Origin of the sequence: Serratia sp. EWG9, assembly GCF_019913725.1 — a bacterium.
GTDB lineage: Bacteria > Pseudomonadota > Gammaproteobacteria > Enterobacterales > Enterobacteriaceae > Serratia > Serratia ureilytica.
The window spans coordinates 395,211-449,617 of record NZ_JADNRO010000003.1 but is presented as its reverse complement, the minus strand read 5'-3'; the positions used below and the strand labels follow the sequence as shown (position 1 = coordinate 449,617).

General features: G+C 60.5%; 59 protein-coding genes and 2 pseudogenes (2 of these 61 cut by a window edge). 38 read left to right on the top strand and 23 right to left on the bottom strand.

Features of this window, described 5'->3' with window-relative positions; genetic code table 11:
- From ITX55_RS10375 to ITX55_RS10360, 4 genes are all read left to right on the top strand, one after another.
- A protein-coding gene (locus ITX55_RS10375) for a hypothetical protein (protein ID WP_159085266.1) crosses the window boundary here: on the top strand, positions 1 to 69 show its end. Its footprint begins 165 nt before the window's first position; 69 of the gene's 234 nt are visible here — the last part of the coding sequence; its start codon lies off the left edge, out of view; the stop codon is at positions 67 to 69.
- 603 nt (positions 70 to 672) lie between these two features.
- Positions 673 to 1,263, top strand: coding sequence for a lipid IV(A) palmitoyltransferase PagP (gene pagP / locus ITX55_RS10370; protein ID WP_033642007.1), 591 nt, complete (start codon positions 673 to 675; stop codon positions 1,261 to 1,263).
- Between the two features lie 126 nt (positions 1,264 to 1,389).
- The gene (locus tag ITX55_RS10365; protein ID WP_033651046.1) at positions 1,390 to 1,878 is read left to right on the top strand and encodes a DUF2501 domain-containing protein; all 489 of its coding nucleotides are present in this window, start codon (positions 1,390 to 1,392) and stop codon (positions 1,876 to 1,878) included.
- A gap of 50 nt (positions 1,879 to 1,928) precedes the next feature.
- Entirely contained in the window at positions 1,929 to 2,192 is a 264-nt protein-coding gene (locus ITX55_RS10360) for a DUF333 domain-containing protein (RefSeq protein ID WP_019454261.1), read from the top strand.
- A 36-nt stretch (positions 2,193 to 2,228) separates the two neighbouring features.
- On the opposite strand, the gene ITX55_RS10355 is transcribed toward ITX55_RS10360, so the two are convergent.
- Positions 2,229 to 2,846, bottom strand: coding sequence for a hypothetical protein (locus ITX55_RS10355; protein ID WP_033642009.1), 618 nt, complete (start codon positions 2,844 to 2,846; stop codon positions 2,229 to 2,231).
- Between the two features lie 107 nt (positions 2,847 to 2,953).
- Entirely contained in the window at positions 2,954 to 3,643 is a 690-nt protein-coding gene (locus ITX55_RS10350; protein ID WP_223085031.1) for a transporter, read from the bottom strand.
- Between the two features lie 138 nt (positions 3,644 to 3,781).
- Between ITX55_RS10350 and ITX55_RS10345 the strand changes: the two genes are divergently transcribed.
- Both ITX55_RS10345 and ITX55_RS10340 read left to right on the top strand, forming a co-directional pair.
- A complete protein-coding gene (locus ITX55_RS10345) occupies positions 3,782 to 4,564 on the top strand; it encodes a DeoR/GlpR family DNA-binding transcription regulator (RefSeq protein ID WP_033642011.1) in 783 nt (260 codons plus the stop codon).
- Between the two features lie 2 nt (positions 4,565 to 4,566).
- Positions 4,567 to 4,950 carry a VOC family protein gene (locus ITX55_RS10340; RefSeq protein ID WP_033642012.1) on the top strand — a complete coding sequence of 128 codons (384 nt, stop codon included), beginning with the start codon at positions 4,567 to 4,569 and terminating at the stop codon, positions 4,948 to 4,950.
- Here the strand turns inward: ITX55_RS10340 and ITX55_RS10335 are convergent, their stop codons facing one another.
- On the bottom strand, positions 4,951 to 5,859 hold the full coding sequence (locus tag ITX55_RS10335; RefSeq protein WP_004940584.1) for a LysR family transcriptional regulator: 909 nt from the start codon (positions 5,857 to 5,859) through the stop codon (positions 4,951 to 4,953).
- Between the two features lie 125 nt (positions 5,860 to 5,984).
- Between ITX55_RS10335 and ITX55_RS10330 the strand changes: the two genes are divergently transcribed.
- The 5 genes and pseudogenes from ITX55_RS10330 to ITX55_RS10310 all read left to right on the top strand — a co-directional run bounded on the left by ITX55_RS10330 (position 5,985) and on the right by ITX55_RS10310 (position 8,955).
- On the top strand, positions 5,985 to 6,866 hold the full coding sequence (locus ITX55_RS10330) for a pirin family protein (RefSeq protein WP_016928920.1): 882 nt from the start codon (positions 5,985 to 5,987) through the stop codon (positions 6,864 to 6,866).
- Between the two features lie 116 nt (positions 6,867 to 6,982).
- Positions 6,983 to 7,608 (top strand): annotated as a pseudogene (ycaC, locus tag ITX55_RS10325) (isochorismate family cysteine hydrolase YcaC).
- Between the two features lie 151 nt (positions 7,609 to 7,759).
- Positions 7,760 to 8,089, top strand: a complete 330-nt coding sequence (locus ITX55_RS10320) for a hypothetical protein (RefSeq protein WP_042783760.1) — start codon at positions 7,760 to 7,762, stop codon at positions 8,087 to 8,089.
- A 75-nt stretch (positions 8,090 to 8,164) separates the two neighbouring features.
- The gene (locus ITX55_RS10315; RefSeq protein WP_042783761.1) at positions 8,165 to 8,617 is read left to right on the top strand and encodes a thiol-disulfide oxidoreductase DCC family protein; all 453 of its coding nucleotides are present in this window, start codon (positions 8,165 to 8,167) and stop codon (positions 8,615 to 8,617) included.
- A gap of 86 nt (positions 8,618 to 8,703) precedes the next feature.
- Positions 8,704 to 8,955 (top strand): hypothetical protein, encoded by a 252-nt coding sequence (locus tag ITX55_RS10310; protein WP_033642017.1) that lies wholly within the window; start codon positions 8,704 to 8,706, stop codon positions 8,953 to 8,955.
- Here ITX55_RS10310 and ITX55_RS10305 read toward each other — a convergent pair.
- From ITX55_RS10305 to ITX55_RS10295, 3 genes are all read right to left on the bottom strand, one after another.
- Entirely contained in the window at positions 8,946 to 9,494 is a 549-nt protein-coding gene (locus ITX55_RS10305; protein ID WP_072628307.1) for a GNAT family N-acetyltransferase, read from the bottom strand. The genes ITX55_RS10310 and ITX55_RS10305 overlap by 10 nt on opposite strands.
- Positions 9,495 to 9,589: 95 nt before the next feature.
- Positions 9,590 to 10,321: a DUF2076 domain-containing protein gene (locus ITX55_RS10300; protein ID WP_033642019.1), complete on the bottom strand. Its 732-nt coding sequence runs from the start codon at positions 10,319 to 10,321 to the stop codon at positions 9,590 to 9,592.
- A gap of 107 nt (positions 10,322 to 10,428) precedes the next feature.
- Positions 10,429 to 11,232, bottom strand: a complete 804-nt coding sequence (locus ITX55_RS10295) for a helix-turn-helix transcriptional regulator (RefSeq protein ID WP_108680221.1) — start codon at positions 11,230 to 11,232, stop codon at positions 10,429 to 10,431.
- 117 nt (positions 11,233 to 11,349) lie between these two features.
- On the opposite strand from ITX55_RS10295, the pseudogene ITX55_RS10290 reads away from it, so the two are divergent.
- Positions 11,350 to 12,119, top strand: a pseudogene (locus ITX55_RS10290) (class I SAM-dependent methyltransferase).
- 57 nt (positions 12,120 to 12,176) lie between these two features.
- Here ITX55_RS10290 and aqpZ read toward each other — a convergent pair.
- On the bottom strand, positions 12,177 to 12,872 hold the full coding sequence (gene aqpZ / locus ITX55_RS10285; protein ID WP_033642023.1) for an aquaporin Z: 696 nt from the start codon (positions 12,870 to 12,872) through the stop codon (positions 12,177 to 12,179).
- Positions 12,873 to 13,297: 425 nt separating this feature from the next.
- Between aqpZ and ITX55_RS10280 the strand changes: the two genes are divergently transcribed.
- Positions 13,298 to 14,659 (top strand): esterase-like activity of phytase family protein, encoded by a 1,362-nt coding sequence (locus tag ITX55_RS10280; RefSeq protein ID WP_108680223.1) that lies wholly within the window; start codon positions 13,298 to 13,300, stop codon positions 14,657 to 14,659.
- 199 nt (positions 14,660 to 14,858) lie between these two features.
- Here the strand turns inward: ITX55_RS10280 and ITX55_RS10275 are convergent, their stop codons facing one another.
- Positions 14,859 to 16,034 carry a low temperature requirement protein A gene (locus ITX55_RS10275; protein ID WP_108680224.1) on the bottom strand — a complete coding sequence of 392 codons (1,176 nt, stop codon included), beginning with the start codon at positions 16,032 to 16,034 and terminating at the stop codon, positions 14,859 to 14,861.
- Between the two features lie 310 nt (positions 16,035 to 16,344).
- Here ITX55_RS10275 and ITX55_RS10270 point away from each other — a divergent pair, with 310 nt between their 5' ends.
- Positions 16,345 to 16,629: a YdgH/BhsA/McbA-like domain containing protein gene (locus tag ITX55_RS10270; protein ID WP_033634035.1), complete on the top strand. Its 285-nt coding sequence runs from the start codon at positions 16,345 to 16,347 to the stop codon at positions 16,627 to 16,629.
- Positions 16,630 to 16,869: 240 nt separating this feature from the next.
- Positions 16,870 to 17,427: a class I SAM-dependent methyltransferase gene (locus ITX55_RS10265; protein ID WP_033642027.1), complete on the top strand. Its 558-nt coding sequence runs from the start codon at positions 16,870 to 16,872 to the stop codon at positions 17,425 to 17,427.
- On the opposite strand, the gene ITX55_RS10260 is transcribed toward ITX55_RS10265, so the two are convergent.
- Complete coding sequence (locus ITX55_RS10260; protein ID WP_033651058.1) at positions 17,428 to 17,889, bottom strand: GNAT family N-acetyltransferase; 462 nt, start codon at positions 17,887 to 17,889, stop codon at positions 17,428 to 17,430.
- A 216-nt stretch (positions 17,890 to 18,105) separates the two neighbouring features.
- Here ITX55_RS10260 and ITX55_RS10255 point away from each other — a divergent pair, with 216 nt between their 5' ends.
- The 4 genes from ITX55_RS10255 (at position 18,106) to aroL (ending at position 22,543) form a co-directional block, all read left to right on the top strand.
- Positions 18,106 to 19,221: an ABC transporter substrate-binding protein gene (locus tag ITX55_RS10255; RefSeq protein ID WP_197756053.1), complete on the top strand. Its 1,116-nt coding sequence runs from the start codon at positions 18,106 to 18,108 to the stop codon at positions 19,219 to 19,221.
- Positions 19,214 to 21,337: a TonB-dependent siderophore receptor gene (locus ITX55_RS10250; protein WP_197756052.1), complete on the top strand. Its 2,124-nt coding sequence runs from the start codon at positions 19,214 to 19,216 to the stop codon at positions 21,335 to 21,337. The genes ITX55_RS10255 and ITX55_RS10250 overlap by 8 nt, the downstream gene beginning before the upstream one ends.
- Positions 21,338 to 21,390: 53 nt before the next feature.
- Entirely contained in the window at positions 21,391 to 21,909 is a 519-nt protein-coding gene (locus tag ITX55_RS10245) for a GNAT family N-acetyltransferase (protein WP_223085030.1), read from the top strand.
- A 109-nt stretch (positions 21,910 to 22,018) separates the two neighbouring features.
- Positions 22,019 to 22,543 carry a shikimate kinase AroL gene (aroL, locus tag ITX55_RS10240; RefSeq protein WP_060659886.1) on the top strand — a complete coding sequence of 175 codons (525 nt, stop codon included), beginning with the start codon at positions 22,019 to 22,021 and terminating at the stop codon, positions 22,541 to 22,543.
- A 36-nt stretch (positions 22,544 to 22,579) separates the two neighbouring features.
- Here the strand turns inward: aroL and ITX55_RS10235 are convergent, their stop codons facing one another.
- Complete coding sequence (locus ITX55_RS10235; protein ID WP_197756051.1) at positions 22,580 to 23,323, bottom strand: AraC family transcriptional regulator; 744 nt, start codon at positions 23,321 to 23,323, stop codon at positions 22,580 to 22,582.
- 96 nt (positions 23,324 to 23,419) lie between these two features.
- Between ITX55_RS10235 and ITX55_RS10230 the strand changes: the two genes are divergently transcribed.
- Together ITX55_RS10230 and ITX55_RS10225 are read left to right on the top strand one after the other, a co-directional pair.
- Positions 23,420 to 23,824 carry a nuclear transport factor 2 family protein gene (locus tag ITX55_RS10230; RefSeq protein WP_033651063.1) on the top strand — a complete coding sequence of 135 codons (405 nt, stop codon included), beginning with the start codon at positions 23,420 to 23,422 and terminating at the stop codon, positions 23,822 to 23,824.
- Positions 23,825 to 23,871: 47 nt separating this feature from the next.
- Positions 23,872 to 24,072, top strand: coding sequence for a YaiA family protein (locus ITX55_RS10225; protein WP_015376810.1), 201 nt, complete (start codon positions 23,872 to 23,874; stop codon positions 24,070 to 24,072).
- A 24-nt stretch (positions 24,073 to 24,096) separates the two neighbouring features.
- Here the strand turns inward: ITX55_RS10225 and ITX55_RS10220 are convergent, their stop codons facing one another.
- Complete coding sequence (locus ITX55_RS10220) at positions 24,097 to 24,318, bottom strand: hypothetical protein (protein WP_147838735.1); 222 nt, start codon at positions 24,316 to 24,318, stop codon at positions 24,097 to 24,099.
- A 27-nt stretch (positions 24,319 to 24,345) separates the two neighbouring features.
- Here ITX55_RS10220 and ppnP point away from each other — a divergent pair, with 27 nt between their 5' ends.
- Positions 24,346 to 24,636, top strand: a complete 291-nt coding sequence (gene ppnP / locus ITX55_RS10215) for a pyrimidine/purine nucleoside phosphorylase (RefSeq protein WP_004940463.1) — start codon at positions 24,346 to 24,348, stop codon at positions 24,634 to 24,636.
- A 64-nt stretch (positions 24,637 to 24,700) separates the two neighbouring features.
- On the opposite strand, the gene rdgC is transcribed toward ppnP, so the two are convergent.
- Positions 24,701 to 25,612, bottom strand: a complete 912-nt coding sequence (rdgC, locus tag ITX55_RS10210) for a recombination-associated protein RdgC (protein WP_004940461.1) — start codon at positions 25,610 to 25,612, stop codon at positions 24,701 to 24,703.
- 216 nt (positions 25,613 to 25,828) lie between these two features.
- Between rdgC and mak the strand changes: the two genes are divergently transcribed.
- The 3 genes from mak to ITX55_RS10195 all read left to right on the top strand — a co-directional run bounded on the left by mak (position 25,829) and on the right by ITX55_RS10195 (position 27,462).
- Positions 25,829 to 26,737 carry a fructokinase gene (mak, locus tag ITX55_RS10205; RefSeq protein ID WP_033651065.1) on the top strand — a complete coding sequence of 303 codons (909 nt, stop codon included), beginning with the start codon at positions 25,829 to 25,831 and terminating at the stop codon, positions 26,735 to 26,737.
- A 108-nt stretch (positions 26,738 to 26,845) separates the two neighbouring features.
- A complete protein-coding gene (locus ITX55_RS10200) occupies positions 26,846 to 27,079 on the top strand; it encodes a type II toxin-antitoxin system Phd/YefM family antitoxin (RefSeq protein ID WP_004940455.1) in 234 nt (77 codons plus the stop codon).
- The gene (locus tag ITX55_RS10195) at positions 27,076 to 27,462 is read left to right on the top strand and encodes a type II toxin-antitoxin system VapC family toxin (RefSeq protein WP_033651066.1); all 387 of its coding nucleotides are present in this window, start codon (positions 27,076 to 27,078) and stop codon (positions 27,460 to 27,462) included. Before ITX55_RS10200 ends, ITX55_RS10195 begins: the two co-directional genes overlap by 4 nt.
- Here the strand turns inward: ITX55_RS10195 and licT are convergent.
- From licT to sbcD, 3 genes are all read right to left on the bottom strand, one after another.
- The gene (gene licT / locus ITX55_RS10190) at positions 27,459 to 28,307 is read right to left on the bottom strand and encodes a BglG family transcription antiterminator LicT (RefSeq protein ID WP_042783774.1); all 849 of its coding nucleotides are present in this window, start codon (positions 28,305 to 28,307) and stop codon (positions 27,459 to 27,461) included. The genes ITX55_RS10195 and licT overlap by 4 nt on opposite strands.
- A 231-nt stretch (positions 28,308 to 28,538) precedes the next feature.
- Positions 28,539 to 31,790 (bottom strand): exonuclease subunit SbcC, encoded by a 3,252-nt coding sequence (gene sbcC / locus ITX55_RS10185; RefSeq protein WP_223085029.1) that lies wholly within the window; start codon positions 31,788 to 31,790, stop codon positions 28,539 to 28,541.
- On the bottom strand, positions 31,787 to 33,019 hold the full coding sequence (gene sbcD, locus ITX55_RS10180) for an exonuclease subunit SbcD (protein WP_042783776.1): 1,233 nt from the start codon (positions 33,017 to 33,019) through the stop codon (positions 31,787 to 31,789). Before sbcD ends, sbcC begins: the two co-directional genes overlap by 4 nt.
- Positions 33,020 to 33,234: 215 nt before the next feature.
- Here sbcD and phoB point away from each other — a divergent pair, with 215 nt between their 5' ends.
- From phoB to proY, 5 genes are all read left to right on the top strand, one after another.
- Positions 33,235 to 33,924, top strand: a complete 690-nt coding sequence (phoB, locus tag ITX55_RS10175; RefSeq protein WP_004940438.1) for a phosphate response regulator transcription factor PhoB — start codon at positions 33,235 to 33,237, stop codon at positions 33,922 to 33,924.
- 24 nt (positions 33,925 to 33,948) lie between these two features.
- Positions 33,949 to 35,265 (top strand): phosphate regulon sensor histidine kinase PhoR, encoded by a 1,317-nt coding sequence (gene phoR, locus ITX55_RS10170; protein ID WP_223085028.1) that lies wholly within the window; start codon positions 33,949 to 33,951, stop codon positions 35,263 to 35,265.
- 14 nt (positions 35,266 to 35,279) lie between these two features.
- A complete protein-coding gene (locus ITX55_RS10165) occupies positions 35,280 to 36,242 on the top strand; it encodes a PstS family phosphate ABC transporter substrate-binding protein (RefSeq protein WP_164107021.1) in 963 nt (320 codons plus the stop codon).
- A gap of 485 nt (positions 36,243 to 36,727) precedes the next feature.
- On the top strand, positions 36,728 to 38,044 hold the full coding sequence (gene brnQ / locus ITX55_RS10160) for a branched-chain amino acid transport system II carrier protein (protein ID WP_182074079.1): 1,317 nt from the start codon (positions 36,728 to 36,730) through the stop codon (positions 38,042 to 38,044).
- A 73-nt stretch (positions 38,045 to 38,117) separates the two neighbouring features.
- Positions 38,118 to 39,524 (top strand): proline-specific permease ProY, encoded by a 1,407-nt coding sequence (gene proY / locus ITX55_RS10155; protein ID WP_033651183.1) that lies wholly within the window; start codon positions 38,118 to 38,120, stop codon positions 39,522 to 39,524.
- A 45-nt stretch (positions 39,525 to 39,569) separates the two neighbouring features.
- On the opposite strand, the gene ITX55_RS10150 is transcribed toward proY, so the two are convergent.
- The 4 genes from ITX55_RS10150 to ITX55_RS10135 form a co-directional block, all read right to left on the bottom strand.
- Positions 39,570 to 39,857 carry a HigA family addiction module antitoxin gene (locus ITX55_RS10150; RefSeq protein WP_025160069.1) on the bottom strand — a complete coding sequence of 96 codons (288 nt, stop codon included), beginning with the start codon at positions 39,855 to 39,857 and terminating at the stop codon, positions 39,570 to 39,572.
- Positions 39,857 to 40,135, bottom strand: coding sequence for a type II toxin-antitoxin system RelE/ParE family toxin (locus tag ITX55_RS10145; RefSeq protein WP_033651073.1), 279 nt, complete (start codon positions 40,133 to 40,135; stop codon positions 39,857 to 39,859). Before ITX55_RS10145 ends, ITX55_RS10150 begins: the two co-directional genes overlap by 1 nt.
- Before the next feature lie 85 nt (positions 40,136 to 40,220).
- Positions 40,221 to 40,490, bottom strand: coding sequence for a hypothetical protein (locus ITX55_RS10140; RefSeq protein ID WP_033651074.1), 270 nt, complete (start codon positions 40,488 to 40,490; stop codon positions 40,221 to 40,223).
- Positions 40,491 to 40,622: 132 nt separating this feature from the next.
- Positions 40,623 to 41,879 carry a mechanosensitive ion channel family protein gene (locus tag ITX55_RS10135; RefSeq protein WP_197801166.1) on the bottom strand — a complete coding sequence of 419 codons (1,257 nt, stop codon included), beginning with the start codon at positions 41,877 to 41,879 and terminating at the stop codon, positions 40,623 to 40,625.
- 246 nt (positions 41,880 to 42,125) lie between these two features.
- Here ITX55_RS10135 and malZ point away from each other — a divergent pair, with 246 nt between their 5' ends.
- A complete protein-coding gene (gene malZ, locus ITX55_RS10130; protein ID WP_223085027.1) occupies positions 42,126 to 43,949 on the top strand; it encodes a maltodextrin glucosidase in 1,824 nt (607 codons plus the stop codon).
- A gap of 53 nt (positions 43,950 to 44,002) precedes the next feature.
- Here the strand turns inward: malZ and ggt are convergent, their stop codons facing one another.
- From ggt to ITX55_RS10115, 3 genes are all read right to left on the bottom strand, one after another.
- Positions 44,003 to 45,766, bottom strand: a complete 1,764-nt coding sequence (gene ggt / locus ITX55_RS10125; RefSeq protein WP_033642053.1) for a gamma-glutamyltransferase — start codon at positions 45,764 to 45,766, stop codon at positions 44,003 to 44,005.
- A gap of 240 nt (positions 45,767 to 46,006) precedes the next feature.
- On the bottom strand, positions 46,007 to 46,609 hold the full coding sequence (locus ITX55_RS10120; protein ID WP_004940403.1) for a peroxiredoxin C: 603 nt from the start codon (positions 46,607 to 46,609) through the stop codon (positions 46,007 to 46,009).
- 229 nt (positions 46,610 to 46,838) lie between these two features.
- A complete protein-coding gene (locus ITX55_RS10115) occupies positions 46,839 to 47,420 on the bottom strand; it encodes an ACP phosphodiesterase (RefSeq protein WP_033651078.1) in 582 nt (193 codons plus the stop codon).
- Positions 47,421 to 47,540: 120 nt separating this feature from the next.
- Between ITX55_RS10115 and queA the strand changes: the two genes are divergently transcribed.
- The 5 genes from queA (at position 47,541) to secF (ending at position 53,025) form a co-directional block, all read left to right on the top strand.
- Positions 47,541 to 48,611 (top strand): tRNA preQ1(34) S-adenosylmethionine ribosyltransferase-isomerase QueA, encoded by a 1,071-nt coding sequence (gene queA, locus ITX55_RS10110; RefSeq protein WP_223085026.1) that lies wholly within the window; start codon positions 47,541 to 47,543, stop codon positions 48,609 to 48,611.
- Positions 48,612 to 48,683: 72 nt separating this feature from the next.
- Positions 48,684 to 49,808: a tRNA guanosine(34) transglycosylase Tgt gene (gene tgt, locus ITX55_RS10105; protein WP_016928877.1), complete on the top strand. Its 1,125-nt coding sequence runs from the start codon at positions 48,684 to 48,686 to the stop codon at positions 49,806 to 49,808.
- Between the two features lie 33 nt (positions 49,809 to 49,841).
- Positions 49,842 to 50,174: a preprotein translocase subunit YajC gene (gene yajC / locus ITX55_RS10100; RefSeq protein ID WP_004940391.1), complete on the top strand. Its 333-nt coding sequence runs from the start codon at positions 49,842 to 49,844 to the stop codon at positions 50,172 to 50,174.
- A 24-nt stretch (positions 50,175 to 50,198) separates the two neighbouring features.
- Positions 50,199 to 52,046: a protein translocase subunit SecD gene (gene secD / locus ITX55_RS10095; RefSeq protein WP_071845087.1), complete on the top strand. Its 1,848-nt coding sequence runs from the start codon at positions 50,199 to 50,201 to the stop codon at positions 52,044 to 52,046.
- 10 nt (positions 52,047 to 52,056) lie between these two features.
- Positions 52,057 to 53,025, top strand: a complete 969-nt coding sequence (gene secF, locus ITX55_RS10090; RefSeq protein ID WP_019454209.1) for a protein translocase subunit SecF — start codon at positions 52,057 to 52,059, stop codon at positions 53,023 to 53,025.
- A gap of 64 nt (positions 53,026 to 53,089) precedes the next feature.
- Here the strand turns inward: secF and ITX55_RS10085 are convergent, their stop codons facing one another.
- On the bottom strand, positions 53,090 to 53,650 hold the full coding sequence (locus ITX55_RS10085) for a DUF3251 domain-containing protein (protein ID WP_197756046.1): 561 nt from the start codon (positions 53,648 to 53,650) through the stop codon (positions 53,090 to 53,092).
- 176 nt (positions 53,651 to 53,826) lie between these two features.
- Here ITX55_RS10085 and nrdR point away from each other — a divergent pair, with 176 nt between their 5' ends.
- Positions 53,827 to 54,276, top strand: coding sequence for a transcriptional regulator NrdR (nrdR, locus tag ITX55_RS10080; protein WP_004940387.1), 450 nt, complete (start codon positions 53,827 to 53,829; stop codon positions 54,274 to 54,276).
- A gap of 10 nt (positions 54,277 to 54,286) precedes the next feature.
- Positions 54,287 to 54,407, top strand: the beginning of a protein-coding gene (ribD, locus tag ITX55_RS10075) for a bifunctional diaminohydroxyphosphoribosylaminopyrimidine deaminase/5-amino-6-(5-phosphoribosylamino)uracil reductase RibD (protein ID WP_033642057.1). It continues 989 nt past the right edge of the window; the window shows 121 of its 1,110 coding nt (coding positions 1-121); the start codon lies at positions 54,287 to 54,289; its stop codon lies off the right edge, out of view.

Sequence of the window (54,407 nt, the reverse complement as noted above, 5' to 3'; positions counted from 1 at the left end):
CATTTTGGTGATCCGCCGCACGCTTATTTCATGAAACCATCGCGCAACCAATCAAAAACAAAAAATTAACAATGTCGCTTTTTTATTCGCGTCGTGTTGTCAGTTTTACTTTACGGGGCTGCAATGCGCGCCGCCTCGGGCCGGCGTAAACAAGCGTCGTTACGGGCGCTAATATAACGTGGCGACCATCACATTCCTTGGGGCCGATACGTAAACTTTTCTCTACGTGCGCCTGGATGGCGCATGCCGACCAGAGAGTCAGCGTTGCAGTGGCGCCGGTTTGCGGGGGAAAGAGCGATGAAAGCCATCGACAGGCGCTGGTACTGATTCATGAGGAGCGTGATGGGTTGCCGTTGCCGCGCGTCACCCTTCGGCGTTTTAAAATCGACTGTTCGGCCTTATTCTCTGGCGTTCGTGAACCGCCTCGATGTCGATGTGTTGGTCAAGCACCTGGCCCGCGAGTAGCGAACGACAAAGCGGACTTTTCCCACGGTTTTGCCGTCCGAAAGGCGCTAACATGCAGATGTCGGTGCAACCCGTTATAAACCAATGCGAATTTTCCGATGCTAAGCTTAACCAAGGCGAAACGGGCGTTGGATAAATTGGATACAGCTTGATCTTGCCTGGGCTATCGGTAAAAATCTTCGGCCGTATTTTTACAGGAGCTTTACCATGTTTCTCAAACGGACTCTGTTGGCATGTTCTCTGGCGTTGATATTTCCTGCACTGCCTTCTTACGCTGAGGTTAGTACAGAAAGTGGCAATACCGCGCAGGCCGAAAAACCGGGTCTATGGCAGCGCTTTACCCATAACGTGTCGGAGACCTGGAACAATTCGCCGAACCACGATCTCTATATTCCGGCCATCACCTGGCATAACCGTTGGACTTACGATGACGAACATATCGATAAGTACAACGAGCGCCCGTGGGGCGCCGGTTACGGCATCTCCCGCTACGACAGCGACGGTGACTGGCACGGCATCTACATCATGGCGTTCAAGGATTCCTTCAACAAGTGGGAGCCGATCGGCGGCTACGCCTACGAGAAGATCTGGCGTCCGTTGGATGACAAGGATTTCCGCCTGGGGCTAGGTTTCACCGCCAGCGTCACCGCGCGCGATAACTGGAAATATATCCCTATCCCGGCGCCGCTGCCGCTGGCTTCTATCGGCTATCAGCGGCTGACGTTCCAGGCGACCTACATTCCCGGCACCTATAACAACGGCAACGTGTTCTTCGCCTGGCTGCGCTGGCAGTTCTAAACTTCCTGAATTCCGAAAAACGGCGCGGCGGCGAGATAAAAGGAACTTGTCGCCGCAGGCGGCGTCGGAGAGGTATCCCGGCGCGCTGCGCCGATTGCATGCCGTTCTTACAGGAGTTTTATCACTATGATCACCAAACATCGTTTACTGCTGGCTTTGGCGCTGTCCGCGACCCTGGCCAGCGGCGCCACCCAGGCCGCCGGTCTGATGGATTCTCTCAACAGCGCGGCGGGCGAACTGAGCAAGTCTGGCGGCGAAAGCGGCGGCGGCATGTCGCTCTCCTCGTTGACCGGCCTGCTGAACGGCGGCGACAAGGCGTTAAGCTCCAGCAGCATGACCAACGCCGCCGGCATCCTGCAATACTGTGTGAAAAACAACGTGCTGTCGGCTAACGGCGCCGAAGGGGTGAAAGATCAGTTGCTCAGCAAACTGGGCATCACCAGCACTGAAAACGCCAAGAGCCAGGATTATCAGCAGGGCCTGGGTGGCTTGCTGCAGACCGGTGAAGGCAAGAGCCTGGATCTCAACAGCCTGGGCACCTCGCAGATCACCGAGAAGGTGAAACAAAAAGCCTGCGATCTGGTGCTGAAACAGGGCAAATCCTTTATTTCATGATCAACCCACGGCGGAGCGCTCGCCGTGGGTATTTTGCATAAGCTGGAAAAATGAAAAAAACGTTGATGCTTTCCCTGCTGGCAGGGATGACGATGTTGCAGGGGTGTTCCGTGAAATCCAACGATGCGCCGCCACCGCCGCAGGTGAAACCGATCGGCATGGCGAACCCGGCCGACGTGTATTGCACCAAAATCGGCGGCAAGCTGAACGCCAAAGAAAACGCGGCGGGCCAGTATTCGACCTGTACGCTGCCGAATGGGCAGGAAATTGAAAGTTGGGAGCTGTTCCGCCGCGATCACCCGGTGAAAAAGTAAACCTCTGCGGCGCCGGCGACTCTGCCCGGCGCCCGATCAGAATTGCCGATCGCCTATCGACTGCAGCTGCAGGCTGCCGTCCTTTTGCAGCGATAACGGTATGCGCCAATCGCTCCGTTTATCCAGGTTGAACGGCCTGGAGCGGAACATGCAGCCGGTCTTGATGTTCTTGATTTTCATCACGTGTTCCGCATCCGCATTCATTTTAACCTCGAAGCTGCCGGCGGCCGGAATAAAGACTTCCGCCAGCTGCTGCGGCGCGGCGGGCGTTTCCATTTTGACCAACACCGCGAAATCGTTGCCTTGATTGTCCAGCGTCAGCCGATGCAGGCCGGTTGCGGGCAGGCCGGTCGGCTGATGCAGATAGCCGGCTGACGCGGGCCAGGGTTGCCCGGCATTATCGTGCAGCGGCCCGCCGCATTGCTCACGCGCTTCGCGCTGCGGCATTTCGCGCTTGATGGCGCGGTTGTAATCGGTGGGGGCGGCGAGGCTGAATTCGTCGTCATACTGGTGGGTGAGCAGATAGCGCTTGACGCCGAGCACCCCGAGGGCGACCAGCATGAAGAACAGAAATACCCTCAGGCGATTTTTAAAAATCAGCCCAAACAGCTTCCCGGGTAATTGAAACAGCCACCTTGCGATCGTCAATAACATCGTTTTCCCTTTACGCCCAAGCCGTTACGTCTGCGGTAACTTCGCTTGCCTCAGTATAGCCAAAGCGTTGCCACCGGGCGGCATGCGCCATGAAATTCCTGTTTTTTTTATCCTAAACCTTCTTCCAACAGCAACAGCAGCAGGAAGCCGGCAAAGAACATCGCGGCGGCGAACGGGGTTTCCTTTCCGCCTTCATGCGCTTCGACCAGCAGCTCTTCGGTCACCAGGTAGAGCAGGGCGATCAGGCCAAAGGCCAGAAAGGCGGTCAGCCAAAATGCGCCCAGCATGGCCACCGGCGCCCCCAGCAGGCCGCCGATGGGCAACAGCAGCGCCAGGCCAACTATCGCCGCCATGACGCGCAGCCGCCTGCCGAGAAAGTCTTGCAAATCGCCGACGATCGACAATCCCAGGAACAGCACTTCCAGCGTTAACGCCAGCGTCAACAGCAGGCCGGCTTTGGCGCCGGCCGCGAAGGCAATGCCCAGCACCAGCCCATTGATAAAGATATCGACGCCGACCGCGGCGATAAAACCGACCGGCCCCTGCGCTTTTTCGCCCAGCCGCCGAACCAGCAACATTAACAGCACCCCCACAGCGCCGCCCAGCAACACCGCCAAAGGCGACTGCTGTTTGAGATCGGGCAAGATTTCGGTGGCGGCGGCGGCGAACACGATGCCGGCGGTAAAGTGATGGATGACGCGCATCGCGGCGTCGCCGGGGCGGCGATAGAGCGCCACCGCTGCGCCGACGACGGTGGCTGCGGCGGGAAACAGCGTATAAAGCACGGCGGAGGTCATCGCGTCATAATCCCTTATCTGTGATGTCACTTTCAGTCTAGACGAGCGCCGCCGCTTGAGTGTTGCCAAAAAAGTGTTTGTCCGATTTTGTACGTTTGTGTACATTTATGATTACTTTAGCATCACCGGATTGACATGATGTCCAAACTGTTACCGAATGAGCGCCATCAGGCCATTCTCGACACGCTCCGCCAACAGGGGCGAGTGCTGGCTCTGGAGATGGCGCAGCGGCTGAATACCACCGAAGCGACCATCCGCCGCGATCTGCGTCAGCTGGCGGCACAGAATCTGTGCAAACGCATCTATGGCGGTGCGCTGGCGCCGACGCCGGCCGAAGGCCCCGTTGCGGCACGCATTGCCCTCAGCGGTGATGAGAAGCTGGCGCTGGCGCAGACCGCGCTGGGGGTGATCGGCGAAGAACAGCTGATCTTCCTCGATGCCGGCAGCACCCACCTGTATCTGGCGGATCTGTTGCCGCGCGATCGGCGTTTGACGGTGGTAACCAATGCGTTGAGCATCGCCGGCAAAATGCTGGAACGGCCGGGGATCCGCACCATCCTGATCGGCGGCGAACTGGATGCGCAGGTCGGCGGCTGCGTGGACGCCAAGGCGGCGGAAGAGATCGACGGATTTCATTTCGATCTGGTGTTCACCGGCATTTGCGCCTACGACCCGGCCGGCGGCTTCTCCGCGTTGAGTTACCAGGACGCCACGTTCAAAAAGCGGTTGCTGACGCGCGCCGGCAGCGTGGCGGTGCTGTGCACCCGCGACAAACTCAATACCTACGCCCCTTACCCCTTCCTGCCCGCCGGGCGGGTGGATCATCTGGTGACGGCGCGCGGCGCGCACCCGCAGCTTGAGCAGCAGGTGGCGCAGGGCGGCGGCCAGATCTGGCACAGCGATTTATCGACCGGAGAATGATGATGAAAATAGCCCATGTTGCCCTGTGGACCCGTGACATCGACGCGCAGCTGGCGTTCTGGCAGCGCTATTTCAACGGTGAAGCGGGGGAGGAGTACGTCAGCCGCAATCGGCCGGGGTTCGTTTCCCGCTTCGTCAGCCTGGCGGCCGGGCCGACGCTGGAGATCATGCGCGTGCCGACGTTGCTGCCGGCGCAGGCGCAGGAGGAGCGGGTAGGCTGGGCGCACATCGCGCTGTCGCTGGGAGATGAGCGGCAGGTCGATCGGTTGGCGCAGCGCGCACGGCAGGAGGGCATCTTGCTGTCCGCGCCGCGCTGGACCGGCGACGGCTTCTACGAGGCCGTCATTCGCGATCCGGACGGCAACGCGATCGAAATCACCGCCTGATTACTCTTCTTCAATGCTGGCGAACTGCTCACCCAGATAGTCGAGCAGCAGCCGCACCGCCGGCAGCAGGCCGCGGCGCGACGGGTAGACCGCGTGCACCACGCCGCCCTGCGGCTGCCAGCCAGGCAACAGTTGCACCAGCTCGCCGCGCAGCATGTCGTCGCGCATCATCATCGCCGGCAGTTGTACGATGCCGGCGCCGGCGATGGCGGCGGTGCGCAGCATCAGCATGTCGTCGGTGACCAGCCGCGGCGTGTGCTCCCACTCCACCCGTTCACCCTGTGGGCCGGTCAGCCGCCATTGGTGCTGAGCGCGCGCCGGGCCGAGATCGAGCGTCGGGTATTTACGCAGGTCTTCCGGCGTTTGCGCCGGCCCGAGGGTGCGCACCAGCGCCGGGCTGGCGGCGACGCACCAGGTGCGCTGCGCGAGGATCTTCAGCACCAGATCGCTGTCCTCCAGCGGCGGCGGCCGCACGCGGATCGCCAGATCCAACCCTTCCCCCACCACGTCCACCCGGCGGTTGGTGGCCTCCAGATGCACCGTCACCTTGGGATAATCGGCCATAAAGGCCGCCACCATGCTGCCGACGCGAGTGTGCAGGATCGCCACCGGGCAGGACATGCGTACCGTGCCGCAGGGCTCGGCGCGCGTCTGCTCGATCGCCTGCTGCGCGGCTTCCGCTTCCACCAGCATCGCCTTGCAGTGCGCGTAATAGGTTTGGCCGACCTCGGTCACCGAGAAGCGCCGTGTCGAGCGCTGGATCAGGCGCACGCCCAGCCGCTCTTCCAGCAGCGCTACGCGGCGGCTGAGTTTGGATTTGGGAATGCCCAGCGCCCGGCCGGCGGGGGCGAATCCCTGGTGATCGACCACGCTGGCGAAGAAAAACAGGTCGTTCAGATCGGTCAGCATCGCATCCCTTATCGTTCTACCAGTAGAACGCTGAGTGTACATCTTGCCTACTACTGCAGCAAACCCCGGCGGATTAAACTTCTGACATCAACTTAAGGCCGTGAGGTCTGAAACGGGAGTTCAAGATGAAAAAAATCCTCGGTATTCACAACAGCCCGGAAGCACATTGGGTCGGTAACGGTTTCCTGGTGAATTCGCTGTTCTCTTATAACGATTTGGGAGCGGAAATGAGCCCGTTCCTGCTGCTGGATCACGCAGCGCCAACCAAATTCCGCTCCGCCTCCGGCACCCGTGGCGTGGGTCAGCACCCGCATCGCGGGTTTGAAACGGTGACCATCGTCTATCAGGGCGAAGTGGAACACCGCGACTCGACCGGCAGCGGCGGGGTGATTGGCCCCGGCGACGTCCAGTGGATGACCGCCGCCTCCGGCATTCTGCACGAAGAGTTCCATTCGCGGGACTTCTCGCGCAAGGGCGGCACCATGGAAATGGTGCAGCTGTGGGTCAACCTGCCGGCCAAGGACAAAATGGCCGAGCCGGGCTATCAGACGCTGCTGAACGCCGATATTCCGGTGGTTCCTCTGGCGGACGGCGCAGGGCAGGTGCGGGTGATCGCCGGTGACTTTGGCGGCCACGCCGGCCCGGCGCGCACCTTCAGCCCGCTTAACGTGTGGGACATGAAGCTGAATGCCGGCCATACCACCACGCTGACGGTGAAAGAAGGCCATACGCTGGCGCTGGTGATGCTGCACGGCGCGATCCTGGTTAACGGTGAAGACGTGGTGCGCGAAACCCAAATGGTGCGTTTCGACCGGGCGGGGGATTCGATCACCATCGAAGCCAACAACGACGTCGCGTTGTTGGTGCTGAGCGGCGAACCGATCGATGAGCCTATCGTCGGCTACGGCCCGTTCGTCATGAACAGCGACGCGGAAATCCAGCAGGCGTTCCGCGATTTCAACAGCGGCAAGTTCGGCAGCATGAACGCCGAAGCGAGCGCCGGTTGAACCTTGGCGCCTGGGGCGGACAGTGTTCCCCGGCTCAGGCGCTACACTTAAACCTCAACGCCCCGCCCTGCGGCGGGGCGTTTCATCTGCAACATCAACCCCACAGGAGTAAAACCATGACTGCAAATTACAAGCGCCTCGACAAAGACCAGGCCGCCGTATTGCTGGTGGATCATCAGGCAGGGCTGCTTTCGCTGGTGCGTGATATCGATCCCGATCGGTTTAAAAACAACGTGCTGGCGCTGGGTGATTTAGCGAAGTACTTCAACCTGCCGACCATTCTCACCACCAGTTTCGAAAACGGCCCCAATGGCCCGCTGGTGCCGGAACTGAAAGCCCAATTCCCCGATGCTCCCTTCATTCCTCGCCCTGGCCAGATCAACGCCTGGGACAACGACGACTTCGTCAAGGCGGTGAAAGCCACCGGCCGCAAGCAGCTGATCATGCCGGCGTAGTGACCGAAGTGTGCGTGGCATTCCCGGCGCTGTCGGCGCTCAATGAAGGTTTCGAGGTCTTTGTGGTGACCGACGCCTCCGGCACCTTCAATGAGCTGACGCGTCAGTCGGCCTGGAGCCGCATGGAGGCCGCCGGCGCGCAGCTGATGACCTGGTTCGGCGTCGCCTGCGAGCTGCACCGCGACTGGCGCAACGACATCGAAGGCCTGGGCACGCTGTTCTCCAACCATATCCCGGACTACCGCAATCTGATGACCAGCTACAACACGCTGACGAACGGCAAGTAACGCAACGGCCCTTTACCCAACCTTTTGCCTCTCATCACGTTAAGCGCGTGTAAGCAAAGCGCAGCGGGGCGAAAAGGTAGCGAAAAGCGGCTTTCTCATGGGCCGGGGGCGGGGTAGCGTAATCCCGAACCCGGCAAATGAGGCTAATTCAATGAAACAAGCAATCAAGATCCTGGCGCTGCCCTGCATGGGCATGGCGCTGTTGTTCAGCGCGAGCGCGATGTCTGCCCCCGAGGCGCCTGCGGCCAAAGCGTTGCCGCCTGTGGCGGATGAACCGATGCGCATGCCGCCTTTCCCGGGCGGGCACCCGCCCAAGCCGGGGTTCTGCCGCGGCGGTGAGCTGTTCTGCGCCACCTCGGCCAGCGACAATCCGGTGGAAACCATCAACAAACTGACGGCGGTGATCCCGGCGGGCAGCGCCAAACATTACGAAGTGCGCGTCGCGGTGGTGGCGGTGCCTGACGCACCGCCCGGGCCTTAACACGCCCCGTCATCCCGCTCTGGCCTGGGCGCACCAGGCGCGTTAGGCTAAGGCGAGCATTTTTCGGGAGGCGGGATGACCCCTTTATCACAGCTGCCTTATCTGCAGCCCGGCGATCGCGCGTTGTTGTTCGACGGCGAATGCAACCTGTGTCATGGGCTGGTGAGATACCTTGTTCGCGCCGATCGGCAGCGGCGCATTCTGTTGGCGACGGTGCAATCCGTCGAAGGGCAGGCAATCCTGCAGGCGCTGGGATTGCCGACCGACCGTTTCGATTCCGTGGTCTATGTGGAACAGGGGCGCTGTTGGCTGCGTTCGGCGGCGTTGTTTCGGGCGCTGCGCCAAGTGGGATGGCCGTACCGCGCGCTGGCGCTGGCGCGTTTCCTGCCGCCGCGACTGGCGGACAAGATCTACGATGCGGTCGCCGGCAATCGCTACCGGCTGTTTGGCCGCAACGACGGCAGCGGCCTGCCGGGTGCCGACCAGCCCGGGCGCTATCTGCCTCGGCGGCGGGAGCCGCCGGCCTGAGCTTTACGCTTCTTTACCATCCAACCGCTTGAAATATCAGCACTCCAGCTCCATATAATGGGTCATTCAGCCAACAAGGAGCGCGTATGGGAATCAGTGAAGAAGAGCACATCCGCCGTTTGACCCAAGAGAAAAACGACATGGGCAATACGGCGAAATGGGTGGCGATCGTTTCCGCCGTCTACTTTGCCTTGATGGTGTTTTATGGCCATCCAACCGGCGTATTGGCGATGTCGGGCGCGGTATTCATTGTCTCTACCGCCACCTGGTTGAAAAAGCGCCAGAAGGTCAAATCTTACCGCATGGCGTTGGCCAAAATCAGCGACGATCAGCCCTGATAGTCGCAGCGCTTTAGCGTATACACCAGGCTCGGCGCCGCGCCGGGCACGTCATCCAGCGTATCCACCTGCTGCATGCCGATCTTTTCCAGCACTCGCCACGACGCCTGATTCTCCGCACGCACAATGGCGGAAATCTCCTCCAGCGCCAATCCGGCAAAACCGTATTGCAGCGACGCCCGCGCCATCTCGGTGGCCAATCCCATGCCCCAGACGCGAGTATCGAAGCGATAGCCGAGGTTCACGGTGCGCTGCGCCCCGAGCGGTTTCCGGGACAATCCGCCAAAGCCGATAATCCAATCCGGCCGTTCGCGCAGAGCGATCGCCCAGGAACCGTAACCGTGTTGTTGCCACCCGGAAATCCTCTCTTGCAGCGCCGATGCGGCCTGCGCTTCGCTGGTGAGTGGGCCGGCGGGATTGAAACGCTGCGTTTGCGGATCGCCGAAGATGGCGTAGAAACGCGCGAGATCCCCCATCACCGGTGGGCGCATCTGCAGGCGTTCGCTGAAGAAAGGAGTGGAAGGATTAAAGCTTGTCATCGTTTCTCTCTGCTGGATGAATGAACAGTGTTCACTGTAGACCAGAATGGCGAAACGGGAAATCCCCCTCTGCGGGTGAGAGGGGGCGAAGGGAATTACAGGAAGGAGTCGTCGTCGTCGCTGTAATCGTCGTCGGCGTAGTCCGTGTCGTCCTGATAGTTGGCGTTCTGGAAGCCGTTGTCCTGGTTGAGGAAGCTGCCGCCATCGCCGTTGTTGAAGGTATCCAGGTTGTTGGAGGCGTCGAAATTGCGCATTGCGCTGTCGTCCAGCGGCGCCGGGGTTTCCTCGATAATATTTACGATTTCCTGTGGTTGCGAATGGCGGAACATGCCGGTCAGCATGTCGGCCAATACCACGCCGCCGGCGACGCCCGCCGCCGTTTGCAAGGCGCCTCCCAGGAAGCCGCCGGCGCGTGAAGGCGCCGCCTGCTGCGGTGGGGCATAGGCCGGTTGCTGCGGCTGCTGCGCGTTGTTCCAGGCCGCCGTATTTTGCTGCTGCGCCTGATACTGTTCGCGCGGGCTTGGCGTACTGCGGCTGCCGCCGCCGAACAGGCCGGCCAGGAAGCCGCCGCTGCTCTGCTGGCCGTTGGCGGTTTGCTGCAGCTGCGCCACCTGGGCCTCCAGCTCTTTGACCCGCTGATCCATCTGCTTGAGCGCCGCTTCCTGAATAATCATCGCCTGCGCCATGTAATAAGGGGCGGAAGGCTGCTCGCGAATATGCTGGTTGATTTGCTGCTCTGCCTGGAGATCCCGTGGGCCCGTCTTGGTCTCGGCTTCTTTCAGGCGGCCAAACAGACCATCGATAAGGCGTTGTTCTTCGGATTGCATAGGAGTACCTCAGGAGATAAATAACGGTGCTGGATGATCACTATCATCGGTATCAATTACCCTAGCGCGTTTACATGAACCAATAAATAAATGGCGGGTAAACCTGCCTATGAATTTGTTACCAATTGCGGCAGCGGGATCAGCATCACCAGCTTCAGACCGGCGTGCTCCGCCGGATGGAAGGTGAGTTGGCGATAGCGCAGCGCGCCTCGCTGAGGATGCTCGAACGCTCTTTCGCCGCCTTCGCGCGCCATGACGTCATGTTGCTTCCACCAGTGATTAAAGTCCGCGCTGTTGTGCGTCATGTTGCGCACGAAGGCGCGCATCTCTTCGGTATTTTGATGATGGCTGGTCTCGGCGCGAAACTCGGCCACCACGCGGCGCGCGCGCTCTTCCCAATCGCTGACCAGCGTTTTCGCCAACGGGTGGAAGAACATGAAGTGCAGCAGGTTGGGGCTGTTGGCCACATCCAGCCAGCCGCTGAACAGCTCCGCCGCCTGCGGGTTCCAGGCGACGACGTTCCAGCTCACGTCCAGCAGATAGCAGGGCACCGTCATCTGATGCACGCTTTGCAGCACCGCGTCATTGGCGGTTTCTCGGTGCGCTTCCTGCTCGGGGTCGGCGATACGCGCCAGGGTAAACAGGTAGTGGCGTTCGGCCGGGCCGAGCCGCAGCGCTTTGGCGATGCGCGCCAGCGTGAAAGGAGAAATGGACACCTCGCGGCCCTGTTCGATCCAGGTATACCAGGTGGCGCTGATGCCGCTGATTTGCGCCAACTCTTCGCGGCGCAGGCCGCTGGTGCGGCGGCGCGAAGAGCTGGGCAGGCCGATCATTTCCGGCGTGATGCGTTCGCGGTGCGCGCGCAGAAACGCGCCGAGGGCTTTTGGCCCGGATAAGGCTTCTGATGACATAGCATGGTACCTATTTATACCAGGATAACTGCTCATATTGTACCCGTATAGTAGCCTGATTATAGTAGCCGAAAGCCTTCAGGCACAGGCGCAAGCCGGATAATAACAGGAGCAAACATGAGCAACAGCAACAGCCATAACAATGCGGTAGACCGGCAGTTCGGCGAGCAGGCCAATGCCTATTTAACCAGCGCGGTGCATGCGCAGGGCAAGGATTTGCAACGTCTGGCGCGGTTACTGGCGCCGCACGCCGAAGCGCGCCTGCTCGATCTGGGCTGCGGCGCCGGGCATGCCAGCTTCACCGCGGCGGCCAGCGTGTCGCAGGTGGTGGCCTACGATCTGTCGGCGCAAATGTTGGCGGTGGTGAAGCAGGCGGCGGCGGAAAAAGGCCTGAACAACATTCAGCAGCAGCAGGGCGTGGCGGAGTCTTTGCCGTTTGAGGACGCCAGTTTCGATCTGGTCATCAGCCGCTATTCGGCGCACCACTGGCGCGATGTCGGTCAGGCGCTGCGCGAGGTCAGGCGGGTACTCAAACCGGGCGGCAGCGCGATCTTTATGGACGTGGTCTCGCCGGGGCACCCGCTGCTGGATATCTACCTGCAAACCGTGGAAGTGCTGCGCGACACCTCGCACGTGCGCAACTATGCGCCGGGCGAGTGGCTGACGTTGCTGACCGAGGCCGGGCTGGTGGTACGCGAGGTGACGGCGGATCGATTGACGCTGGAGTTCGGCAGTTGGGTGGCGCGTATGCGCACGCCGGCGCATTTCGTCACCGCGATCCGCGCGCTGCAGCAAAGCGTGTCGCAGGAGGTGGCGGAGCATTTCGCATCCAGCCGGACGGCTCCTTCACCAGCGATATCATGATGTTTGAAGTGACGAAGGGCTGAAAGCAACGGGGCAGCCGATGAAGGCTGCCCCGTGAAACGCGATCGACTGCGATACGCTTATTTTTTGTCTTCCAGCAGGCAGCGGTAGATCAGGCCGCCGATAATGCCGCCGACCAGCGGCACCAGCCAGAACACCCACAGCTGCTGCAGCGCCCAGGTGCCCTGGAAGATCGCTACGCCGGTGCTGCGCGCCGGGTTGACGGAGGTGTTGGTCACCGGGATGCTGATCAGGTGGATCAGCGTCAGCGTCAGGCCGATAGCCAGCGGGGCAAAGCCTGCCGGCGCGCGCTTGTCGGTCACGCCATGAATAACGATCAGGAAGAAGGCGGTCAGCACCAGCTCAATCACGATTGCGGCTTGCAGAGAGTAACCGCCCGGTGAGTGTTCGCCGTAACCGTTGGAGGCGAAACCGCCTGCCGTGGCGTCGAAACCGGCTTTGCCGCTGGCGATCAAATACAGCACCGACGCTGCGGCGATACCGCCGATCACCTGTGCGATAACGTAAGGGATCACGTCTTTCGCCGCGAAACGGCCGCCGGCGAATAAGCCGACGGTGACCGCCGGGTTAAAATGCCCGCCGGAAATATGGCCGACGGCATAGGCCATCGTCACTACGGTCAGACCGAAAGCGAGCGCGACGCCGAGGAAACCAATACCCAGCTGTGGGAATGCCGCTGCCAATACTGCGCTACCACAACCACCAAACACCAACCAAAATGTGCCAAAAAATTCAGCAAAAAGTCGCTTTGACATAGATTCCATCCTGCGGAATAGACTAACGGGCGTTAGCACTAAAAACTATAGAACAGCTTTTTAAGTTCATGCAGATATTCTATAGAATTTTCTTAATGCACCTTGAATAACGGCGGTATTAAATCCCTGACATTTTATTTTGTCTATGAGAAAAACACCGTTTTTCGCCGTGTTGACGCGCGTTTGCCGATTTTTTTATCTTTGTTATAAGAATTTACCCTAAGCAAAACGGCGGGCTATTTCCGGGCGGTTTTTTCCAGCGGTTTTCTCCATTCAATACGCTCAGGTTAATTGCTCATTTCTATTTGCCAGCCAACCTTATTGCCTGATGTGCATTTGACGAATTGCCTATCGTCATCTAAGTGTCATGCTAAATTAATATCGTCTTCTGCCTGACAACGCTTCATTTAACCTCGGGTAAAAATATGAAAATAAAATCGCTTTCCCTGCTGTTGGCTTCACTGTTTCCGGTATTGGCTCACGCTGCCGACATTGAGGTGGCGCGTTATGTGGTCGGCTTCCCCGGCGGGGAACGCGTCGCCTATCAGGGGGCGTTCGCCAAGCACTTCCCGCAGGGATTGCCGGTAGGGATCGGCTCCGGATTGATGTTCAACAAGAAGCAGGGCGACGATTTGGTGCTGACGACGCTGACCGATCGCGGCCCGAATGCCGATGCCCCGGCGGTAGGCAAGCAAGAGGCCAAGATTTTCGCCAATCCGCAATTCACGCCCATGTTGATGGACATTCGTATCGGCGGCGGCAAGGCCGTAGCCGAGAATGCGCGGCCCTTGCACGACGAAAAAGGGCCGATCGGCGGGCTGCCGTTGCCGGGCGAGCTGATTGGTTCTACAAACGAAGTGGCGTTGAACGACGCGTTGCAGCCGCTGTCCGGCGATCGCCGCGGGTTGGATACCGAAGGGGTGACCGGTGACGGCAACGGCGGCTATTGGCTGTGTGATGAGTACGGCCCGTTTCTGATCCATATCGACGGCAAAGGTAAAATCCTCGCCAAATATGGCCCAACGCCGCAGGCCGGCGAACAGGCGGTGGCGGGCGGTTTGCCGAACATCCTGAAATGGCGTCAGCCCAACCGCGGTTTTGAAGGATTGACCCGGATGCCGGACGGGCGAATTCTGGCGGCGGTGCAGAGCACGCTGGATGTCGATGGCAAAAGCAAAAACAAGGCGCAGTTTACCCGGCTGGTGAGCTTCGATCCGCGCAGTGGCAAAACCGCCATGTACGGCTATCCCATCGATATCGACAGCTATAAAAAAGCCAAAGACGCCAAAATTGGCGATGTCGTGGCGTTGGACAACCAGCGCATCCTGTTGATTGAACAGGGAACCGGTAAAGATAAGTCGATGATCAACAAGATCTATCTGGTGGATCTCGCGCAGGCCAGCGATCTGAGCGCGTTTGACGGCCAGGGTAAAGCGCTGGAGTTCGACGATGCGAAAGATCTGGCTAAACGCGGCGTGAAGCTGGCGCAGAAACGGGAAGTGGCGGATCTGCGTCAGTTGGGCTGGCGCCAGGAGAAAGCGGAAGGGTTGGCGCTGATCGACGATCGCACGCTGGCGGTGATCAATGACAACGATTTCGGCTTGCAGGCCACGCTGGTGGATGCGTCGCCAAAGAGCAAGAAAATCGGCGACTATCAGCTGGAGAAAGGAGGGCGGTTGAGCCTCGACGGTGACAAAACCGACGCCCGCATCGAATTGCGCCCTCTGGAGCAGCCGGAATCGCTGAGTGAGCTCTGGGTGCTCACCTTGCCGCAATCCTTGAAGTGACCGACATCGGGGGCGATTGCGCCCCCGTCAGACCGTTGACAAAGGAGGAAAAAACGTGGTTTTTCCTCCTTTGTGGCCATCAGCCGAAAATCAATAAATTGATTTTCCTTGTTTTTTATCCACTGCTCTCTGCAAACCCGGTAATGGCATGAGGTTTGTCATCAATCTCACAGCGGGGGCGATTGCGCCCCCGTTTGATTCAGGCTTGCGCGTGCCGCTGCGGCGCTTTGCCGCGCGAGATGCTCTCCCACGCCGCCACCACCACCATGATCAGCGTCGTCAGGCCATTGACCATCAGCAGGTCGGTTAAATAGGCGATCGGGGCCAATACCGCCAGCGCCAGCAGCCCGACCAGATGCGACAGCGGGAAGCGGCGATACACCAGCCGTTTGTACAGCGCGTTGGCGAACAGGTAAATCGCCGGGCCGAGCAGCAGCACCGCCGCCGTGGCATGTTGGATGCGGCCGTCGGGCTGGGCGATCACCAGCTCGTTGGCCACGGCACAGACGATGATCGCCCCCACCAGCGCGACGTGCACATAATGGAAATAAGCGCCCAGCTGGCCGGGATTTTCCGCCTGGCTGATGGCGTGGCTGCCGGCTTTGCTGCTGGTGTCGAAGTAAACCCACCACATCGCCAGGCTGCCGAGAAAGGCCACCAGCGAAGCGATGAGCACCGGCAGGCTCCAGCTTTCCATTTCGCTCAGGGTGGCGCCGGTGATCAGAATGGTTTCCCCCAGCGCCACGATCACGAACAGCTGGCAGCGCTCCGCCAGATGGTGGCCTTCGATGGTCCATTCGCTGCTGCTGTCCGAGCGCCCCAGCACCGGCAGGCGAAAACCGAACATCGGCGAGACGTATTCGCACAAGACGGCGATCGCCCACAGCGCCAGGCGAACATGGCCTTCCGCAAGCCCGCCGGCGATCCAGAAGACGGCGGAGATGCACAGCCAGCCGAGAATGCGGCGAAAGTTTTGTTTTAACGGATGATCGGGCGCCAGCAGGCGCAATACCGTGGCGGAGCGCCCGACCTGAATGGCGACGTAGAACAGGGCGAAGATCAGACCGCGTTCGCCAAACGCCTGCGGCAACGCGGCGGCGGCGAACAGCCCCAGCAGCATGATCGCGAACAGCAACAGGCGGATCTGGCGGGTATCCGGATTGAACCAGTTGGTGACCCAGGCGGTGTATTGCCAGGCCAGCCAGACGGCGAACCACAGCAGCAGGGTTTCCAGCGCGCCGGTCAGCGTCAGGTGATGCAACAGATAGTGGGAAAGTTGGGTCACGGCGAAAACGTAGATCAGATCGAACAGCAGCTCGGAAAATGAGACCGACGCGCCCTGACCGTCACGCACGCGCAGCAGGTTTTGCGACATAAGCGTTCTTCCTTAAAAGGGTAAGCCACAAAATTCAGCGTAGCTCAGCGCGCTCCGGCGGGTAAAAAATCTTAAATAGACGCGGCGCGCATTCTTTATCACGCGCCGTCTTTAATTGTTCATCAAATAGGGGTAAGGTGAAGCCTATAAAGTCATTCTCGCCTGAAAATACACACCCGCTCTCACTTCCTCCTTATTCTCCTCACAATGATTGATGTTCTTTACGTTGCATGACGTCCGTTTTCATTGGCTAGCGGATAATTAACATCACTGACAACGAGCTAATAAACAAGAACACCTGGAGTCAATCATGAAACTTATCCCAAGCATCGCAGCCGTATTGATCGCCGCCGCTTCATTTTCCACTTTCGCCGCGCCGCTGTCGTCGGTAAAACAGGTCAACAGCGAGCAGGCCGCCAATCTGCAAAGCCTCGGCGTCGTGTCGGTTTCCGGCGTTAGCGGCTCACCGCATGACGCCATCACCGCCCTGAAAGAAAAAGCCGCGGCGGACGGCGCCAGTCATTATCGCATTATCGGTCTGGACACCCCCGGGGACTCCAGCAACTGGCGCGGCAATGCGGAAATTTATCGCTAAGCGTTAGCTTTTTACCCTCTGGCCGCGGCAACGCGGCCAAAAAAATAAACGGTCGCAATAATTATCTGAACGGTCGGCGCATAAACCGCTTATTCTCAGATCATTATTGCGACCGTTTTTCTTTGCGCGCCGCTGATAAGGTTGCATTTTATTACAACTGTGTCCGCCGCTTTCGGAATCATGTTAATGATTACTTAAGAAATTCGGCTCACATTGAGGGCTTAACCCAAGGAGGCCTCAATGTTAAATGCGACCCGACTGCAACTGATGAATCACTTCGCTTACCTGCAGCAATTTATGGCTTCACCGCGCACCGTCGGTACGCTGGCGCCTTCTTCCCCGTGGCTGTGTCAGGCGATGCTCAATCAGGTTGAATGGACCCGGGCGCTGTCGATCGCGGAACTGGGCGCGGCGGACGGCGTGCTGACCAAACGCATTCTGGGGCGGATGCGCGCCGATGCGGCGCTGGAGGCCTTCGAGATCCAACCCCATTTCGTGCATCGGCTGCGCGGGATTGACGATCGGCGGCTGCAGGTGATGGGCCATTCGGCGACCCGGATGGCCACGGATTACGACGTGGTGTTTTCCTGCCTGCCGCTGCTGTCGATCCCGGTCAGGATCAGCGTGCGCATTCTTCAGCAGGCCCGGCAGCGGCTGCTGGCGCGCAACGGCACGCTGGTGCTGTTCCAATACAGCCACCTGTCGGAAAAATTGCTGTCGCGCTATTTTCACTGGAAGCGCCTGCGGGTGGTGCGCAACTTCCCGCCGGCGCTGGTGTATGTCTGTACGCCGCGTTAGCTACAGTTTTTTCTCCATCACCACCACCTCTTCGTCATGCTGCCGCCGGCGCTCCAGAGGTTGCCAACCCCAGCCGGCGTACAGCGCTTCCGATTTGTCGGTAATGAGATGCAGAACCGAGTGATGGCGCTGCCGCGCCGCCTCGACGATGGCCATTTCAAGACGGTGGGCGATGCCCTTGCGGCGGTGATCGGGATGCACGAAGACGCCGGCCAGCCACGGGGTGAGATCCTGGCGCTGATGGTCGTCGCTGGGCCACAGGCTGGCCATGCCCACCGGACGATCGCCGTCGATCATCATCAGCGTCAGGTGGTCGTCGCCCGGTCGGCTGCATTGGGCGAAACGCAGCTGGGTGCGCTCCAGCGAGCCGCCGCGCTGTGAACCCCACTGGCCGAATGCCCAGGCGGCGCACACATCGGCAAACTGCGGGCAATCCGACAGCGGAATGATGCGTTGAGTCATGGAGGTCTCCCGGTTTTTAGCTGTTTCCCCGTTCTATTTAACCGATTTCCCCGCCATTTTTTTAACTTTTTAAAGCCGTTATTTTAGCGGTTTCGCCGTGTTTGCCGCGCGCCCGGCGCCGTTTCCCGGATTTCTTTTGGCAATGGCGGCGCGGGATTGCAAGCGCTAATGAGAGTGATTATCATGCGCACACTATTTCCCCCTTTCGGCTCAATCATGCGCAATTTCCTCATTTTACTGCTGCTTTCTCTGTGGTTCGGCGTGTTCTCCGCCCAGGCGAAGACGGTGACCGATATCACCGGCCGTCAGGTTGTGGTGCCGGACAATCCGCAGCGCATCGTGGTGGGGGAGAGCCGCATGTTGTATACGCTGGCGCTGCTGGAGCCGGGCAACCCGGCGCAGCGCATCGTCGGCTGGCCGGCGGATCTGGCGCGTTTCGATGCGCAAAGCTGGCAGCTTTATACGCAGCAGTTTCCGCAGATAGCCCAGATCCCCGTCATCAGCGGCAATAACTTTCGCCAGGTCAATGTCGAAAGCCTGCTGCAGCTGAAACCGGATCTGGTGATCCTGGCGCGCTATGCGCGTGAAGACGGCGACAACGATCGGTTGGTTTCTGCGTTGAACAAGGCCGGCGTGGCGGTGATCTACGTCGATCTGCGCATCGATCTGCTGAACAACACCGTGCCGAGCGTGCGGCTGCTGGGCGACGTGCTCAATCGCCGGCAGCGCGCCGAGCAGTTCATCCAGTTTTATCAGCAGCATATGGCGGTGATTCAGCAACGTCTGGCGGGCTATCAGGGGCCGAAGCCCAAAGTGATGCTGCACCTGCATCTGGGGCGGCGCGACACCTGTTGCACCACCGCCGCGCACGGCAACCTTGGCGATCTGCTGACCTTCGCCGGCGGTGACAACATCGCCAACGCCAGCGTCAAAGGGGTGTATGGCGAGCTGAACCCGGAAACCACTCTGAGCGCCAATCCCGACGTGTACCTCGCCACCGGCATGGCTGGGCCGCAGGGCAAACGGCTGTCCGATCTGCGCCTCGGGCCGCAGGTCAGCCGCCAAGAGGCCGCTGACAGCTTCCGCCGGCTGATCGCCAAACAGCCGATGCTGACCAACCTGCAGGCGGTGAAAAACCACCGCGCCTGGAGCGTCTGGCACAACTTTTACCTCAGCCCGTACCACGTGGTGCTGGTCGAGGTGTTCGCCAAAGCGTTTTACCCGGATCTGTTCGCCGACATCAACCCGCAGCAGACCTTCCAACAGCTTTATCAGCAGTTTTTGCCGTTACCTTTTTCAGGGACCTATTGGAGTCAGTTAGATAATGAATAACAACAAACGCGGTTGGTGGTGCGCATTGCCGTTGGCGGCCTGCGCGACATCACCGACGTGGGCGGCGGAAAAAACCGCGTCGCAGGAAGAAAACCTGGTGGTGATCGGCCGCAAAGACGCCGACGGCGTGCAGAGCTATCAGCCGTTGACCAGCGTCACCGGTACCCGCAGCGAAACCAACCTGCTGAACGTGCCGCAGGCGATCGACGTGGTGCCGCAGCAGGTGATTGCCGATCAGGCGGTCAGCAGCCTGGACGAAGCGCTGTACAACGTCAGCGGCATAACCCAGGCCAACACGCTCGGGGGCACCCAGGACGCGGTAATGAAACGCGGTTTCGGCGACAACCGCGACGGCTCCATTCTGCGCGACGGCGTGCGCTCGGTGCAGGCGCGCAACTTTACGCCGACCACCGAGCGGGTGGAGGTGCTCAAGGGGCCGGCTTCGATGCTGTACGGCATGGGCGAGCCGGGCGGGATGATCAACATGATCACCAAAAAGCCCCAGCTGCAGCAGCGCACTCATGTGGAAGGCTGGGGCAGCAGCTTCAACGGCGGCGGCGGCCAGCTCGACGTCACCGGGCCGCTCGGCACGTCGGGGTTCGCCTATCGCATGATCGTCGATCACGATGAAACCGACTACTGGCGCAATTTCGGCCGCAACCGCCAGACGGTGATCGCGCCCTCGTTGATGTGGTACGGCGAGAACACCACCGTGCGGCTGGCCTACGAGCATATGGAATATCGGGTGCCGTTCGATCGCGGCACCATTATCGATTCGCGCACCGGCAAACCGGTGAATACGCCGCGCGATCGCCGTTTCGACGAAGCCTATAACGCCACCCGCGGCGATCAGGACAGCATTACCCTGCAGATCGATCAAACGCTCAACGAGCGCTGGAAAAGCTCGCTGACCTACGCCTACAGCCGCAACAGCTACAGCGACAACCAGGCGCGCGCCACGGCGCTGAATCCGGTGACCGGCGTGTTGACTCGCCAGGCCGACTCGACCGCCCATGCCGTCAGCCACGCCAGCGCGGTACAGTTGACGCTCAATGGCGACGTGGACTGGGGGCGCATCAACCACCAGATGCTGTTCGGCTTCGATTTTGAAGATAACCGCACCTACCGCGGCGACATGATCCGCGGCAAAAAGAACAGCGATTTCAATATCTATCATCCGGTATATGGCCTGATGCCGCCCTCGACCGCGGTCAGCGCCAAAGACAGCGATCAGCGGGAAAATCTCACCAGCTACGGCTGGTTTATGCAGGATTCCATCCAACTGACCGATAAATGGCTGGTGATGGGCGGGCTGCGCTACGACGCTTTCGACGTCTATGCCGGCAAGGGGCGGCCGTTCCAGACCAACACCGACAGCTCGGACGGCAAGCTGGTGCCGCGCGCCGGGGTGGTGTACAAGCTGACGCCTTACGTGTCGCTGTACAGCAGCTATACCGAGTCGTTCAAGCCGAACTCTTCCATCGCCACCCAGATTGATTCGCTGCCGCCGGAGCAGGGCAAGTCGTGGGAAGTCGGCGGCAAGCTGGCGCTGCCGAACGGTGTTACCGGCACGTTGGCGCTGTTCGACATCACCAAGCGCAACGTGATGGTCAGTGAGCTGGTGGAGGGCGAAACCGTGACGCGCACCGCCGGGCGCGTGCGTTCGCAGGGCGTGGAGCTGGACGTGGCCGGTAATCTCACCGACTCGCTGAGCCTGATCGGTTCCTATGCGTATACCGACGCGCGCGTGGTGGACGATCCGGACAACAAGGGCAAAGAGATGACCAACGTGGCGCGCCATACCGCCTCGCTGTTCCTGACCCAGAACCTGGGCAGCCTGGGCCTGTACAGCGGCGATGAGGTGCGTATCGGCGCCGGCGCGCGCTACGTGGGCCGCCGCCCGGGCGATGCCGCCAACAGCTTCAATATGGATAATTACACCGTTGCCGATGCGTTCGCCGCTTACACTATGCCGATCAACGGCTATCGGGTGAAATGGCTGCTGAACGTGAAGAACCTGTTCGATAAAACCTATTACCCGTCCAGCGGCGGCAATTTGCGCGTGGCGGTGGGGGAACCGCGTGAGGTAGTGCTGCGCGGCAGTATCGATTTCTGAGCCGCGGGCGGTGAAATTTGCTTAAATAACCGCCCCAACGTTAAGGAGAACCCATGAGCCTGCAAATTCGTTTAGCGCAGCAGCGGGATATCGCGCACCTGATGGCGGTTGAACGCTCGGCGGCGCAGCTGTTTCGCCAGCAGCCGGCGTGGCGCTTTATCGCCGAAGGCGAGGTGATGAGCCCGCAACAGCACGCCGCGTTTATCGTCGAACGCCGTGAATGGCTGGCCGAAAGCGACAACGGCGAGTGCGCCGGCTTTATCGCCGTGCAGGCTCAGGGGAAAGACTGGCATATCGCCGAATTGTCGGTCGCCGGCGCCTGGCAACGGCAGGGCGTCGGCCGCCGCCTGATCGGAGCGGTGGCGGAAGAAGCCAAACGCCAGGGCGCCGCTCGCCTGACGCTCACCACCTTCATTGACGTGCCGTGGAATGCGCCTTATTACCGGCGGCTGGGGTTCCGGCCGCTCGACGACGCGCGGCTCACGGCCGCCTTGCGGCGGCATCTGGATGAGGATCTGGCGCACGGCTTTGTCGCTGGCAGTCGCTGTGCCATGGAATTTACACTATCGTAAATATTGAAATACAGAGCGGGCGGGGTATGATGCTGCCACCACGCCATCGCACCCGCTCGGTATTTTGGTATGCAATGCACTCAAGTCACCGCATAAGGGACAACCCGTAATGACACAAACCCTGTTCATGATAGGCGCTCGCGGAGCCGGCAAGACCACGGTAGGCAGCGCATTGGCGCTGGCGTTGGGCTATCAGTTCGTCGATACCGATCTGTTTATGCAGCAGGCGGCGCAGATGAGCGTGGCGGAAATGGTCGAGCGCGAGGGCTGGCTGGGGTTTCGTCGCCGCGAGACCATCGCGTTGCAAACCGTGACTAAGCCGTCAACTATAGTTGCCACCGGCGGCGGGGCGATCCTGGCGGAGGAAAACCGCCAGTTTATGCGCCAGCATGGCACCGTTATCTACCTGCGCGCGCCGGCCAGCGTGTTGGCGCAGCGGTTGGAAGAGTACCCGGAAGATGCGCAGCGCCCGACGCTCACCGGCAGGCCGATCGCCGAAGAGATGCTCGAGGTGCTGGCCGCGCGTGAAGCGCTGTATCAGGATGCCGCGCATTACGTGATGGACGGCGCCGCCGATCCTCAGCAGGTGGTGGAACAAATCCTCGCGGTGCTGCCGCGCGAGACGGTGAAATAACCTTTTCTTCTCTTCGGGCGCTGGGCGCCCGTTTTCCTATTCCCTTTGCCGAGCGGCCGCAAAGTACGCGCCAGGCGTGACGCCGAAGCGGCGGCGAAAGGCGGCGATGTAGGCGCTGACGTTGTCATAGCCGCAGGCGTCGGCCACCTCGCTGACCGCTTCGCCGCGTGATAATCCCTCCAGTGAACGCAATACCCGCGCCTGTTGGCGCCACAGCGCGAAGCTGATGCCGGTTTCCTGCAGAAAGCGGCGGCTCAGGGTGCGTGGGCTGAGCCCGGCCCAGGCGGCCCAGTCGCGCTGGCTGTGCAGGCTGGCGGGATCGTTCAGCAGCGCCCGGGCGATGTTCAGCAACCGGGCGTCCTGCGGCAGCGGCAATTGCAACGGCGCGCGGCTTGCCGTGTCCATTTCATCCAGCAGCACCTGCAGCAGCCGCCGTTGCGGCGCGCTCATCGGGCCGGCGGAGAACTGCGCGATGCGTTCCACCAGGGCCTGCAATAGCGCTGAGGCGGTGAACAGCTGCGGCTGCGGCGGCATCTCCGGCGCGCTTTCCACCGGCAGATACAGACTCCAGCCCGCCACATCGCCACAGGCCAGCGCCTGATGGGGGCACCCCGGCGGCAGCCAGCCCAGCGCACCGCCGGTGATCGCCCATTGCCGGCCAGGCAGTTCCAGCGCCAGCATGCCGCGCGTCAAGAGATAGATCTGGCCGCCGTCGTGCCGGTGCCAGGGCGTCAGGTGCTTTCTTTCATGCTGAAGGCGTTGGCTGCGGATCTGCGTCATGTTGGCCGTTTAACGTTATTGAAAGTCTTGATGCGGTTATTATGCCATCGCCTGGCCGGGATAGGATCGCCATTCCCCCCATTTCGGAGAAACGTGATGACTCAACTTACCCCGCTGAACCTGGTGCTCGATACGCTGCAGCAGGTGGTCGCCAGCCCGGAACATCGGCCGACGCAGCTCGCCGCCCGTTTCAGCGCAGGCTACCGCCAGCAGGTGGATGGCAAGGTGCTGAACTTCGAGCAGTTTGAGCAACATATGGCGCTGCTGAAACGGCAAACCCGCCGCATGACGCTGAAGGTGCTCGCGGCGGCGGCGCAGGATGAGTCGGTGCTGACCCACCATCTGGTCGAGGTGGAAAAGCGTGACGGCACCTGCAGCCGCGTGCGGGTGCTGGCGCACTTCACCGTGCGTGAAGGCCGCATTTGCGCCTGCGATGAACTGACCGAGCTGTTGACGGGCGCCCCCGGCGATCGCGATCTCGGCTCGCGCGTGCCGGAATGAGGGCGGCTGCTATACTTGCTACTGTGTGAAACACACGGGAGAACGGCATGCGCGAAAATGATCAACCTGCTTATCCACGGAGCGCCCGCGTCGTAGAGGTGTTTCGAGGCGACCCGAACCTGCATCTGCGCCGTTTTGAGGTGCGCACCGACGACATTGAGCCGAATACGTTGCTCAGTGAACATGAAACCGAGCAGGAAGCGCTCGACGCCAAGCACCGCTATGAAGACGAGGCGCTAGAGCACTGACCTGCAGCCCAGCGGAAACCGGCGTCAGGCCGGTTTCCTGTTTATGGTTTGGAAATCGACGCCCTTGCTCTCTTTCCCGCGCGGATCGCGCCGCTTGTCCCGCCAGACGCTGCGCACCGACTCCATTGCGCTGTCCGCCCATTTGCCGGTAAGCGTCCCGGCCGCAGTTTGCTCTGCGCCGCGATCGCATTTCGCGTGAAAAACCAGTGACAGATCAACCGCAATCCCCCAATATGGATTTTCCATACAAGATGATGACGCGGGTGCCAGTCTATGCTGAAAGTGAATGAGTATTTTGCCGGAAAAGTGAAGTCTATCGGTTTTGACAGTAGCAGCATCGGTCTTACCAGCGTGGGTGTGATGGAAGAGGGCGAATACACCTTCTCCACCGCGCAGCCGGAAGAAATGACGGTGATCACCGGGGCGCTGAAAGTGCTGCTGCCGGGCGCGCCGGACTGGCAGGTGTTTACGCCGGGCGAGAAATTCTTCGTGCCGGGGCACAGCGAGTTCAACCTGCAGGTGGCCGACGCGACCGCCTATCTGTGCCGCTACCTGAGCAAATAAAGGTTGCTCGTTAGGGGAACGCGGGCTCAGCGAACGCTGGGCCCTGGTCGTTTCTGAGGCGGGATTAACGCTGGGCTTCGCCGCCGAGCGCTTCGATGGTGTTTTTGATCAACGCCGCCAGCTCGCTGGTCATCAGGATAAAGTCGGCGTCAAAGCGCTGGGCGAAGTCGTCGCGATCGATGTCGTCGTTCTGCTCGCGCAGCGTGTCGGCAAACTTCAGACGTTTTAATGAACCGTCGTCCGACAGCATCAGCTGAATGCGCTCCTGCCAATCCACCGCCAGCTTGGTCACCAGTTTGCCGGCTTCGATGTGCACCGCGATTTCGTCGCTGATCAGATTCTGTTTTTTGCAGCGGATCACGCCGCCTTCTTCCAGAATCGCTTTCAATTCCGCTTCATCCTGAATGGCGAAGCCGGCCGGCATCTCGCCGGAACGCACCCATTCGGTCAGCGTCAGTTCGATCGGGCTTTCCATCGTCAGCGGCACCACCGGCAGCGAACCGAGGCTTTTGCGCAGCAGCGCCAGCGTATCTTCGGCGCGTTTGGCGCTGGCGGCATCGACCATGATCAGATCGTTGACGGTGTCGATCCACATGAAAGTCTGGTTGAAGCGGCTGAATGCGCGCGGCAGCAGGCTGTGCAGCACTTCATCCTTCAACGCGTCCTTCTCGGTTTTCTTCAGTTTGCGGTGTTGTTCCGCCTCCAGGCGCTCAATCTTGGCCTGCAGCTCTTGCTTGATGACCGGCGACGGCAGGATTTTCTCTTCCTTGCGCGCGCAGATGACGATTTGGCCGTTGACCGCGTGCGTCAATGCATCGCTGTGCGAACCCATCGGGGAGACCCAGCCGGTCTTCGCCATGTCCTGGCTGCCGCACGGCGTGAAGGCGAATGCGCTGAGTTGTTTTTCCATTTCATCCGCGTTTAGCGCCACTTCGCGGCTCAAACGGTAAACCATCAAATTCTTAAACCACAGCATAATGTTATCCCAGGCTGGGCGTGCGTTCGGCACGCTGATTCGTCAAAAGCAGGGCGGCATGATAACGAATTGACGCTGAAAAATCGCCCCATTCTCTCTGAATTGCGTCGCTTTACGCAGCGAGAAAGGACGGGACGGAGGGTGGGAAACAGGTGATTCATTCGCGCGCTTACATTAGGCTGTGGCAACGCTGCGCGGCATCGAGGAGAAAAATACGTGCGCATTGGCATCGATTTGGGTGGAACGAAAATTGAAGTGATTGCGTTGGCGGACGACGGGCGGGAGCTGTTTCGCCATCGTATCGCCACGCCGCGCCATGACTACCGGCAAACTCTGGCGGCGATCGCCGGGCTGGTGAAACTGGCCGAGGATCATACCGGCGAACGGGGATCGGTCGGGATCGGCATTCCCGGCACGCTGTCGCCGTTTACCGGGCGGGTGAAAAACGCCAACTCGGTGTGGCTCAACGGCCAACCGCTGGACGAGGATCTTTCTGCGCTGCTGACGCGAGAGGTGCGCATCGCCAACGATGCCAACTGTCTGGCGGTGTCGGAAGCCACCGATGGCGCCGGCGCCGGCGCGAAAACCGTGTTTGCGGTTATCATCGGCACCGGCTGCGGCGCCGGCGTGGCGCTGAACGGCCAGGCGCATGCCGGCGGCAACGGCATCGCCGGTGAATGGGGGCACAATCCGCTGCCGTGGCAGGATGACGATGAGCTGCGTTACGCCCGCGAAGTGCCGTGTTACTGCGGCAAGCCGGGTTGCATCGAAACCTTTGTTTCCGGCACCGGTTTCGCCACCGACTATGCGCGCCTGAGCGGCAATGCGCTGCAAGGGCATGAGATCATGGCGCTGAGCGAGCGGGGCGATGCGTTGGCGGAGCAGGCGATTGGCCGCTACGAAATGCGGCTGGCGAAATCGCTGGCGCACGTGATCAACATGCTGGATCCGGATGTGGTGGTGCTCGGCGGCGGTATGAGCAACGTGGATCGTCTGTATCGCACGGTGCCGCAACTGGTGAAAGGCTGGGTGTTCGGCGGCGAGTGTGAAACGCCGATCCGCAAGGCCGTTCACGGCGACTCCAGCGGCGTGCGCGGTGCGGCCTGGCTGTGGCCGCAACAGTAGGGCTAAGCGTTGCAACAAAGCGCGAGGCTGCTCGCGCTTTAAACCCTTCACTGTACAAAAACTGGACGGCGCTTTATGCTTTAGCTAACTTAGCTAAGGAGGACGCGTATGCCGATTCAGGCCAATATGCACGAAGCCAAATCCAATCTGAGCCAGTTGGCGGACAGAGCCGCGGAGGGAGAAACCGTGATTATTGCAAAAGCAGGGAAGCCGTACGTACAGCTGGTCGCCATCAAGGGGGAAGCGCGCCGCCCTGGCGCCGCCAAGGGCAGGTTCACCGTGCCGGCGGATTTCAACGCCGGGGATGCGGCCATTGCGGCGTTGTTTGAGGGCGATGAATGAAGCGCCTGTTGCTGGATACCCACGCGTTGCTGTGGTGGCTGATCGACGACGCCTGCCTGGGCGTGAACGCCAAAAGGCAGATCGCCGATCCGGGCAATGCGGTGTACGTCAGCGCGGCCAGCATTTGGGAGATCTCGATCAAGCAGGCGCTGGGCAAACTGGCGCTGCCGGAAGACATCTTTGCGATCATCGAGGCCGAGGATTTTCTGTCGTTGCCGATGGACGCCTTTCACTGCCAACAGGCCGGGCAGCTGCCGCCCCATCATCAAGATCCTTTCGATCGCATGCTGATCGCACAGGCGCAGGCCGAGGGGCTGACGCTGATCTCCGCCGACGCGGTGTTTCCGCAGTACGGCGTGCGGGTGGCGGACGCCCGCCGTTAAGCCGGCTTTTCCTCGCTTTCGCTGCGCACCCGTTCGATATGAATGGTCAGAAACATCATCTCTTCCGTGGTGAGCTGATGCTGATAGTGTTTTTCGATGTGGCGGTTGATCTTACCGGCGCAGGCGAATGACTCGCGGTACTTCTCTTTCACCACCTGATACAGCGAATCGTCGTCGCTGTCGACGTAGTTTTTCCCCAGCAGCCGTTGGGCGAAAAATTTCAAGTGGGTGACGAAGCGGTGGTAGCTCAGGGATTCCTCGTTGTAATCAAAGCGGAAATGGTACTTGACCAGGTTGAGGATCTCTTGCATCACGCGGGTAATGTGCAGCGTGTTGTGCATCTCGTCGTTAAGCTGGGCGTTGACCAGGTGCAGGGCGATAAATCCGGCTTCGTCCTCCGGCAACGCGGTATCCAGCCGCTGTGCGATCAGGGCCAGCGCCTCCAGCCCGACGGCGAATTCGGCCGGATAGAGTTTTTTAATCTCCCACAGCAGCGCATTTTTGATATCCAGCCCTTGCGCATGGCGCTGCAGGGCGAAGTGGATGTGATCGGTCAGCGTGATGTAGACGATGTTATGCAACTTGCCCGGCAGGCGTTCGCGGGCGAGGGTGATGATTCTGTCGGCGGTGGTGACGCAGGCCAATGGGATCTCGGCGAGCAGCTCTTTATAGCGCTCGGCGATTTCTCCGCCGTTATGGGTGAAGACCTTTTCGATCAGGCTTTCGTCCAGCGTATCGCCGGGCTTCTTTTTAAAGCCGATTCCTTTTCCCATCACCACCGTCTCTGCCTGACGGTCGTCCAGCGTAATCACCACGTTATTATTGAGTATTTTAGCGATTTTCATGGTTTTTCCCGGTGTTTCAGCATCCTGAAAACGAAAAAACCTGACGCCCGGAAGCGATCCCGGGCGTCAGGTTTTGCCTGTATTTTATCTTTCTGCCCTGCGGCCTGAGCGGCGGAGGGGATACAGTAACAATCCTGTTATGCTGGCATAATAACCCGTGCCCGCCGCGGCTCAACGCTTTTCACCGCGGAGTGCCGCCGCGGTCACACTTCTGCGCCGCGAGCCGCGGGATCATTCCAGCCTGAAGTGCGCTTCCAGCCGGCTGACGCCGAGCCCGTTGACCTTTTTCACCTTGATCTGCACCGGAATGCGTTCTTTCATCGCCTCGACGTGGCTGATCACGCCGATGGTTTTGCCGGAGGCGTTCAGGCTGTCCAGCGCATCCAGCGCGGTGTCGAGGGTTTCGGCGTCCAGCGTGCCGAAGCCTTCGTCGAGGAACAGCGAGTCGATGCTGGTTTTATGGCTGACCAGATCGGACAACGCCAGCGCCAACGCCAGGCTGACCAGGAAGCTCTCGCCGCCGGACAGGGTGCGGGTATCGCGCAGCGCGTCCGCCTGCCAGGTGTCCACCACCTGCAGCTCCAGCGCATCGCTGGTCTTGCGCTGCAGCAGGTAGCGCCCGTGCAGCCGGCCGAGCTGCCGGTTGGCCAGATAGACCAGATGATCGAGCGTCAACCCCTGAGCGAAGCGGCGGAACTTGTCGCCTTCTTTCGAGCCTATCAGCTGGTTGAGGTAGCTCCAGTCGTCGTAGTCTTGCTGGCTGCGGGCGATTTGCTCGAACAGCGCCTGCTGATTGAGGCGACGAGCGGCATCGCTTTCCAGCTGATTGCGCAGTTCGCCCTGTCGCAGCTGCAACGTTTTCAACTGTTGTGCCAGCTCGGCCAGCGATTGGGTGAGCGCATCGATATCCGCATTGGCTTCATCCAGCCCTTCAGGGCGGCACTGCCGATGCTGCTCCAGCGTTTGCGTCGCCTGTGTCAGCAGGGCGGCGGCCTCCACCTGTCGCTGTTGCAACCGCTCTTTGCGCTGCTGCAATTCGCGACGCAGGGCGTCGTCCAGCAGCGCGGCGACGAAGGCGGTTTCATCGGCGAACTCGCTGTCGGCCAGCGCCTGCTGCCACTGCTGCTGCGCCTGCTGCAGCCGCTCCTGCATCTGAGTGAGCTGTTGTTGCAGCCCGGCCTGCTGGCCGGCCAGGCGTTCGCGCAGTTCCTGCGCCTTTTGCCACTGCTCGGCGGCCTGAACGCTGGCCTGTTCGCAGGCGGTTTGTTTGGCGCGCAGCTGTTCGCGCACCAGGGCCACCTGCTGTTCGCCGAACAGCGCCAGCCGCTGCGCACGTCGTTCAGCGAGGGTTTTCTCGCCTTCTTGCCAGCGTTGTTGCAGCTCTTGCTGCTGTTGCAGGCTGTCGGCGTGGGCTTTATGCAGCAGCGTAAAGCGTTCTTCGAGCAACGCCAGCTGTTGCTGCGTCTGCTGCTGCTGCGTTTGCAGAGCGATGAGCGCGTCTTTCGCCTGCTGTACCGCCTGCGCCGCCTGTTCATGCTGCTGCAGCGCCTGTTGCCCGCGCCGTTCTTCGTCGTCGCAGTCGTTCAGCCAGGCGCTGAGTTGCTCGCCATCCGCCAACGTAAAGTCGAACGCCAGCGGTGCGCTAAGCTGCCGCCACTGCTGCTGTTGGGCAGCCAGCTGCTGTTCATCCTGCGCGATGGTTTGCTGTTGGCGCTGCAACTGCTGTTGCAGGTTGTCGTAACGGGCTCGCAGCTCGACGCCTTGTTTTTGCAATGCTTCGGTCTGGACTTTCATTTGCTCCAGACGTTGCGCAGTTTCTGACAGTTTTACCTCTTGGTATTGCTCTACCGCCGGGTGCTCGCATGAGCCGCACAGCGGGCAGGGGGCGCCGGGTTGCAAACGGGCGCGCTCGGCCTCCAGACCCACGATCCGTTGTTCCAGCGCATAGGTTTTTTCAACATCGGCCTGGTGTGCTTTCTGCTGCTTAAATTGCTGACGGATGAGTTCTAGCTGTGGCTCCAACTGGGTCAGTTCATGTTGACCGATGTTTAGCTCTTGCCGCTGCTGTTCCAGCCGTTTAACGATTTGCTGCGACAAAGAGGATAGAGTAAACAGCTGCTGGCGCGTTGGGCGCAGATCCGCCAGGGCGCTCAGGCGCTGGCGCAGCGGGGCCAGCGGCGTTTTCGCCTCCAGTGCCTGCTGCTGTTGCTGTTGAGCGGCCAGCGCTTCACTCAGCGCATTCAACTGCTGCTGAAACTGTGCGGCCTGCGTCGTCAGCTGGCTGCGCTGAGCGGTGAGCTGCTCCAGCGTAGTTTGCTGCTGGGCGCACTGCTGCGCGGCGGCATCGCCGGCCTGTCGCCGCTCGGCCTGGGTCGATAGCAGTTGGGCTATCTGGTGATCGAGCGGGGCGACCTGCTCGTCGATCAGCTGTTGCTGTTGCCGCATATGCTCGGCATGGGTTTGCTGCGCCTGGCGGGTTTTCTCCACCGCCTGCTGCAGCGGGATCAACTGCGCTGACTGCTGTTCCTGCTGTTGCGCCAACAGAGCCGCTTGCTGCTGTATCGTCTGCAGCTCGGCGCGGCAGCGATCGCGTTCACCGCGCAGCGGCCGCAATTTCTCGGCCGGCTCGCTGAGCGTCAGCCGCTGCAGCTGTGGGGCGGCCTCTGTCTGCTCGCGCTGGGCGGTGTCCAGCCGCAATTGCCCCTCGTTTTGCTGTTGCCGGAGGCGTTGCCATTGTTGCAGCCAGCTCAGCGCCTGTTGCTGCCGCTGGGTTTGCTCGCCGAGGGCGCTTTCCTGCGTGCTCAGCGCCGCCAGCTGTTCGGTCAGAGACTGGCGCTGCTCGTCGTTCAGCAGTTCGATGCCGCTGGCGCGTTGGTGCAACGCATCCAGGTCAGTTTTGGCCTGCTTGTGCGACTCGAACACCTGCTCGGACAGCCGCCCATAGATTTCGGTGCCGGTCAGCTCTTCCAACAGCTCGGCGCGATCGTTGGCGTCGGCGTTGAGGAAGGCGGCGAACTGCCCCTGAGACAGCATCATCGATTTGGTGAAGCGGCCGAAGTCCAGCCCGGTGATGGCGGCGGTGAGCTCCAGCTTGTCGCGCACTTTGTCCGCCAGGATCTTGCCGTCCTCGCGGCGCGCCAGTTCGACCTTCGGCGCCTGCAGGTTGCCGTCCGGCGCATTTTTGGCGCGGCGCTGGCTCCAGAAGGCGCGATAGCCGACGCCCTTGACCTCAAACTCGACCTCCGCCAGCGACTCGGCGGTGTGGCGGGTCATCAGCTCATTCTGGCTCGGGGTGACGTTAAGGCGCGGCGTTTGGTGGTACAGCGCCAGGCAAATGGCGTCCAGCAGGGTGGTTTTGCCCGCGCCGGTCGGGCCGGTAATGGCGAACAGGCCGTTGCTGGCGAACGGCTCGGCGGTGAAGTCAATTTTCCATTCGCCCTGCAGCGAGTTGAGGTTTTTTAACCGCAGGCTGAGGATCTTCATGAATTCGTCTCCTCGGCGTTGTGCTGCACCGCCTCGACCACCTGGCGGAACATCTGGCGCATCCGCTGTTGGCGCGTTTCGGGCATCTCAGCCTCCTGCGCCAGGCGCCGTTCGAACACTTCGTTGACGCTCAGCTCGTTCAGCGTTTCCTTATCCTGCTGCGCAATCGCCTGGCGGCGCTGCTCTTTGCTGCGCCGCAACAGCACTACTTCCACCGGCAGCTCATCCGCCAGCAGCTGGATGCGGCGCTGGATGTCGCTGAGGTAGTCCTGCGTCGCCACTTCGATATCCAGCCACACCGGCCGCTCGCCGGCATAGTCGGCAAATTGCCGCAGCTGCCGTTCGATCTCGGCCAGATCGCCTTTGATCAGTTGCATGGGCTGGAACTGCGGGATCGTTAACGCGTCAACCCGCTGCAGGGCGCCGTCGGCGAAATCCACCAGGAAGACGCTTTTGGCTTTGCCCAGCTCATCGAAGCTGAGCGGGATCGGCGAACCGCTATAGCGAATATGCTCCGATTTGGCGACGTTCTGCGCGCGGTGAATGTGGCCCAGCGCGATATAGTCGGCGGGCGGGAAGGCCTGCGCCGGGAAGGCGTCGAGGGTGCCGATATAGATGTCGCGCACCGAGTCGGAGGTGGTGACGCCGACGGTGGTCAGGTGGCCGGTGGCGACGATCGGCAGCGGCAAGCCCAACTGGTCGCGGCGCTCGCAGGCCGCCTGATACAGCGTCTGATAATGTTCGGCGATGGCTTCCTGCAGCGCCTGCTGTTTCTGTGCGCCGGATTCGCCGGCGCGGCTGGTGAGCAGATCGCGCGGCCGCAGGAACGGAATGGCGCACAGCACCGCGCCCGGCTGGCCGTCGCGTCGGTTCAGCACCACGATTTGCTGTTCCGGGGCGCCCTGCGCGCTGGCGATCACCGTGGTGTTCAGGCAGGAGAGCAGCTCCCGCGATTCGTTCAGCGTCGCCACCGAGTCGTGGTTGCCGCCCAGCACCACCAACTGGCAGCCGGTGCGCTGCAGTTCCACCACGAAGCGGTTGTACAGCTCGCGGGCATAGCTGGGCGGTGAGCCGGTATCGAACAGATCCCCGGCGACGATCAGCGCATCCACCTGTTGCTGTTCAATCTGTTCGATCAGCCAGTTCAGAAAAGCCTGGTGCTCGGCGGCGCGGCTTTTGGTGAAAAAGTACTGGCCAAGGTGCCAGTCAGAGGTGTGGATCAGGCGCATGACACTCCCGGATGCAAAGATAATGGCGATGATTATAAAGGCCGCGACGGCGGCTGTCCCGGCGCAATGATGATGACAAGCGGATGATTTTTCTTTACTGCAGGAAATAATCGCTATGCTTACAGCCTATAACAGCCGGTTTTTTTCATAAAAGTGTCACAAAACTGACGCATAATGGCGCCCGAAAAGTCGCTAACACATTGGCAGGATTGACGATGGCAAGACGCATACTGGTGGTGGAAGACGAAGCGCCGATCCGTGAGATGGTGTGCTTTGTGTTGGAACAAAATGGTTACCAACCGTTGGAAGCCGAGGATTATGACAGCGCCGTGACGCGTCTGTCTGAGCCGTTCCCTGATTTGGTGTTGCTTGACTGGATGTTGCCCGGGGGTTCCGGCATTCAGTTTATCAAACATATGAAGCGCGAAGCGCTGACCCGCGATATCCCGGTGATGATGTTGACCGCGCGCGGCGAAGAAGAAGACCGGGTGCGCGGCCTGGAAGTGGGGGCGGATGATTACATCACCAAGCCGTTCTCGCCCAAGGAGCTGGTGGCGCGCATCAAGGCGGTCATGCGCCGCATTTCGCCGATGGCGGTGGAAGAGGTGATTGAAATGCAAGGGCTGAGCCTGGACCCGTCCTCCCACCGCGTGATGGCGAACGATCAGGCGCTGGACATGGGGCCGACCGAGTTCAAGCTGCTGCACTTCTTTATGACCCACCCGGAGCGGGTTTATAGCCGTGAGCAGTTGCTTAATCACGTCTGGGGCACTAACGTTTATGTGGAAGACCGTACCGTTGACGTGCATATCCGTCGGCTCCGCAAGGCGTTAGAAACCAGTGGGCATGATAAAATGGTTCAAACCGTTCGGGGCACCGGCTACCGGTTCTCAACGCGCTACTGATCGCGCTGCGCTGGAGAATATGCCGTGTTAGAACGTCTGTCGTGGAAGAGGCTGGCTCTGGAGCTGGCTCTTTTTTGTTTGCCCGCCTTACTGCTGGGGCTGATTTTCGGTTATCTGCCCTGGTTCCTGCTGGCCTCCGCGCTGGCTGCGCTGGTGTGGAATTTCTACAACCAGCTCAAACTCTCCCATTGGCTGTGGATCGACCGCAGCATGACGCCGCCGCCCGGCCGCTGGAGCTGGGAGCCGCTGTTTTATGGCCTGTATCAGATGCAGCAGCGCAACCGCCGCCGCCGGCGCGAGCTGGCGCTGCTTATCAAGCGTTTTCGCAGCGGGGCCGAATCGCTGCCTGACGCGGTGGTGATGACCACCGTCGAGGGCAACATCTTCTGGTGCAACGGGCTGGCGCAGCATCTGCTCGGCTTCCGCTGGCCGGAAGACAACGGCCAGCACATCCTTAACCTGCTGCGTTATCCGGAATTCAGCCACTATCTGCAACAGCAGGAGTTTTCGCGTCCGCTGACGCTGCAGTTGAACAACGAACACTACGTCGAATTCCGCGTGATGCCGTATTCCGAAGGGCAGTTGCTGATGGTGGCGCGCGACGTCACCCAGATGCGCCAGCTGGAGGGCGCGCGGCGCAACTTCTTCGCCAACGTCAGCCATGAGCTGCGCACGCCGCTGACGGTGCTGCAGGGCTACCTGGAGATGATGGGCGACGAAGAGCAGAACGGTTCGCTGCGCAGCAAGGCGCTCAGCACCATGCAAGAGCAGACCCGCCGGATGGACGGGCTGGTCAAGCAACTGCTGACGCTGTCGCGCATCGAGGCGGCGCCCAATGTCGACATGAACGAGCGGGTGGATATCCCGCTGATGCTGCGGGTGTTGCAGCGCGAGGCGCAATCGCTGAGCGGCGGCAATCATGAGATCACCTTCCGGGTGAACGAACAGCTCAACGTGTTCGGCAATGAAGACCAGTTGCGCAGCGCGGTGTCTAACCTGGTGTACAACGCGGTCAACCACACGCCGAAGGGCACCCATATCGAAGTGAGCTGGCAACAGACGGCGCATGGCGCGCAGTTCCAGGTCAGCGACAACGGGCCGGGCATCGCCGCCGAACACCTTCCGCGCCTGACCGAGCGTTTTTACCGCGTCGACAAGGCCCGCTCGCGCCAGACCGGCGGCAGCGGGCTGGGGCTGGCGATCGTCAAGCACGCGCTCAGCCATCACGACGCGCGGCTGGAGATCCTCAGCGAACCGGGGATCGGCACCCGCTTTATCTTTACCTTGCCCAATCGGTTGATTGTTCCCGCCGCTTTATCAGAGAATGCGGTGAAAAATTAACGCGAGACACCGGTATGACCCGAATAACCCGAGGGCTGTTGCTTTGCCTGGCGCTGCTGGCCGGACGCGGCGCGCTGGCGCAGCCTGACGGCATGTTGGCGGGCAACCTGTCCAGCGTCGGTTCCGACACGCTGGCGAATCTGATGGCGCTGTGGGCGCAGGATTTCAGCCAGCATTATCCCAACGTCAACCTGCAGATCCAGGCCGCCGGCTCCTCGACCGCGCCGACCGCGTTGGCCGCGGGCGCCGCGCAGCTCGGCCCGATGAGCCGGCCGATGAAGGCGGCCGAGATCTCGGCATTCGAACACCGTTACGGCTATGCGCCGCTGGCGGTGCCGGTAGCGGTGGATGCGCTGGTGGTATTGGTGCATCAGGATAATCCGCTGCGCGGCCTCAACCTGCAGCAGCTCGATCGCATTTTCTCCGCCACCCGGCGCTGCGGCGAAAGCCGGCCGCTGACGCGCTGGGGCGAGCTGGGTCTGCGCGGCGACTGGGCGTCGCGTTCGCTGCAGCGCTTTGGCCGCAACTCGGCGTCCGGCACCTATGGCTACTTCAAACTGCGCGCGCTGTGCGGCGGCGATTTCATGCCGCGCGTCAATGAGCTGCCCGGCTCGGCCTCGGTGGTGCAGGCGGTGGCCGGTTCGCTCAACGGCATCGGCTACGCCAGCATTGGCTTTCGCGCCAGCGGCGTGCGGCTGCTGCCATTGGCGGAATCGGGAGAGGACTATGTCGCGCCTACCGCCGCCAACGTGCGCAACGATCGCTACCCGCTGTCGCGCTATCTGTATATCTACATCAACAAAGCCCCCCATCAACCGCTGGAGCCGCTGACCGCCGCGTTCCTCGATCGCGTGCTGTCGACACCAGGCCAAAGCCTGGTCAACCACGACGGCTATCTGCCGCTGCCGCCGGCCACCCTGCAGAAGACCCGTCAGGCGCTGGGGTTGCCACCGCTCGCGCCGGCCATGGCGCAATAAGCGACAAAAAACGGTGTAATTTTCACCTTTTTTTATGGCGAAACGAAGCTCATACCACGCGAAAATCGGCTTTTTATTGGCGATTTCGAGCGGTAAAGCGATATATGCTTCACGTTTTGTGAATTCATTGTTCAAAAATGATACAAATCATGTAGTGTATATTTATTGATAGCCAATATGATCGACTGGTGGCTAAAGTTTATATGGTCGATAGCTCTGCTTTTCGCCGTGCGTCTTGCCTTGAAGCGCTATAAACGTTTACCTTAGCCTTCGTTGTCGGATTAAACCTCCATTTTTATAACTCCTAAAATTTTGCCCATCTTTATGAGCGGCCACTTTCGAATAGGGACATAAACGCCGGATCGACTGCGTTTAGGGTGCTTATTTGGCGCGGCGACGATCGGGCATGCCGGCAACCGGGTGGGGCGTCACGCCACCACGCTATCGGACCCTTTTTTTCATTTGAACAGGCAACACGACATCGTATGAGTCATCGTTTAACGTCAAAAGATATCCTGGCACTGGGCTTTATGACCTTTGCCTTATTCGTCGGGGCCGGGAACATCATCTTCCCGCCGATGGTCGGTTTGCAGTCCGGTGAACACGTCTGGACTGCGGCGCTGGGCTTCCTGATCACCGCCGTGGGCCTGCCGGTCATCACCGTCATCGCGCTGGCGCGCGTCGGCGGCGGCATCGACGCCCTCAGTTCGCCAATCGGCCGCGGCGCCGGCTTGCTGCTGGCGACAGTCTGCTACCTGGCCGTCGGCCCGCTGTTCGCGACGCCGCGTACCGCCACCGTGTCCTTCGAAGTGGGCATCGCCCCGCTGACCGGCGACGGCGCCATGCCGCTGTTCATCTACAGCCTGGTGTACTTCGCGCTGGTGATCGGCATCTCTCTGTATCCGGGCCGCCTGCTCGATACCGTCGGCCATGTGCTGGCGCCGCTGAAGATTGTCGCGCTGGCCGTACTGGGCATCGCCGCGCTGCTGTGGCCTGCCGGTGCGCCGATTCCGGCGACGACGGCTTATCAGAGCGTGCCTTTCTCCTCCGGCTTCGTTAACGGCTATCTGACCATGGATACGCTGGGCGCGCTGGTGTTCGGCATCGTTATCGTCAACGCGGCGCGTTCGCGCGGCGTGAAAGACGCCGGTTTGTTGACCCGCTACACCATTCTGGCCGGTTTGATCGCCGGCGTGGGCCTGACGCTGGTGTACCTGAGCCTGTTCAAACTGGGTTCCGGCAGCGGCGCGCTGGTGCCGAACGCCACCAACGGCGCGGTGATCCTGCACGCTTACGTTCAGAACACCTTTGGCGGCCTCGGCAGCTTCTTCCTGGCGGCGCTGATCTTCATCGCATGTATGGTGACCGCAGTGGGCCTGACCTGCGCCTGCGCCGAGTTCTTCGCGCAATACCTGCCGTTCTCTTACAAGACGCTGGTGTTTATTCTGGGCCTGTTCTCGATGGTGGTGTCCAACCTCGGCCTGAGCCACCTGATCCAGATCTCCATTCCGGTGCTGACCGCGATTTACCCGCCGTGCATCGTGCTGGTGGTGCTGAGCTTCACCCTGCGTTGGTGGCACAGCGCGCCGCGCATCATCGCGCCGGTGATGCTTGTCAGCCTGTTGTTTGGTATCCTTGACGCGGTGAAAGCGTCCAGCTTCCAGCAGCTGCTGCCGGCCTGGACCACTCACCTGCCGCTGGCGGAGCAGGGGTTGGCATGGTTGCCGCCTTCGCTGCTGATGCTGGCGCTGGTCGCGATTTATGATCGGGTGTGCACGCGTTCCCAAGTGACCGCGCACTGATAATCCCCCGGCTTAATCTAGGGCCACGGACATGTCCGTGGCTTTTTTACGTTTAAAACTATGGGTCATTTTCATGCAACAACAGTCACCCACCACTGTCCCCGACAATAAGCTGAAACGCGGCCTCAGCACGCGTCATATCCGCTTTATGGCGTTGGGGTCGGCCATCGGCACCGGCTTGTTCTACGGCTCGGCGGACGCCATCAAAATGGCCGGCCCGAGCGTGCTGCTGGCTTACCTGATCGGCGGCATCGTGGCCTTCATCATCATGCGCGCGCTGGGGGAGATGTCGGTCAACAACCCGCAGGCCAGCTCGTTTTCCCGCTACGCGCAGGACTACCTCGGCCCGATGGCGGGTTACATCACCGGCTGGACCTACTGCTTTGAGATCCTGATCGTCGCCATCGCCGATGTGACCGCCTTCGGCATTTATATGGGGGTCTGGTTCCCGGAAGTGCCGCACTGGATCTGGGTGCTGAGCGTGGTGTTGATCATCGGCGCCATCAACCTGATGAGCGTCAAGGTGTTCGGCGAGCTCGAGTTCTGGTTCTCGTTCTTCAAGGTCGCCACCATCATCATCATGATCGCGGCCGGCATCGGCATCATCATCTGGGGCATCGGCAACGGCGGGCAACCGACCGGCATTCATAACCTGTGGTCGAACGGCGGCTTCTTCAGCAACGGCTTTATCGGCATGATCCTGTCGCTGCAGCTGGTGATGTTCGCTTACGGCGGCATTGAAATCATCGGCATCACCGCCGGCGAAGCCAAGGATCCGAAAAAATCGATTCCGAAAGCCATCAACTCGGTGCCGTGGCGCATTCTGGTGTTCTACGTCGGCACGCTGTTCGTCATCATGTCTATCTACCCGTGGAACCAGGTGGGCACCAACGGTAGCCCGTTCGTGCTGACTTTCCAGCATATGGGCATCACCGTGGCGGCGGGTATCCTCAACTTCGTGGTGATCACCGCTTCGCTGTCGGCGATCAACAGCGACGTGTTCGGCGTCGGCCGCATGCTGCACGGCATGGCCGAGCAGGGCCATGCGCCGAAGATGTTCAGTAAGGTGTCGAAACGCGGCATTCCCTGGGTGACGGTGGTCGTGATGATGCTGGCGCTGCTGCTGGCGGTATACCTCAACTACATCATGCCGGAGAGCGTGTTCCTGGTGATCGCCTCCCTGGCGACCTTCGCCACCGTGTGGGTGTGGATCATGATCCTGTTCTCGCAAATCGCCTTCCGCCGCAGCCTGAGCAAAGAGCAGGTGAAGCAGTTGGCGTTCCCGCTGCGCGGCGGGGTGTTCACCTCGGTGGTGGCGATCGTGTTCCTGGTATTCATCATCGGTCTTATCGGCTACTTCCCGACCACGCGCGTCTCGCTGTACGCCGGCCTGGTCTGGGTGGTGTTGCTGCTGGCGGGTTACTGGTTCAAGGTCAACCGCCAGAAAAAACGCGCGCTGCTGGCGACGCAGCAAGACTAAATGGAAAAACACCGGCTGAGGCCGGTGTTTTTTTAGGGGCAGGCGTCAAGCGAAGTCCAGCTTGCGCAGTTTGGAAACGTCGATGGACTGCCTGGCCTGCCACAGATCGTAAGCATCTTGCATTCCCATCCAGACCTGTTCGGAACTGCCTATTACGATGGACAGGCGGATGGCCATTTCCGGCGAGATATCGGATTTACCGCTGATCAGGCGTTGAACCGTAGACGGCGCGACGTCCAATGCTTTGGCCAGCGCGCGCGCGCTGAGATTCAGCGTTTCCATGGTTTCTTTGATCAACTCACCAGGATGAGGAGGATTATGCATGCGGTTCATTAGTGATAGTCCTCATAATTCACGATATAAACATCACCCTCGACCAGTTCAAACGTGATGCGCCAGTTACCGGTCACGGTGACGGACCATTGCCCATTGCGAGCGCCCGTTAGCGGATGCAAGAAGAAGCCGGGTAAATCCACGTCATCAATCACTTTCGCTAAATCCAGCACGCTCAGCCGCAGCGCGATTTTTTTCGCCTGTTTGGCGTCGATACCTGCTGTTGAACCGGTTTCGAAAAACTTTTTGAGTCCCTTATGCTTGAAGCTTCTTATCATCCTGATGGCTCCATGAGTGTTGCGCTATACGCATCATAGTAGGGTGTTGCGTATCACGCAACAAATTGGGGCGTTTTTTAACCCACTATGTCTGGCGTTTGTCCTCCGCTTCCTCATCCCCGGCGGCGCGGGCTTCGATGCGTATGCCGCCGTCGTTCAGGCGTTCCTCCTCTTCCTCGCCGGCGCAGCGCGCCAGCACTTCGCGAATGTCCTGCAGATTGCTGCTGAGGGCGCTCAGCGAAGGTTGCAGATTGCGGGGCATGCGGCTTTCATCCAGCAAAGCGTTGTGCAGGCAGCCGATAAACAGCAGGGTGGCCATCAGGGTAAACAGCCGATGACGTATCCGTTTCAGCAAGGGCTTTCCCTCTCGGTGGTGAAGGTGAGGGCGCATTAACGCCGTTTTCGCCGGGGAAAAGAAGGGGATGGAGATATCTGCTGGCAATTGAAAGCGAATAATTACCAGCAGACACAGTTACGTCAGCCGACGTCAGGAAGCGTTCGCGCTTTGTCGCAGCATGTCGCGCATGTCGTTGCCGGTCGGCGTCTGATGCACGCGCAGGCCGAACTCGTCGATCACCGCCAGGATATGGTCGAAAATATCTGCCTGAATGCTTTCGTACTCCGCCCAGACCGTGGTGTTGGTGAAGGCGTAGATTTCCAGCGGCAGGCCTTCCGGCGTCGGCGCCAGCTGGCGCACCATCAGCGTCATGTTTTGGTGAATGCGCGGGTGAGCGCGCAGGTAGGCTTCCAGATAGGCGCGCAGCGTGCCGAGGTTGGTCAGGCGGCGGCCGTTGAGCGGCGAGGCCAGATCGACGGCGATCTCCTGGTTGTGCTGGCTCAGCTCCTGGGTCTTAACGTTCAGGTAGCTGTGCAGCAGCGGGTTGCGCTGCAGGCGGCGCTGTTCCTCTTCCGACAGGAAGTGCACGCTGCCGGTGTCGATATTCAAACTGCGCTTGATGCGGCGCCCGCCGGATTCCGACATCGAACGCCAGTTTTTGAACGAGTCGGAGATCAGCGCGTAGGTGGGAATGGTAGTGACGGTGTTGTCCCAGTTACGCACTTTGACCGTGGTCAGGCCGATGTCGGTGACCGCGCCGTCGGCGCCGTATTTCGGCATTTCCAGCCAGTCGCCGATCTTCAGCATGTCGTTGGCGGAGAGCTGAATGCCGGCCACCAGCCCGAGGATCGGATCCTTGAACACCAACATCAGGACCGCTGTCATGGCGCCCAGGCCGCTGAGCAGCAACAGCGGCGATTTGCCCATCAGCAGCGAGACGATCATGATGCCGATCAGGATCGCCGCCACCAGTTTCAGGCCCTGGAAAATGCCGCGCAGCGGCAGCTGATTGGAAATCGGGCTTTGGCGCAGCAGCGCCAGCAGCGTATCCAGCAGCGAGAACAGCGACAGCAGGGTGAAGGCGAGTATCCACACCTGTGCGGCGGTGACGATCACCGCCTGAGTCTGGCTGCCGCTCTGCAGCCACAGCGTCGCCTGGATGCTGATGATCACCCCTTGCAGCAGCAGCGCCACGCGCTGGAACAGTTTGTATTGGGTGATGGCCTGTTGCCAGACGCGTTGCGACTGCTGGCCGCGGCGCTGAAGGGCGGCCAACACCACCCGGTGCAGCACCAGGTGGATCACCACCGAGATCAGGACGATCAACCCCAAGACCATCAACAGCGACATCACTCCGCCGAATTCCAACCCAAATTGTTCCAGCCAGCGCGTTATCTGTTGTTGCATTACCGCTCCTTAAAAAATGCGCAAAAAATATCCTGTATGCTCAAAACGCGTTAGCCTAAGGGGTAACGTGCAGGATTTGTGCCTGTTTACCTTTTTTTACATCGAGTTAGCGTTATTTTTCGGTCTCCGCCCCCCGGCTCATCCCTGGGTTTTGCGGTCAGAGAGGAGGGGGAGTTGCACTTAACGTGGCATTGTTCGCTTCTTGAAGAATGCCGTCGATTTCGTTTGGTACAGCAGGAGAACAGTATGCTTAACGCCTGGCATCAACCGGTTCCGCCTTTTGTGGTGAAGCAAGGGCAACGTTTGGATATCACGCTGTGGTTACAAGGGGATGAACTGCCGGAACGGGTGTTTTTGCGCGCCGAGCCGGACAACGAAGAGTGGCTGCTGGTGATGAAAGCGCAGCGTCACGAGGGGATGCGGCGCTACCAGGCCAGCCTGACGCTGAATGAGGGCGAGCCGACGCGGCGATACTGCTTCAAGCTGCTGTGGGCCGATCGCCAGCAGTGGTTCGGGCCGCAGGGCTGGTCGCCAACGCCGCCGGGCCAACTGGCGCAATTCGCCGTCGACGAGCCTGACAACGGCCCCGAGTGGGTGGCAGATCAGCTGTTCTACCAGATTTTCCCCGATCGCTTCGCCAGCAGCGGCGGCGAGCACGGCATCCAAAGCGGCAGCTACCGCCATCACGCGGCCGGCGCCGAGGTGATCCGGCGCGACTGGCAGCATCCGCTGGAGGACAGCCACGCCGCTTCGACCTTTTACGGCGGCGATCTGGACGGCATTTGCGCCAAACTGCCGTACCTGCAGCAGCTGGGCGTGACGGCGCTGTACCTGAACCCGATTTTTACCGCGCCGAGCGTGCATAAGTACGATACCGAGGATTATTACCAGGTCGATCCGCACTTCGGCGGCAACGCGGCGCTGGCGCGTTTGCGAGTGAGCACTCACAAGGTAGGCATGAAACTGGTGCTGGACGGGGTGTTCAACCACACCGGAGACTCGCATCCGTGGTTCGACCGCCATCGCCAAGGGCAAAACGGCGCCTGCCACCATCCCGATTCGCCGTATCGCGGCTGGTTCAACTTCTACCCGGACGGCCGCGCGCTCGACTGGAAGGGTAACGCCAGCCTGCCGAAGCTCAACTTCGCCGAGCCGCAGGTGGCGGAAGCGATCTATCGCGGGGAAGGCAGCGTGGTGCGTCACTGGCTGCGCCCGCCGTACAGCATCGACGGCTGGCGGCTGGACGTGGTGCATATGCTGGGGGAGAACGGCGGCGCTGCCGGCAACCTGCGTCACCTGGCGGGCATCTATCAGGCGGTGAAGCAGGAGAATCCTCAGGCCTACGTAGTGGGCGAGCACTTTGGCGACGCGCGTCGCTGGCTGCACGCCGGCGTGGAGGATGCGGCGATGAACTACATGGGGTTCGCGCTGCCGGTGCGGGCGTTTTTGGCGGGGCTGGACGTGGCTTATCACCCGGTGCGGCTGGACGCCGCCGGGTGCGCGCAGTGGATGGACGGCTACCGCGCCGGGTTGCCGCACGGCCGCCAGCTGATCCAGTTCAACCAGCTGGACAGCCACGATACCGCGCGTTTCCTCACGCTGTTGCAGGGGAACGCGGCGCGCATGCAGATGGCGGCGGTGTGGTTGCTGAGCTGGATCGGCGTGCCTTGCCTCTATTACGGCGATGAGATTGGTCTGGACGGCGGCAACGATCCGTTCTGCCGCAAGCCGTTCCCGTGGGACGTCGGCGACTGGGATCGGCCGCTGCTGGCGCTGTTCCAGCGCATGGCGGCGCTGCGTAAACAGAGCCTGGCGCTGCGTCGCGGCGGCTGTCAGGTGCTGTACGCCAGCGGAGAAACGCTGGTGTTCGTGCGCCTGTATCAGCAGGAGCAGGTGCTGGTGGCGCTGCAGCGTGACGGCAGCGGCCAGGCGCAGCTGCCGCACAACCCGCTGTTGGCCCGTGGCCCGTGGCGGCGCGTGGAAGGGCGGGGAGAGTTGAGCGAAACGGCCGGCGGGCTGCGCCTGCAGCTGGCGGAAGAATCGGCCACCGTGTGGCGCTGTGAAGGCTAAGGGAACTGCGGGGGCCGAAGGGCCCCCGCGATTAAGGTGAGTGGGCGTTTACATCAGTAACCGACCGCGGAGCCTGCCGGGCGACGCACGTCGTTGGCGCCGTACAGGTAACCTTCGCGCACTTTGCCGGAAACCGCCGAATCGTTGCCGGAGTTGGCCGGGCTGACGCCCGCCGCGCCAGGCAAACCGACCAGAATCAGTTCGGCGGCGCCCCACGGCGTTTGTTCGACCATCTTATAGCCCATGCCGCTCAGCAGTTTTAGCGTATCGGCGGAAACGCCGCGCTGTTCGTAGTACACCTCATCCGGCAGCCATTGGTGATGGATGCGCGGCGCGTCCACCGCTTCCTGTGGCGCCATGCCGTGGTCGATCACGTTCAACGCGGTCTGCAGGGTGATGGTGATGATGCGCGAACCACCCGGCGAGCCCAGCACCATAAAGATCTTGTTGTCCTTGGTTACCAGCGTCGGGCTCATTGACGATAGTGGGCGCTTACCGGGGGCAATACTGTTGGCGGTGCCTTGCACCAGCCCGTACAGGTTTTTCTCGCCCACTTTGACCGTAAAATCGTCCATCTCATCGTTGAGGAAGAAGCCGGTGCCCGGTGCGATCACCACGGCGCCGAAGCGGCCGTTGACGGTATAGGTGGTGGAGACCGCGTTGCCGTCATGGTCGACGATCGAATAGTGGGTGGTTTCCGGCTTCTCATGCGGTTCCATGCCGGGCTGCACATTTTCCGACGGCGTGGCCTTGTCCGCGACGATTTTCTTGCGGATCTGCTCGGCGTAGCTCTTGCTCACCAGCCGGTCGATCGGGTTCTTGATGAATTCCGGGTCGCCGAGGTAGGTGTTGCGGTCCATGTAGGCATGGCGCATCGCCTCGGTCATGGTGTGAATGGCCGCTGCCGAGTTGAAGCCCATGCTTTTCAGGTCATAGCCTTCCACCACGTTGAGGATTTCGCACAGCGTCACGCCGCCGGAGCTGGGAGGCGGCGCCGACACGAACTTGTAGCCGCGGTAGCTGCAGGTGATCGGTGGGGTTTCGGTGACTTTATAGTTGGCGAAGTCGGCCGCCGTCAAAATGCCGCCGCCCTGTTTGGCCGCCGCCTCTACCGCCTGCGGGATCTTGCCTTTGTAGAAGGCGTCGGTTCCCCCTTTGGCGATGGCTTCCAGCGTATTGGCCAGATCGGTTTGCACCAGTTTGTCCCCCGGCTGCAGCGGGCTGCCGTCTGGGCGCAGGAAGATTTTGGCCGACTCGGGATCCTGTTTGAAACGTGCAACGGTGGTGTCGAGAATATCGGTATCAGCGCGGGTCAGCACAAAGCCTTCGCGTGCCAGCTTGATCGCCGGCGCCAGCACCTGTTCGCGGCTCAGTTTGCCGTACTTCTCGCGCGCGGTTTCCATCCCCAGCACGGTGCCCGGCACGCCCGCCGCCAGATAGCCGTACAGGCTGGCGTCTTTCTTCACCTTGCCGTCGGCGTCCAGATACATGTTGGCGCTGGCCGCCGCCGGCGCGGTTTCGCGGAAGTTGATGAAGGTGTCGGTGCCGTTCGCCAGGTGGACGGTCATAAAGCCGCCGCCGCCGATGTTGCCGCAGCAGGGATTCACCACCGCCTGCGCGTAGCCGACCGCCACGGCGGCGTCGATGGCGTTGCCGCCCATCTTCAGGATATCCACCCCGACCTGCGAAGCCAGATGCTGCGAGGTGACCACCATGCCGTTTTTGGCCTCCACCGCCGGATTGGACGCCGCATGCAGGCTGCCGCTGACCAGCAGCGCCGCCATGGTCAGGGGTTTGCTCCATTTCTGTAAAAACATAGTTATTCCTACCCTGTCAGTTTTTTATTGTGTTGTGTTGTGTTTGCTTGGCTGTTGTTCACTTGCAAAGCGCGAGCCAGCGTTATTGATAGTAGCCGCAGATGGGCGCACGCGCGGCGAGCAGGGTGGGAAATGTGAGCGGAAACAGGGAAATAAAGCACTGAAGGCGGGCGTATTGCCCCAAAAAGGGGCATAAAAAAACCGGCCGCGGAGGCCGGTTGATTCACTATCAGGCTGAAATTACAGCTTGGCAGCGTTTTCAGACAGGTATTTTGCCACGCCGTCTGGGGAAGCGCCCATACCTGCTTTGCCTTTTTCCCACTGAGCCGGGCACACTTCACCGTGCTCTTCGTGGAATTGCAGCGCGTCAACGGTACGGATCATTTCGTCGATGTTACGGCCGATTGGCAGGTCGTTAACAACCTGAGCACGCACGATGCCGTCTTTGTCGATCAGGAAGGAGCCGCGCAGCGCAACGCCGGCTTCCGGGTGTTCGATGCCGTAAGCTTTCTGGATTTCACGCTTAACGTCAGCAACCATTGCGTATTTCACTTCACCGATGCCGCCTTTGTCGACAGGGGTTTTACGCCATGCGTTGTGGACGAACTCTGAGTCGAAGGAAACGCCAACCACTTCAACGCCACGCTTCTGGAACTCTTCATAGCGGTGATCGAAAGCGATCAGCTCGGAAGGGCATACGAAGGTGAAGTCCATTGGCCAGAAGAACAGCACGGCCGGTTTGCCGTTCAGGTGCTTCTTCAGGTTGAAGTTTTCAACGATTTCGCCGCTACCCAGTACGGCAGCTGCAGTGAAGTCAGGGGCTTGACGAGTTACCAGGACCATAATTACTCCTGTAATAGGTGTTAAAGGGTGGATGTAAAAACAAGGGCCAGTATAGGGGCCGCGACTTGGTGAATAAAGGGTAAAAGACCAATCGATGAGATAGCTTTCACCTATCAAAGTCGTTGATATAATTTAGCGAGCTTTAAAAATAACCTTTTCCCACAAAAGGGCAAGCGGCAAAACGTAAATTCTTGCAAGGCGCTGCAATTTCAAACGCTTGGGCTTGACCTCACAGCGTTTTTTCCTTCGCCTGCTGCATCATTTGCGGATAAAACTGCCAGAATTGTGTTTCAAGCTGATGATAATGCCGCTCGACGTCGGCGAATGAGCCGGCCAGGGCATCGAGGCGCGGACGGCGGCTGGCCATGCCCTGCAATACCCGGGCGATGAACGGCAATTCGGCGTAGCGTTCCAGCCAGCGTTCCGGCCACAGATAGCCGTTCAGGTTCTGAAAACGCGGCGGCGTGAGCGGCAGGTAAGGTTCGATCTGGCTGCGGGCTTCCTGGGTAAACTGGTGCAGGTCGCGTGAAGGCTCCAACTGCTGCCAGTGGCGCGCCAGAAAATGGTCCCACACCACGTCGAGGGTAATTGGCGCTACGCGGCGGTAGGGGGCGCTGAAATAGTCGCGGCAGGCTTTCACCTGCGGCAGGCTGTCGGTCAGCACGTCGACGCGGCGGTGCATCATGATGCCGGCTACGACCTCGGGCTGATAGTCGGCGGCGGGGTTGCCGCGCACGAAATCGGCCAGCAGGTTGCCCAGCAGCGAGCTGTCCGCCAGCATGGCCAGGTGAAGATGAGCGAGAAAATTCATCCCTCAACTATACCCGAAGTCAGGCAAATCCTCCTTATTTCTTGCCGCTGACCGCCCCCGGCTTTAGACTAGGCCGCCTGTTTTTTACCAACCAGCCTTAAATTGAAGAAGTGAATACCCATGCGCGTCGCTGATTTTTCGTTTGAACTTCCCGAATCCCTGATTGCCCACTATCCCCAGGCCGAACGCAGCGCATGCCGCCTGCTGCAGCTGGACGGGCCGAGCGGGGCGCTGACGCACGGCGTATTCACCGATCTGCTGGACAAGCTGGAAGCCGGCGACCTGCTGGTGTTCAACAATACCCGCGTGATCCCGGCGCGCATGTTCGGCCGCAAGGTCAGCGGCGGCAAGATTGAAGTGCTGGTGGAGCGCGTGCTGGACGACCATCGCGTGCTGGCGCACGTGCGCGCGTCGAAAGCGCCCAAGCCGGGCGCCGAGCTGCTGCTGGGGGATGACGAGAGCATCGCCGCCACCATGGTGGCGCGCCACGAGACGCTGTTCGAGCTGCGCTTCAACGACGAACGCGATGTCTTCACCATTCTCAACGCGGCCGGCCACATGCCGCTGCCGCCTTATATCGCTCGCCCGGATGAGGACGCCGACCGCGAACTGTATCAGACGGTCTACAGCGAGAAGCCGGGCGCGGTCGCCGCGCCGACCGCCGGTCTGCACTTCGACGAACCGCTGCTGGCGGCGCTGCGCGCCAAGGGCGTTGAAATGGCGTTCGTAACGCTGCACGTCGGCGCCGGCACCTTCCAGCCGGTGCGCGTGGAAACCATCGAAGATCATGTGATGCACGCCGAATACGCCGAAGTGCCGCAGGAGGTCGTGGATGCGGTGATGGCCTGCAAAGCGCGCGGCAAGCGCGTGGTGGCAGTGGGCACCACCTCGGTGCGTTCGCTGGAAAGCGCCGCGGCGGCCAGCAAAGAGGCGCTGATTGCGCCGTTCTTCGGCGACACCAGCATCTTTATCTATCCGGGTTACCACTATCAGGTGATCGACGCGCTGGTGACCAACTTCCACCTGCCGGAGTCCACCCTGATCATGCTGGTGTCGGCTTTCGCCGGCTACAAAAATACCATGAACGCCTATCAGCAGGCGGTGGCCGAGCAGTATCGCTTTTTCAGCTACGGCGATGCGATGTTCATCAGCCGTAATCCGCAGGCGGAAAACGAGTCCGTCGGCGGTTAATTTCCCGGGCTGCGCCCACGGCGCGGCCCCGTTTCAACGACATCAGACTGTTTCTCTGATGCTGGAGGCTTTGTGAAGTACGAACTACAAACTACCGATGGCCGCGCACGCCGCGGCCGCCTGATTTTCGACCGCGGCGTAGTGGAAACCCCGGCCTTTATGCCGGTCGGTACCTACGGCACGGTCAAGGGCATGACGCCGGAAGAAGTGAAAGAGACCGGCGCGCAGATCCTGCTGGGCAACACCTTCCACCTGTGGCTGCGCCCTGGCCAGGAGATCATGAAGCTGCACGGCGATCTGCACGATTTCATGCAGTGGCCGGGCCCGATCCTCACCGACTCCGGCGGTTTCCAGGTGTTCAGCCTGGGGGCGATGCGCAAGATCAAAGAGGAAGGCGTGTACTTCCGCAACCCGATCAACGGCGACAAGGTGTTCCTGAGCCCGGAAAAATCGATGGAAATCCAGTATGACCTGGGTTCCGACATCGTGATGATCTTCGATGAATGTACGCCGTACCCGGCCGACTGGGACTACGCCAAGCGTTCGATGGAAATGTCGCTGCGTTGGGCGCAGCGCAGCCGCCAGCGTTTCGACGAGCTGGAAAATAAAAATGCGCTGTTCGGCATCATTCAGGGCGGCGTTTACGAAGATTTACGTGATGTTTCAGTAAAAGGGCTGGTGGATATCGGCTTTGATGGGTACGCTGTGGGCGGCTTGGCTGTAGGCGAGCCGAAAGAGGATATGCATCGCATTCTTGAACACGTTTGCCCGCAAATTCCGGAAGATAAGCCACGCTATTTGATGGGCGTCGGCAAGCCGGAAGATTTGGTGGAAGGCGTGCGCCGCGGCATCGACATGTTCGACTGCGTCATGCCGACCCGCAACGCCCGCAACGGCCATTTGTTCGTGACTGACGGTGTGGTAAAAATCCGTAATGCCAAGCACAAGGATGATACTTCTCCGCTGGATAAAGACTGTGATTGCTACACGTGTCGCCATTACAGCCGCGCCTACTTGCACCATCTCGACCGTTGCAACGAAATATTGGGTGCTCGACTGAACACAATTCATAACCTGCGTCACTACCAGCGCCTGATGGCGGGTTTACGCCAGGCTATCGAAGAGGGTAAATTAGAGCAGTTTGTTGCGGATTTCTATGGTCGGATCGGCAAGCCGATTCCGCCTTTAAACGCTTGATCTAATAATTGATAACTTAATGAGGGAATTTCAATGAGCTTTTTCATTTCTGACGCCGTCGCATCCGCAGGGGCTCCGGCTCAGGGAAGCCCGTACTCTCTGATCATTATGCTGGTGGTGTTCGGCCTGATCTTCTACTTCATGATCCTGCGCCCACAGCAGAAGCGCGCGAAAGATCACAAGAAGCTGATGGACTCCATCGGTAAAGGCGACGAAGTGCTGACCACCGGCGGCCTGATCGGTCGCGTGACCAAAGTGGCCGACACCGGCATCATCGCCATCGCGCTGAACGACACCACGGAAGTGATGATCAAGCGTGACTTCGTGGCGGCCGTTCTGCCGAAAGGTACCATGAAGGCCCTGTAATCTTTTTTCCCGAAGGGAATTGCCGTGCTAAACCGTTATCCTTTGTGGAAGTATCTGATGTTGATCGTCGTGATCCTCGTCGGTCTGCTTTATGCGCTTCCCAACATCTACGGTGAGGATCCGGCCGTACAAATCACTGGCGCGCGCGGCGTCGCCGCCAGTGAAACTACGCTGGACCAGGTCCGTACCGTATTAGAAAAAGACAACATCGCGAGCAAGTCGATTGCGCTGGAAAATGGCGCCATCCTGGCTCGCTTTAAAGATCCTGACGTTCAGCTGCGCGCCCGCGAAGCGCTGGTGACCGAGCTGGGTGACAAATTCGTCGTGGCGCTGAACCTGGCGCCGGCCACGCCGACCTGGCTGGCCATGCTGGGCGCAGAGCCGATGAAACTCGGTCTGGACCTGCGCGGCGGCGTGCACTTCCTGATGGAAGTGGACATGGACACCGCGTTGAGCAAGCTGCAGGAACAGACCATGGATACCCTGCGCAGCGAGCTGCGCGAGAAGGGCATTCCTTACGCGTCTATCCGCAAGCTGGACAACAACGGCGTGGAAGTTCGCTTCCGCGACGATGCGGCCCGTGACCAGGCCATCAGCTACATCGGCCCGCGTCAGCGCGATCTGGTGCTGTCCGCCAATGGCGCCAACACCATGAAAGCCAGCCTGACGGACGCCCGTCTGAGCGAAGCGCGCGAATACGCCGTACAGCAGAACATCACTATCCTGCGTAACCGCGTCAACCAGCTCGGCGTCGCCGAACCGCTGGTGCAGCGCCAGGGATCCGACCGCATCGTGGTTGAGTTGCCGGGCATTCAGGACACCGCGCGCGCCAAAGAAATTCTGGGCGCCACCGCGACGCTGGAATTCCGCTTGGTGAATACCAATGCGGACGCCACCGCGGCGGCCAACGGCCGCGTGCCGGGCGATTCCGAGGTGAAATACACCCGCGACGGCCAGCCGATCGTGCTGTACAAGCGCGTGATCCTGACCGGTGACCACATCACCGACTCCACCTCGAGCACCGACGAATACAACCAGCCGCAGGTTAACATCTCGCTGGACAGCGCCGGCGGCACGTCGATGTCCAACTTCACCAAGGACAACATCGGCAAACCGATGGCGACCCTGTTCGTGGAGTACAAGGACAGCGGCAAGAAAGACGCCAACGGCCGTGCGGTGCTGGTGAAACAGGAAGAAGTGATCAACGTGGCGAACATTCAGTCGCGTCTGGGCAACAGCTTCCGCATCACCGGCATCGGCAACCCGAACGAAGCGCGTCAGCTTTCGCTGCTGCTGCGTGCGGGTGCGCTGATTGCGCCGATTCAGATCGTTGAAGAGCGCACCATCGGTCCAACCCTGGGTCAGCAGAACATCACCCAAGGTCTGGAAGCCTGTCTGTGGGGCCTGGTGGCGTCCATCGTCTTCATGGTGGTCTGGTACCGTAAGTTCGGCGTGATCGCCACCACGGCGCTGGTCGCCAACCTGGTGTTGATCGTCGGCGTGATGTCCCTGTTGCCGGGGGCGACGCTGACCATGCCGGGCATTGCCGGGATCGTGTTGACGCTGGCGGTGGCGGTCGACGCCAACGTACTGATTAACGAACGTATCAAGGAAGAGCTAAAGAACGGCCGGTCCGTTCAGCAGGCGATCCATGAGGGCTATAAAGGCGCGTTCTCCAGTATCGTCGACGCCAACATCACCACCCTGATCACCGCGGTCATCCTGTACGCAGTCGGCACCGGTTCGATCAAGGGCTTTGCGATCACTACCGCTATCGGTGTGGCGACGTCCATGTTCACCGCGATTGTCGGTACCCGTGCCATCGTCAACCTGCTTTACGGCGGCAAACGCATTAACAAGCTGTCTATCTGAGGAGTGCGTTGTGGCACAGGATTATACTGTTGAGCAACTCAACTACGGCCGTAAAGTCTACGACTTTATGCGCTGGGACTACGTGGCTTTCGGCATCTCGTTGGTGCTGTTGGTCGCGTCGATCGCCACCATGTCGGTGCGCGGCTTTAACTGGGGTCTGGATTTCACCGGCGGTACGGTGATTGAAATCAACCTGGAGAAGCCGGCTAACCTCGACCTGATGCGCGATACGCTGGAGAAGGCCGGGTTCCAGGATCCGATTATCCAGAACTTCGGCAGCAGCCGCGACGTGATGGTGCGCATGCCACCGGCGACCGGCACCGCAGGCCAGGAACTGGGCAATAAGGTGATCGGCGTGATCAACGACTCGGTGGATAAAAACGCCACCGTGAAGCGCATTGAGTTCGTCGGCCCGAGCGTGGGCAGCGAGCTGGCGCAAACCGGCGGCATGGCGCTGCTGGTGGCGTTGATCTGTATCCTGATCTACGTCGGCTTCCGCTTCGAATGGCGCCTGGCGCTGGGGGCGGTTATCGCGCTGGCGCACGACGTGATCATCACGCTGGGCGTGCTGTCGCTGTTCCACATCGAGATTGACCTGACCATCGTCGCGTCCCTGATGTCGGTTATCGGTTACTCGCTGAACGACAGCATCGTGGTCTCCGACCGTATTCGTGAGAACTTCCGCAAGATCCGCCGCGGCACGCCTTACGAGATCATGAACGTGTCGTTGACCCAGACGCTGAGCCGTACGCTGATGACTTCCGGGACCACCCTGATGGTGGTGCTGATGCTGTACATCTTCGGTGGCGCGATGCTGCAAGGCTTCTCGCTGGCGATGCTGATCGGTGTGTCGATCGGTACCGTTTCCTCTATCTACGTCGCGTCCGCGCTGGCGTTGAAGCTGGGGATGAAACGCGAACACATGCTGCAGCAAAAAGTGGAAAAAGAGGGCGCGGATCAGCCTTCGATTCTGCCTTAACCGCCGCAGTATTCAGCGAAATGAGAAGGAGCGCCCATCGGCGCTCCTTTTTTTGCCTCGGATTTCAGTGTTGCTGCACCACCGCCGGCTGGGCGGTGGCCACCAGGCTGTGCAGACGGATATAGCCCAGCTGTTCCGGCGTCAGGCCGCTGAAGCGCAGCTCGAAGTCCTGCCCGGGTTTCGGCAGCAGCGAGTCGGCGCTGGCGATCGGTTGCGACAGCGCCTCGGCGGTCAGCGGCCGGCCGGTGGTCGCGTCCAGTTGGCCCCATTCCACCACTGCTTTAAACGGCGGCAGCGTGGCCTGTGAGAGGATGCGCACATGCAGCTGTGCCTGCGTGCCGTTGGCTTCGCTCTTGATGTGGCTCAGCGAAACGCTCAGTTCGCCGATACCGCTTTGCAAACGGGCGGCGCTCCGCGCCGCCGGCAGCAGGTAGACGCCGTTGTCGGAGTGCTGATTGAGCTGGTTTTGCCGCTCCAGCGCGGTGGCCTGATCGGTCAATACGCTCACTTTTTGGTTCAGCGCGGCGACCTGATGGCGCAGCTGAGGCACGGCGGCGTTGTGCGCGCAGCCAGTGAGCAACACGGCGGCGGCGAGCAGGGTGATTTTGGGGTAACGGGTTGTCATGACGGCGATTTCCTATGCTGAATCTCCTGCTATCAAGCTTAGCCCGCATGGCGGTGAAAGTCATATCGGCGCCGCCTGCCCGCCGCTTATCGCAACAAATGGCCGACGCCCTTTGTTGTGGCTTCACTTCGGGTTAAACTGCATTTATCTATAAAAAACGTTTATCAGGACGTGTTATGCATTGCCCTTTCTGCGCCGCCGTTGATACCAAAGTCATTGATTCCCGCCTGGTGGGGGACGGTTCGCAAGTACGCCGTCGTCGCCAGTGTCTGGTATGCAATGAACGCTTCACCACCTTCGAGGTGGCCGAGCTGGTGATGCCGCGAGTGATTAAAAGCGATGAGGTGCGCGAGCCGTTCAACGAAGACAAACTGCGTCGCGGCATGCTGAAAGCGCTGGAAAAGCGCCCGGTCAGCTCGGACGACGTGGAAAACGCCCTTAACCATATCAAATCCCAACTGCGCGCCACCGGCGAACGCGAAGTGCCGACCAAGTTAGTCGGCAATCTGGTGATGGACGCGCTGAAAAAGCTGGATAAGGTCGCCTACATTCGCTTCGCGTCGGTGTACCGCAGCTTCGAAGACGTGCGCGAGTTCGGCGAAGAGATTGCCCGCCTGCAAGACTAAAGGATCTTTCATGCATCACGACGAATTTTACATGGCGCGCGCCTTCGAGCTGGCGCGGCTGGGGCGTTTCACCACCGCGCCCAATCCGAACGTCGGCTGCGTTATCGTGCGCGACGGCGAAATTGTCGGTG

Bases quoted from the DNA above. Each gene is read 5' to 3' on its own strand.
- ITX55_RS10265 (WP_033642027.1), top strand. From the start codon at position 16,870: ATGTTAAATGCGACCCGACTGCAACTGATGAATCACTTCGCTTACCTG.
- ITX55_RS10365 (WP_033651046.1), top strand. From the start codon at position 1,390: ATGATCACCAAACATCGTTTACTGCTGGCTTTGGCGCTGTCCGCGACC.
- ITX55_RS10255 (WP_197756053.1), top strand. From the start codon at position 18,106: ATGCGCAATTTCCTCATTTTACTGCTGCTTTCTCTGTGGTTCGGCGTG.
- ITX55_RS10115 (WP_033651078.1), bottom strand. From the start codon at position 47,420: ATGAATTTTCTCGCTCATCTTCACCTGGCCATGCTGGCGGACAGCTCG.
- sbcC (WP_223085029.1), bottom strand. From the start codon at position 31,790: ATGAAGATCCTCAGCCTGCGGTTAAAAAACCTCAACTCGCTGCAGGGC.
- ITX55_RS10260 (WP_033651058.1), bottom strand. From the start codon at position 17,889: ATGACTCAACGCATCATTCCGCTGTCGGATTGCCCGCAGTTTGCCGAT.
- ITX55_RS10360 (WP_019454261.1), top strand. From the start codon at position 1,929: ATGAAAAAAACGTTGATGCTTTCCCTGCTGGCAGGGATGACGATGTTG.
- ITX55_RS10225 (WP_015376810.1), top strand. From the start codon at position 23,872: ATGCGCGAAAATGATCAACCTGCTTATCCACGGAGCGCCCGCGTCGTA.
- ITX55_RS10200 (WP_004940455.1), top strand. From the start codon at position 26,846: ATGCCGATTCAGGCCAATATGCACGAAGCCAAATCCAATCTGAGCCAG.
- ITX55_RS10345 (WP_033642011.1), top strand. From the start codon at position 3,782: ATGTCCAAACTGTTACCGAATGAGCGCCATCAGGCCATTCTCGACACG.
- proY (WP_033651183.1), top strand. From the start codon at position 38,118: ATGCAACAACAGTCACCCACCACTGTCCCCGACAATAAGCTGAAACGC.
- sbcD (WP_042783776.1), bottom strand. From the start codon at position 33,019: ATGCGCCTGATCCACACCTCTGACTGGCACCTTGGCCAGTACTTTTTC.
- ppnP (WP_004940463.1), top strand. From the start codon at position 24,346: ATGCTGAAAGTGAATGAGTATTTTGCCGGAAAAGTGAAGTCTATCGGT.
- pagP (WP_033642007.1), top strand. From the start codon at position 673: ATGTTTCTCAAACGGACTCTGTTGGCATGTTCTCTGGCGTTGATATTT.
- ITX55_RS10195 (WP_033651066.1), top strand. From the start codon at position 27,076: ATGAAGCGCCTGTTGCTGGATACCCACGCGTTGCTGTGGTGGCTGATC.
- aqpZ (WP_033642023.1), bottom strand. From the start codon at position 12,872: ATGTCAAAGCGACTTTTTGCTGAATTTTTTGGCACATTTTGGTTGGTG.
- ITX55_RS10230 (WP_033651063.1), top strand. From the start codon at position 23,420: ATGACTCAACTTACCCCGCTGAACCTGGTGCTCGATACGCTGCAGCAG.
- queA (WP_223085026.1), top strand. From the start codon at position 47,541: ATGCGCGTCGCTGATTTTTCGTTTGAACTTCCCGAATCCCTGATTGCC.
- ITX55_RS10355 (WP_033642009.1), bottom strand. From the start codon at position 2,846: ATGTTATTGACGATCGCAAGGTGGCTGTTTCAATTACCCGGGAAGCTG.
- licT (WP_042783774.1), bottom strand. From the start codon at position 28,307: ATGAAAATCGCTAAAATACTCAATAATAACGTGGTGATTACGCTGGAC.
- ITX55_RS10295 (WP_108680221.1), bottom strand. From the start codon at position 11,232: ATGTCATCAGAAGCCTTATCCGGGCCAAAAGCCCTCGGCGCGTTTCTG.
- ITX55_RS10335 (WP_004940584.1), bottom strand. From the start codon at position 5,859: ATGCTGACCGATCTGAACGACCTGTTTTTCTTCGCCAGCGTGGTCGAT.
- ITX55_RS10270 (WP_033634035.1), top strand. From the start codon at position 16,345: ATGAAACTTATCCCAAGCATCGCAGCCGTATTGATCGCCGCCGCTTCA.
- ITX55_RS10120 (WP_004940403.1), bottom strand. From the start codon at position 46,609: ATGGTCCTGGTAACTCGTCAAGCCCCTGACTTCACTGCAGCTGCCGTA.
- ITX55_RS10235 (WP_197756051.1), bottom strand. From the start codon at position 23,323: ATGACGCAGATCCGCAGCCAACGCCTTCAGCATGAAAGAAAGCACCTG.
- ITX55_RS10330 (WP_016928920.1), top strand. From the start codon at position 5,985: ATGAAAAAAATCCTCGGTATTCACAACAGCCCGGAAGCACATTGGGTC.
- yajC (WP_004940391.1), top strand. From the start codon at position 49,842: ATGAGCTTTTTCATTTCTGACGCCGTCGCATCCGCAGGGGCTCCGGCT.
- nrdR (WP_004940387.1), top strand. From the start codon at position 53,827: ATGCATTGCCCTTTCTGCGCCGCCGTTGATACCAAAGTCATTGATTCC.
- ITX55_RS10310 (WP_033642017.1), top strand. From the start codon at position 8,704: ATGGGAATCAGTGAAGAAGAGCACATCCGCCGTTTGACCCAAGAGAAA.
- ITX55_RS10165 (WP_164107021.1), top strand. From the start codon at position 35,280: ATGACCCGAATAACCCGAGGGCTGTTGCTTTGCCTGGCGCTGCTGGCC.
- ITX55_RS10250 (WP_197756052.1), top strand. From the start codon at position 19,214: ATGAATAACAACAAACGCGGTTGGTGGTGCGCATTGCCGTTGGCGGCC.
- ITX55_RS10085 (WP_197756046.1), bottom strand. From the start codon at position 53,650: ATGACAACCCGTTACCCCAAAATCACCCTGCTCGCCGCCGCCGTGTTG.
- phoB (WP_004940438.1), top strand. From the start codon at position 33,235: ATGGCAAGACGCATACTGGTGGTGGAAGACGAAGCGCCGATCCGTGAG.
- ITX55_RS10350 (WP_223085031.1), bottom strand. From the start codon at position 3,643: ATGACCTCCGCCGTGCTTTATACGCTGTTTCCCGCCGCAGCCACCGTC.
- ITX55_RS10275 (WP_108680224.1), bottom strand. From the start codon at position 16,034: ATGTCGCAAAACCTGCTGCGCGTGCGTGACGGTCAGGGCGCGTCGGTC.
- rdgC (WP_004940461.1), bottom strand. From the start codon at position 25,612: ATGCTGTGGTTTAAGAATTTGATGGTTTACCGTTTGAGCCGCGAAGTG.
- ITX55_RS10320 (WP_042783760.1), top strand. From the start codon at position 7,760: ATGAAACAAGCAATCAAGATCCTGGCGCTGCCCTGCATGGGCATGGCG.
- brnQ (WP_182074079.1), top strand. From the start codon at position 36,728: ATGAGTCATCGTTTAACGTCAAAAGATATCCTGGCACTGGGCTTTATG.
- ITX55_RS10280 (WP_108680223.1), top strand. From the start codon at position 13,298: ATGAAAATAAAATCGCTTTCCCTGCTGTTGGCTTCACTGTTTCCGGTA.
- ITX55_RS10305 (WP_072628307.1), bottom strand. From the start codon at position 9,494: ATGACAAGCTTTAATCCTTCCACTCCTTTCTTCAGCGAACGCCTGCAG.
- aroL (WP_060659886.1), top strand. From the start codon at position 22,019: ATGACACAAACCCTGTTCATGATAGGCGCTCGCGGAGCCGGCAAGACC.
- ggt (WP_033642053.1), bottom strand. From the start codon at position 45,766: ATGTTTTTACAGAAATGGAGCAAACCCCTGACCATGGCGGCGCTGCTG.
- ITX55_RS10340 (WP_033642012.1), top strand. From the start codon at position 4,567: ATGAAAATAGCCCATGTTGCCCTGTGGACCCGTGACATCGACGCGCAG.
- ITX55_RS10150 (WP_025160069.1), bottom strand. From the start codon at position 39,857: ATGAACCGCATGCATAATCCTCCTCATCCTGGTGAGTTGATCAAAGAA.
- malZ (WP_223085027.1), top strand. From the start codon at position 42,126: ATGCTTAACGCCTGGCATCAACCGGTTCCGCCTTTTGTGGTGAAGCAA.
- ITX55_RS10300 (WP_033642019.1), bottom strand. From the start codon at position 10,321: ATGCAATCCGAAGAACAACGCCTTATCGATGGTCTGTTTGGCCGCCTG.
- ITX55_RS10135 (WP_197801166.1), bottom strand. From the start codon at position 41,879: ATGCAACAACAGATAACGCGCTGGCTGGAACAATTTGGGTTGGAATTC.
- ITX55_RS10145 (WP_033651073.1), bottom strand. From the start codon at position 40,135: ATGATAAGAAGCTTCAAGCATAAGGGACTCAAAAAGTTTTTCGAAACC.
- ITX55_RS10245 (WP_223085030.1), top strand. From the start codon at position 21,391: ATGAGCCTGCAAATTCGTTTAGCGCAGCAGCGGGATATCGCGCACCTG.
- ITX55_RS10315 (WP_042783761.1), top strand. From the start codon at position 8,165: ATGACCCCTTTATCACAGCTGCCTTATCTGCAGCCCGGCGATCGCGCG.
- ITX55_RS10220 (WP_147838735.1), bottom strand. From the start codon at position 24,318: ATGGAAAATCCATATTGGGGGATTGCGGTTGATCTGTCACTGGTTTTT.